52 protein-coding genes and 1 pseudogene (1 of these 53 only partly in view) are annotated in these 55,740 nt (G+C 66.5%); 23 read left to right on the forward strand and 30 right to left on the reverse strand.

The features are described from left to right. Window positions 1-234: pseudogene (locus tag BJQ90_RS02635) on the reverse strand (hypothetical protein); the annotation flags it as partial. A 357-nt stretch (window positions 235-591) separates the two neighbouring features. Here BJQ90_RS02635 and BJQ90_RS02640 point away from each other — a divergent pair. Continuing rightward, window positions 592-3,255, forward strand: coding sequence for a PEP/pyruvate-binding domain-containing protein (locus BJQ90_RS02640; protein ID WP_226758760.1), 2,664 nt, complete (start codon window positions 592-594; stop codon window positions 3,253-3,255). A gap of 12 nt (window positions 3,256-3,267) precedes the next feature. Then, on the forward strand, window positions 3,268-5,097 hold the full coding sequence (locus tag BJQ90_RS02645; protein ID WP_226758761.1) for an alpha/beta fold hydrolase: 1,830 nt from the start codon (window positions 3,268-3,270) through the stop codon (window positions 5,095-5,097). 56 nt (window positions 5,098-5,153) lie between these two features. Here the strand turns inward: BJQ90_RS02645 and BJQ90_RS02650 are convergent, their stop codons facing one another. Both BJQ90_RS02650 and BJQ90_RS02655 read right to left on the reverse strand, forming a co-directional pair. Continuing rightward, window positions 5,154-5,513: a hypothetical protein gene (locus tag BJQ90_RS02650; RefSeq protein ID WP_413463628.1), complete on the reverse strand. Its 360-nt coding sequence runs from the start codon at window positions 5,511-5,513 to the stop codon at window positions 5,154-5,156. A gap of 65 nt (window positions 5,514-5,578) precedes the next feature. Beyond that, the gene (locus BJQ90_RS02655; RefSeq protein WP_226758762.1) at window positions 5,579-6,235 is read right to left on the reverse strand and encodes a DedA family protein; all 657 of its coding nucleotides are present in this window, start codon (window positions 6,233-6,235) and stop codon (window positions 5,579-5,581) included. 227 nt (window positions 6,236-6,462) lie between these two features. Between BJQ90_RS02655 and BJQ90_RS02660 the strand changes: the two genes are divergently transcribed. Beyond that, window positions 6,463-6,927, forward strand: coding sequence for a hypothetical protein (locus BJQ90_RS02660; protein WP_226758763.1), 465 nt, complete (start codon window positions 6,463-6,465; stop codon window positions 6,925-6,927). Window positions 6,928-6,989: 62 nt separating this feature from the next. On the opposite strand, the gene BJQ90_RS02665 is transcribed toward BJQ90_RS02660, so the two are convergent. Next, window positions 6,990-7,340 carry a DUF3846 domain-containing protein gene (locus tag BJQ90_RS02665; protein ID WP_226758764.1) on the reverse strand — a complete coding sequence of 117 codons (351 nt, stop codon included), beginning with the start codon at window positions 7,338-7,340 and terminating at the stop codon, window positions 6,990-6,992. Window positions 7,341-7,709: 369 nt separating this feature from the next. On the opposite strand from BJQ90_RS02665, the gene BJQ90_RS02670 reads away from it, so the two are divergent. The 3 genes from BJQ90_RS02670 to BJQ90_RS02680 all read left to right on the forward strand — a co-directional run bounded on the left by BJQ90_RS02670 (window position 7,710) and on the right by BJQ90_RS02680 (window position 10,806). Then, window positions 7,710-7,913 (forward strand): hypothetical protein, encoded by a 204-nt coding sequence (locus tag BJQ90_RS02670; protein ID WP_226758765.1) that lies wholly within the window; start codon window positions 7,710-7,712, stop codon window positions 7,911-7,913. A gap of 161 nt (window positions 7,914-8,074) precedes the next feature. Beyond that, entirely contained in the window at window positions 8,075-9,370 is a 1,296-nt protein-coding gene (locus tag BJQ90_RS02675; RefSeq protein ID WP_226758766.1) for a cation:proton antiporter, read from the forward strand. Window positions 9,371-9,558: 188 nt separating this feature from the next. Beyond that, a complete protein-coding gene (locus BJQ90_RS02680) occupies window positions 9,559-10,806 on the forward strand; it encodes an MFS transporter (RefSeq protein WP_226758767.1) in 1,248 nt (415 codons plus the stop codon). A gap of 75 nt (window positions 10,807-10,881) precedes the next feature. On the opposite strand, the gene BJQ90_RS02685 is transcribed toward BJQ90_RS02680, so the two are convergent. Further along, the gene (locus BJQ90_RS02685; RefSeq protein ID WP_226758768.1) at window positions 10,882-11,778 is read right to left on the reverse strand and encodes a LysR family transcriptional regulator; all 897 of its coding nucleotides are present in this window, start codon (window positions 11,776-11,778) and stop codon (window positions 10,882-10,884) included. Window positions 11,779-11,891: 113 nt separating this feature from the next. On the opposite strand from BJQ90_RS02685, the gene mdlC reads away from it, so the two are divergent. Beyond that, window positions 11,892-13,496, forward strand: a complete 1,605-nt coding sequence (gene mdlC, locus BJQ90_RS02690) for a benzoylformate decarboxylase (RefSeq protein WP_226758769.1) — start codon at window positions 11,892-11,894, stop codon at window positions 13,494-13,496. Here mdlC and BJQ90_RS02695 read toward each other — a convergent pair. Genes BJQ90_RS02695 through BJQ90_RS02715 form a run of 5 tightly spaced genes read right to left on the reverse strand, consistent with a single transcriptional unit; the run spans window position 13,474 to window position 18,916 of the window. After that, window positions 13,474-14,487, reverse strand: a complete 1,014-nt coding sequence (locus tag BJQ90_RS02695) for a carbohydrate kinase family protein (RefSeq protein WP_226758770.1) — start codon at window positions 14,485-14,487, stop codon at window positions 13,474-13,476. The genes mdlC and BJQ90_RS02695 overlap by 23 nt on opposite strands. Window positions 14,488-14,541: 54 nt before the next feature. Continuing rightward, window positions 14,542-15,603, reverse strand: coding sequence for an NAD(P)-dependent alcohol dehydrogenase (locus BJQ90_RS02700; RefSeq protein ID WP_226758771.1), 1,062 nt, complete (start codon window positions 15,601-15,603; stop codon window positions 14,542-14,544). Window positions 15,604-15,660: 57 nt separating this feature from the next. Continuing rightward, entirely contained in the window at window positions 15,661-16,578 is a 918-nt protein-coding gene (locus tag BJQ90_RS02705) for a carbohydrate ABC transporter permease (protein ID WP_226758772.1), read from the reverse strand. Further along, complete coding sequence (locus tag BJQ90_RS02710; RefSeq protein ID WP_226758773.1) at window positions 16,575-17,543, reverse strand: carbohydrate ABC transporter permease; 969 nt, start codon at window positions 17,541-17,543, stop codon at window positions 16,575-16,577. Before BJQ90_RS02710 ends, BJQ90_RS02705 begins: the two co-directional genes overlap by 4 nt. A 23-nt stretch (window positions 17,544-17,566) precedes the next feature. Beyond that, window positions 17,567-18,916 (reverse strand): ABC transporter substrate-binding protein, encoded by a 1,350-nt coding sequence (locus tag BJQ90_RS02715; protein ID WP_226758774.1) that lies wholly within the window; start codon window positions 18,914-18,916, stop codon window positions 17,567-17,569. Window positions 18,917-19,201: 285 nt separating this feature from the next. On the opposite strand from BJQ90_RS02715, the gene BJQ90_RS02720 reads away from it, so the two are divergent. Then, window positions 19,202-20,125 (forward strand): AraC family transcriptional regulator, encoded by a 924-nt coding sequence (locus BJQ90_RS02720; RefSeq protein WP_226758775.1) that lies wholly within the window; start codon window positions 19,202-19,204, stop codon window positions 20,123-20,125. Between the two features lie 161 nt (window positions 20,126-20,286). Here the strand turns inward: BJQ90_RS02720 and BJQ90_RS02725 are convergent, their stop codons facing one another. The 7 genes from BJQ90_RS02725 to BJQ90_RS02755 form a co-directional block, all read right to left on the reverse strand. Beyond that, window positions 20,287-21,399 carry a Gfo/Idh/MocA family protein gene (locus BJQ90_RS02725; protein WP_226758776.1) on the reverse strand — a complete coding sequence of 371 codons (1,113 nt, stop codon included), beginning with the start codon at window positions 21,397-21,399 and terminating at the stop codon, window positions 20,287-20,289. After that, the gene (locus BJQ90_RS02730) at window positions 21,384-22,085 is read right to left on the reverse strand and encodes a ThuA domain-containing protein (protein ID WP_226758777.1); all 702 of its coding nucleotides are present in this window, start codon (window positions 22,083-22,085) and stop codon (window positions 21,384-21,386) included. The genes BJQ90_RS02725 and BJQ90_RS02730 overlap by 16 nt, the downstream gene beginning before the upstream one ends. A 40-nt stretch (window positions 22,086-22,125) precedes the next feature. Beyond that, on the reverse strand, window positions 22,126-23,130 hold the full coding sequence (locus BJQ90_RS02735; protein WP_226758778.1) for a sugar phosphate isomerase/epimerase family protein: 1,005 nt from the start codon (window positions 23,128-23,130) through the stop codon (window positions 22,126-22,128). Between the two features lie 11 nt (window positions 23,131-23,141). Next, window positions 23,142-24,347, reverse strand: a complete 1,206-nt coding sequence (locus BJQ90_RS02740; protein WP_226758779.1) for a Gfo/Idh/MocA family protein — start codon at window positions 24,345-24,347, stop codon at window positions 23,142-23,144. A 62-nt stretch (window positions 24,348-24,409) separates the two neighbouring features. Continuing rightward, a complete protein-coding gene (locus BJQ90_RS02745; protein ID WP_226758780.1) occupies window positions 24,410-25,312 on the reverse strand; it encodes a carbohydrate ABC transporter permease in 903 nt (300 codons plus the stop codon). Further along, window positions 25,312-26,214 (reverse strand): carbohydrate ABC transporter permease, encoded by a 903-nt coding sequence (locus BJQ90_RS02750; RefSeq protein ID WP_226758781.1) that lies wholly within the window; start codon window positions 26,212-26,214, stop codon window positions 25,312-25,314. The genes BJQ90_RS02745 and BJQ90_RS02750 overlap by 1 nt, the downstream gene beginning before the upstream one ends. A gap of 4 nt (window positions 26,215-26,218) precedes the next feature. Continuing rightward, window positions 26,219-27,538, reverse strand: a complete 1,320-nt coding sequence (locus tag BJQ90_RS02755; protein WP_226758782.1) for an extracellular solute-binding protein — start codon at window positions 27,536-27,538, stop codon at window positions 26,219-26,221. Between the two features lie 286 nt (window positions 27,539-27,824). Here BJQ90_RS02755 and BJQ90_RS02760 point away from each other — a divergent pair, with 286 nt between their 5' ends. Beyond that, window positions 27,825-28,892 carry a LacI family DNA-binding transcriptional regulator gene (locus tag BJQ90_RS02760; RefSeq protein ID WP_226758783.1) on the forward strand — a complete coding sequence of 356 codons (1,068 nt, stop codon included), beginning with the start codon at window positions 27,825-27,827 and terminating at the stop codon, window positions 28,890-28,892. Window positions 28,893-29,043: 151 nt separating this feature from the next. Here BJQ90_RS02760 and BJQ90_RS02765 read toward each other — a convergent pair whose 3' ends face one another. From BJQ90_RS02765 to xylA, 3 genes are read right to left on the reverse strand one after another with little or no spacing between them, the layout of a single operon-like run. After that, window positions 29,044-29,373: a hypothetical protein gene (locus BJQ90_RS02765; RefSeq protein WP_226758784.1), complete on the reverse strand. Its 330-nt coding sequence runs from the start codon at window positions 29,371-29,373 to the stop codon at window positions 29,044-29,046. Next, entirely contained in the window at window positions 29,357-30,898 is a 1,542-nt protein-coding gene (locus BJQ90_RS02770; RefSeq protein WP_226758785.1) for a xylulokinase, read from the reverse strand. Before BJQ90_RS02770 ends, BJQ90_RS02765 begins: the two co-directional genes overlap by 17 nt. Window positions 30,899-30,917: 19 nt before the next feature. Then, window positions 30,918-32,108, reverse strand: coding sequence for a xylose isomerase (xylA, locus tag BJQ90_RS02775; RefSeq protein WP_226758786.1), 1,191 nt, complete (start codon window positions 32,106-32,108; stop codon window positions 30,918-30,920). Window positions 32,109-32,370: 262 nt separating this feature from the next. Here xylA and BJQ90_RS02780 point away from each other — a divergent pair, with 262 nt between their 5' ends. From BJQ90_RS02780 to BJQ90_RS02790, 3 genes are read left to right on the forward strand one after another with little or no spacing between them, the layout of a single operon-like run. Continuing rightward, window positions 32,371-33,630, forward strand: coding sequence for an FAD-binding protein (locus BJQ90_RS02780; RefSeq protein ID WP_226758821.1), 1,260 nt, complete (start codon window positions 32,371-32,373; stop codon window positions 33,628-33,630). A 10-nt stretch (window positions 33,631-33,640) separates the two neighbouring features. Beyond that, window positions 33,641-34,873, forward strand: coding sequence for an ROK family protein (locus BJQ90_RS02785; protein ID WP_226758787.1), 1,233 nt, complete (start codon window positions 33,641-33,643; stop codon window positions 34,871-34,873). Window positions 34,874-34,875: 2 nt separating this feature from the next. Continuing rightward, on the forward strand, window positions 34,876-35,835 hold the full coding sequence (locus BJQ90_RS02790) for an aldose 1-epimerase family protein (protein ID WP_226758788.1): 960 nt from the start codon (window positions 34,876-34,878) through the stop codon (window positions 35,833-35,835). An 81-nt stretch (window positions 35,836-35,916) separates the two neighbouring features. Here BJQ90_RS02790 and BJQ90_RS02795 read toward each other — a convergent pair whose 3' ends face one another. From BJQ90_RS02795 to BJQ90_RS02815, 5 genes are all read right to left on the reverse strand, one after another. Then, window positions 35,917-36,171 carry a DDE-type integrase/transposase/recombinase gene (locus tag BJQ90_RS02795; RefSeq protein ID WP_226758789.1) on the reverse strand — a complete coding sequence of 85 codons (255 nt, stop codon included), beginning with the start codon at window positions 36,169-36,171 and terminating at the stop codon, window positions 35,917-35,919. Between the two features lie 191 nt (window positions 36,172-36,362). After that, complete coding sequence (locus tag BJQ90_RS02800) at window positions 36,363-37,346, reverse strand: sensor histidine kinase (RefSeq protein ID WP_226758790.1); 984 nt, start codon at window positions 37,344-37,346, stop codon at window positions 36,363-36,365. 14 nt (window positions 37,347-37,360) lie between these two features. Next, a complete protein-coding gene (locus BJQ90_RS02805) occupies window positions 37,361-38,035 on the reverse strand; it encodes a response regulator transcription factor (protein WP_226758791.1) in 675 nt (224 codons plus the stop codon). Between the two features lies 1 nt (window position 38,036). Continuing rightward, on the reverse strand, window positions 38,037-38,777 hold the full coding sequence (locus BJQ90_RS02810) for a DedA family protein (protein ID WP_226758792.1): 741 nt from the start codon (window positions 38,775-38,777) through the stop codon (window positions 38,037-38,039). A 10-nt stretch (window positions 38,778-38,787) separates the two neighbouring features. Beyond that, complete coding sequence (locus tag BJQ90_RS02815; RefSeq protein WP_226758793.1) at window positions 38,788-39,552, reverse strand: phosphatase PAP2 family protein; 765 nt, start codon at window positions 39,550-39,552, stop codon at window positions 38,788-38,790. 135 nt (window positions 39,553-39,687) lie between these two features. Here BJQ90_RS02815 and BJQ90_RS02820 point away from each other — a divergent pair, with 135 nt between their 5' ends. Next, the gene (locus BJQ90_RS02820) at window positions 39,688-40,089 is read left to right on the forward strand and encodes a VOC family protein (protein WP_226758794.1); all 402 of its coding nucleotides are present in this window, start codon (window positions 39,688-39,690) and stop codon (window positions 40,087-40,089) included. Between the two features lie 59 nt (window positions 40,090-40,148). On the opposite strand, the gene BJQ90_RS02825 is transcribed toward BJQ90_RS02820, so the two are convergent. The 3 genes from BJQ90_RS02825 to BJQ90_RS02835 form a co-directional block, all read right to left on the reverse strand. Next, on the reverse strand, window positions 40,149-41,726 hold the full coding sequence (locus BJQ90_RS02825) for an alkaline phosphatase family protein (protein WP_226758795.1): 1,578 nt from the start codon (window positions 41,724-41,726) through the stop codon (window positions 40,149-40,151). Between the two features lie 111 nt (window positions 41,727-41,837). Continuing rightward, complete coding sequence (locus BJQ90_RS02830) at window positions 41,838-42,785, reverse strand: alkaline phosphatase family protein (protein ID WP_226758796.1); 948 nt, start codon at window positions 42,783-42,785, stop codon at window positions 41,838-41,840. Window positions 42,786-43,006: 221 nt separating this feature from the next. Next, entirely contained in the window at window positions 43,007-43,918 is a 912-nt protein-coding gene (locus BJQ90_RS02835; protein ID WP_226758797.1) for a C2 family cysteine protease, read from the reverse strand. A gap of 307 nt (window positions 43,919-44,225) precedes the next feature. On the opposite strand from BJQ90_RS02835, the gene BJQ90_RS02840 reads away from it, so the two are divergent. The 6 genes from BJQ90_RS02840 (at window position 44,226) to BJQ90_RS02865 (ending at window position 51,006) form a co-directional block, all read left to right on the forward strand. Continuing rightward, window positions 44,226-45,458: an NYN domain-containing protein gene (locus BJQ90_RS02840; RefSeq protein ID WP_226758798.1), complete on the forward strand. Its 1,233-nt coding sequence runs from the start codon at window positions 44,226-44,228 to the stop codon at window positions 45,456-45,458. 57 nt (window positions 45,459-45,515) lie between these two features. After that, window positions 45,516-46,226, forward strand: coding sequence for a TetR/AcrR family transcriptional regulator (locus BJQ90_RS02845; RefSeq protein ID WP_226758799.1), 711 nt, complete (start codon window positions 45,516-45,518; stop codon window positions 46,224-46,226). Between the two features lie 127 nt (window positions 46,227-46,353). Beyond that, entirely contained in the window at window positions 46,354-47,610 is a 1,257-nt protein-coding gene (locus BJQ90_RS02850) for an acyl-CoA dehydrogenase family protein (RefSeq protein WP_226758800.1), read from the forward strand. Window positions 47,611-47,645: 35 nt separating this feature from the next. Further along, window positions 47,646-48,842, forward strand: coding sequence for an acetyl-CoA C-acetyltransferase (locus tag BJQ90_RS02855; RefSeq protein WP_226758801.1), 1,197 nt, complete (start codon window positions 47,646-47,648; stop codon window positions 48,840-48,842). Then, window positions 48,839-50,428, forward strand: a complete 1,590-nt coding sequence (locus BJQ90_RS02860) for a long-chain-fatty-acid--CoA ligase (protein ID WP_226758802.1) — start codon at window positions 48,839-48,841, stop codon at window positions 50,426-50,428. The genes BJQ90_RS02855 and BJQ90_RS02860 overlap by 4 nt, the downstream gene beginning before the upstream one ends. 77 nt (window positions 50,429-50,505) lie before the next feature. After that, window positions 50,506-51,006 (forward strand): hypothetical protein, encoded by a 501-nt coding sequence (locus BJQ90_RS02865; RefSeq protein ID WP_226758803.1) that lies wholly within the window; start codon window positions 50,506-50,508, stop codon window positions 51,004-51,006. A 54-nt stretch (window positions 51,007-51,060) separates the two neighbouring features. On the opposite strand, the gene BJQ90_RS02870 is transcribed toward BJQ90_RS02865, so the two are convergent. Further along, a complete protein-coding gene (locus tag BJQ90_RS02870; protein WP_226758804.1) occupies window positions 51,061-51,867 on the reverse strand; it encodes a GOLPH3/VPS74 family protein in 807 nt (268 codons plus the stop codon). A 190-nt stretch (window positions 51,868-52,057) separates the two neighbouring features. Between BJQ90_RS02870 and BJQ90_RS02875 the strand changes: the two genes are divergently transcribed. The 4 genes from BJQ90_RS02875 to BJQ90_RS02890 all read left to right on the forward strand — a co-directional run bounded on the left by BJQ90_RS02875 (window position 52,058) and on the right by BJQ90_RS02890 (window position 55,620). After that, a complete protein-coding gene (locus BJQ90_RS02875) occupies window positions 52,058-52,336 on the forward strand; it encodes a hypothetical protein (protein ID WP_226758805.1) in 279 nt (92 codons plus the stop codon). A 170-nt stretch (window positions 52,337-52,506) separates the two neighbouring features. Then, entirely contained in the window at window positions 52,507-53,424 is a 918-nt protein-coding gene (locus BJQ90_RS02880; RefSeq protein WP_226758806.1) for a DMT family transporter, read from the forward strand. Between the two features lie 146 nt (window positions 53,425-53,570). After that, on the forward strand, window positions 53,571-54,635 hold the full coding sequence (locus BJQ90_RS02885; protein WP_226758807.1) for a sodium:calcium antiporter: 1,065 nt from the start codon (window positions 53,571-53,573) through the stop codon (window positions 54,633-54,635). Between the two features lie 91 nt (window positions 54,636-54,726). Further along, window positions 54,727-55,620: an alpha/beta fold hydrolase gene (locus BJQ90_RS02890; protein WP_226758808.1), complete on the forward strand. Its 894-nt coding sequence runs from the start codon at window positions 54,727-54,729 to the stop codon at window positions 55,618-55,620. Between the two features lie 36 nt (window positions 55,621-55,656). Here the strand turns inward: BJQ90_RS02890 and BJQ90_RS02895 are convergent, their stop codons facing one another. Beyond that, window positions 55,657-55,740: the 3' portion of an ArsR/SmtB family transcription factor gene (locus BJQ90_RS02895; RefSeq protein ID WP_226758809.1), read on the reverse strand. Its footprint extends 459 nt past the window's final position; only the last 84 of its 543 coding nucleotides appear in the window; its start codon lies off the right edge, out of view; it ends in the stop codon at window positions 55,657-55,659.

Consider the following 55,740-nt stretch of genomic DNA (forward strand, 5'->3'; position numbering starts at 1 on the left):
CAGGGTCTCCAAGGCCTTCGCGAACGACGCATCGAGCTTCACCGCGGTCGATACCCCGGTCAGCGCCGGGATCGAGGCCAACGGCTTCGGCTTCTCAGCCGCAGCCGAAGAGGACGCCGAGGACGAGGTGGCCGGAGCGGAGGACGCGGTGTTCGCCGGGCTGCAGGCAGCCAGGGAGAACATGAGCGAACCGGCAGCGGCAACGCCGAGGAAAGTCTTGAGAGATGTACGCATGGCAGTACTCCTTGAAAATGGTTCAATGGGATGTTCCCGTTCCCGCGGCCGTGAAACACGGCCTGACATTTTCCAGCGGGTCCGGCTTGGTCTGTCAGGAGTACTTCGGAAACACCCCCCACCCCGGATGGGTCACCCCCCAACCGACACCAACCCGTTACACAACCACACCGCGGCAACAGCCAGCGGGACCTGCCTCAGGCACCGAAGAAATCAAGTAACCAAGCGGTTGCCAGCAGCGCCGCAGTTCGCACCAGCCGCCCGCGCAGCTATGGCCTCTTCCCTGCGGCAGTGCCAGTATGTTGGGCATCAGGCTCAATGTAGGCGCACCTGCTCCGGGCAGAAGGAGTCATACTCATGACCTACATCAACAACCTTGGCGATGTGGGACAAGGCGACGTCGCCCTGGCCGGCGGCAAGGGGATCGGCCTGGGCGGCCTCATTCAAGCGGGGCTTCCGGTCCCCGCCGGTTTTGTGCTGAACACCGCGGCCTATGCCGACTTCGTGGAAGCCAACCACCTCGGGCCCGGCATCCAGGCGCTGGCCGCACTTCCGCCTGGGGCGGCACCGCAGGACTACGAGGATGCCTCGCAGCGGATCCGGGCCCTGTTCGGCGCCGGAACCATGCCGGCCGCGATCGCAGCAGAACTCGGCGCCGCCTACGGGCGCCTCGGCGACGGGGATTCAGCCGTGGCGGTGCGGTCCTCCGCCACGGCCGAGGACCTCCCCTCGGCCAGCTTCGCCGGGCAGCAGGAAACCTACCTCAACGTCGTTGGGGAGGGGGCCCTGGCCGCGGCCGCGACGGATTGCTGGGCGTCGCTGTGGACGGCCCGAGCCATGGCGTACCGGGCGCGTGAGGGCATCGCACCAGGCACGGTGCGCCTCGCCGTCGTGGTCCAGCGCATGATCAAGGCCGAGGCCGCCGGGGTGATGTTCACCGCCAATCCGGCCAACGGACGCCGCGACCAGCTGGTGATCAGTGCGGCGTGGGGCCTGGGCGAGTCCGTTGTCAGCGGAACGGTCAGCACTGATGACATCGTCGTCGAAGCAGGGACGGGCCGTGTGCTGTCCCGCCGCACAGCGGACAAGGCGACCATGACCGTCTACGCTGACCACGGCACCCGGGAGCAGCCGGTACCGGCGGAGCGCCGTCATCAGCCCGTGCTGGACGACCGGGCGGCGGCCGAGCTGGCCCGCTATGGAACACGGATCATGGAACATTTCGGCGTACCGCAGGACATCGAATGGGCACGGGCCGGTGACCAGTTCTTCATCCTGCAGTCCCGGCCCATCACCGCGCTGCCCGAGCCGGCGGCCGACGCCCCGGACACCTGGACGGTGCCCTACCCGAAGGGGCTCTTCTTCCGGGCGAGTATCGTGGAGCAGCTGCCCGACCCGCTCTCGCCGCTGTTCGCCGACCTCATTGACGGCTCGGTGTCCCGGTCGCTGCGTGCCCTGCTGACCGAAGCCGTCGGCAAGAACGTCATCCGCGAGAACGACGTGGGGCTGCCCACCATCAACGGCTACGCCTATTACTACTACCGCACCTCGGCATTGTGGCGTGTGACGGGCAAGTCCCTGACCGCGGTCCGCTCGCTGGCCCGCGGCAAGGCGCACATGGGAGTAACCGGCTGGCGGGAATTTTCGCACCCCCGCTACGAGCGGGTGATCCAGGACTGGTCGGCGAAGCCCGTCAGGGAGCTTTCCGGGGACGAGCTGCTGGCAGGGGTGCAGGCGTTGCTGGACGCCGGCACCGTGTACTACACGGCCATGCAGTCAATCATTCCGGTCGCGGCCACCAGCGAAATCTCCTTCCGGACGTATTACGACAGGCTCGTGCGTCGGGACGGGGATCCGCCCGCCCAGACGTTCCTCCTCGGCTACGACAGCGAACCCATCCAGGCGGAGAAGTCGTTGTACGACCTGGCAGCCTGGGCCCGGGAAGTTCCGGGGCTGGCCCCGGCGATCCTCCACGAACCGACGGCGGCACTCGTTGAGTCGCAGCGCACCGGGCTACCGCCGGCCGGGATGGACCCGGCCCTCTGGCAGCAATGGCATCCCCGCTTCCAGGACCACCTCGGCCGGTTCGGCCATACGGTCTACAACCTGGACTTCCTCACTCCGGTGCCGGCCGACGATCCCTCCCCGCTGCTGGGAACGGTGAAGTTCTACCTGCGCGGGCAGGGCAACGACCCGCACGAGCGCCAGCGGCTGGCCGCCACCCGCCGGGAGGACCAGACCGGCCGGACGATCGCCCGGCTCGGGCCGGCCCGCCGGGCCGCGTTCCTCCGGCTGCTCCGGTGGGCCCAACGTGCCGCCCCGATCCGCGAAGACGCCTTGGCCGACGTCGGCCTGGCCTGGCCGCTACTGCGGCGGATGCTGTTCGAGCTCGGACGACGGCTGGTGGACTCGCGTGTCATCGCCGAGCCCGGCGACGTGTTCTGGCTGCGCCACCGGGAGCTGCGCAGCGCCGTCGAGTTCGGGCTCGCGGGGCCGGGGGCCCCGGCTGTGGCAATTACCGGCGCGGACGGGCCCGTCCGCGCCGGCGCCGTGGCGGAGCGCAAGATGCTTTGGCGGGGCCAGGCCAAGGCCGCCGCCCCGCAATTGCTGCCCGAGAGCCGGTGGATGGAACGGGCCTTCGGGTCCATGATGCCGGCAGCCCCGCAGGACCAGCCCGGCGACATCATCAAAGGCGCCGGCGCCAGCTCGGGCCGGGTCAGTGCCCCCGCCCGCGTCCTGAGAGGGCCCGAGGAGTTCGCCCGGATGATGCCCGGAGACGTCCTGGTCGCCCGCATCACCACTCCGGCGTGGACGTCGCTGTTCGCGATGGCCTCCGCCGTGGTCACCGACGTCGGCGGCCCGTTGAGTCACAGCTCCATCGTGGCCCGCGAGTATGGCATCCCCGCCGTGCTCGGCACCGGGGTGGCCACCCAGCGGCTCACCAGCGGCCAGCAGATCCGGGTCGACGGCGACGCCGGAACCGTCACGATCGAGCATCCGGGCGTGACGGCCGGGCCGTGAGCGGGAGGATCCATGGACGGCTATGCCGAGCTTCGCGCGTTCCGCGCCACCCACCCGTACCGGTCGCTGACGGTCGGCGGCGTCGAATGGAAGTACATCGCGGGACCCGCCACCCCGCGCGCCCCGGCTGAAGCAGCAGACGCCGCACACCCTGCAGCGGAAACCGCCGCGGGGGCGAAGGCAGCGAGGCCGGCACTTCTTATCCTGGGCGGCGGCTTCGCATTCGGTGATTCAGCGTTCCGCACCATCACCGCTTTCGAGCCCCGCTTCCGCGTGCTCTCCCCCTCCTATCCCCCGGTGCGGACCATGGCCGAACTCGTGGCAGGGATCGCGGCGATTCTCGACGCCGAAGGGATCCGGTCCGCGAATGTCTTCGGCCACTCCCTCGGCGCCGGCGTGGCGCATGCCTTTTCGCGCCGTTATCCGCAGCGGGTGGACAAGCTCATCCTGTCCGGGTTCGGTCTCTACACCCCTGGCCACACGCGGTTTGTGGGCGCCTTTGTCCGTCTTTTCTCGATGCTGCCCAAGGCCGCGCTGGCCGCTTTCTATCGTCCGCGGATCGCGCGCCTTGCCGCTGGGGCCGAAGAAGACGAGCGTGCTTTCCTCACTGCCTACACGGAGGACCTCTTCGCGGCACACACCAGGGAGTCGGCGCTGGCGCGCCTGGCGGTGCTCCTGGATCTGGCGGCACATCCGGACCGGTACGCCGCGTCAGCGATTTTCGAGCGTGGGGAGGACGTGCTGGTGATCGCCGCTTCTGATGACCGGGGATTCACGTCGGGCGAACGCGAAGCCTTGCTGGCCGCATATCCCGGTGCCCGGGCCTATGTGTTCGGCCACGGCGGCCACTGGGCGTCCGCCACCCACCCGACGGAATACGCCGACGTCGTCGGAAGCTTCCTCGAAGGCCGACCCCTTCCCGCGCGAAAGAGCGAAAACCCTGCCGTCCCGCCACGCCTCCCGGCGTCGACCCGCAGCCAGGCAGAGCCCGCAACCGCGCCGCTTTCGACGCTGGACGCCAGGCTTGCCGCCTTCCGGACCAGCCACCGGTACCGCTCGCTCGACGTCGACGGCGTGCGCTGGCGCTACTTTGCCGGCGGCACGGGACGGCAGACCGTGCTTCTGCCCGCCGGCGGGACCAGGGTGCCGGACATGTACCTGCTGCTGATCGAGGCGCTGGAGCGGGATTTCCGAGTCATCGCCCCGGCTTACCCTGCCGGCGCCGGCATGGCCGGGCTCGCGGACGGCCTGGCTGCGATCCTCGACGCCGAGGGAGTGACGCAGGCGGATGTGCTGGGCTCCTCGTTCGGCGGTTTTGTGGCCCAGGTGTTCGCCCGCCGGCATCCCGAGCGTGTGCGGCGCCTCGTGCTCGCGAACACCGGAAGCCCCTCAGCAGCCCCGCTCCCGCTGCTCCCGCTGCTCATCCGCGTCCTCGCCGTCCTTCCGGAAAGCGCTGTGCGTTCGGTGACCGGCTGGAATTGGCGCCGCTGGTTTGTCCACGGCGCACGGGACGACGCGGCGTTCTGGAGCATGCTGCTCGCGGACATCCTCGGCCGGCTGCGCAAGGAGGACCTCCTGTCAGCCCTGCGGGAGATGAGGGACTTCGCGCGGCTGCCAGCGGGTGGGACACCAGGGGCGCGCACCTCCGCGGTTCCGCCGGGTCCGGTGCTGCTGATCGAATCGGAGCGGGATGAAGCGTTTTCCCCGCAGGCGCGTGCGGCCCTCCGCGCCCTCTATCCTGCGGCGGAGGTCCGTCTTTTCGCGGGCGAAGGCCACGGAGTGATGGCCGCGCGGACCGCGGAGTACGTCGACACCGTGCGGGAGTTCCTGCGCAGACCCTGACACGTCGGGCCCGGGGTCCTGGGGACAGCGAGCCCCGGGGTCCTGGGGGCAGCGAGCTAACAGTACCTCGGGTCCGCGGAACCGGTTGCGTCCGGCAGGCCGGCGTCGACCGGGAAAGTCATGAACGCCGGCGTCTCGTACGGATGCACGGACAGTGCGGCGTCAACGACGGCCGTGCGCCGGGAACGCGGGTAGATTGCCTCGATCCGGGTCTCCGGCACCTCCGCGGGGGAACTGACCGTGCCGATGGCCGGGTGCGCACCCTCCAGCGGGGTGAAGCGCCCGGTGCCCTCGACGCTGAACGAGCAGTGCGAGTAGTTGCCCAGCCTGCCCGCCCCGGCGTCGCCAATGGCCCGCCGGACTGCTTCCGCCGCTACGGTCGGGACGTAGATGACCAGACAATCCATTGGCTCCATGGCAGAAAGTCTGCCATGGAGCACAAATGACGGTGCGATCAGATTTTTCAGCGGCCGATCGATGTTCACGGTTCCGCTCTGCCGCCCGTGGGACCGGAATCAGATGCGCCGCCAGCCACGCGTTCGTCGCGGGATTTGCGGACTTTCCAGGCAACCAAGGCGATCACTACTGCGGCGACGACGACGACGGTGATGTCCTGCCCCACAGCTTTGACTACCACTTCATAGGAATTACCGGCAAGGAATCCCAGAAGAACGCATCCTGCACCCCACACCAGGCCGCCGGCGACGTTGAAGGCCAGAAAAGTCGGGTAGGGCATGCGCGAGGTCCCGGCGAGGGCGGGCATGACTGCGCGGAAGAATGCGACAAACCGTCCCAGAAATACGGCCAGTCCGCCGCGGCGGCGCAGGAAGTCCTGAGCTTTCTGAAGTTTGGCACGGCGCCTGTTCATAACCTTAAGATTCAAGAACCTGGGACCGAGGTGCTTGCCGACTTCGTATCCGACCGTGTCCCCGGTGACCGCGGCGAGTACAACGAGGAGCACCATCGACCAGACGGGCACGTTGCCACGGCTGGCCACGACCCCGCCGAGGACCGCGGCGGTCTCGCCGGGAATTATGAAGCCGACGAAGAGGGCATCCTCGGCGAAGACCAGCAAGCCCACGATCACCAGGGCCAGCAGGGGGCTGACGTTGAGGATGTTGTCGACAAAACCGCTCACCGGGATCCCGCACCCTAACCGAACGCTACGGAGTCAACCGGACAGCGGCGCTCCCATGTAACTGAAGATACATTCGCGCCTGCGACGAAAGAAAGGCCTCTTGGGAGAACCGACCGTCAAGGGGCTGGCTCCAGGCCGAGCCGCGGCCCTGTGGCCGACAACCTGCCCGGGGAGATCTCGGCTGGCGCAGCCACACGCTCACCACCGGCACATGGAAGTATTCTCTTATGACTACCGACAGTGATGCTGCCAACCTTCCGGCCTTTAGCGACTCCCACGGCGCAGGCGCCCCGTCTGAAGAAAGCCGAGGCTGGGACCACATCGGGGCCATCATTGTCGATGCCACGCTGCAGCGCCGGCAGAACTACCACGAGACCGTCAAGCCGCGCGTTGACGCCCTGGTTGCGGCATGGCCGGATGCCGCCACGACCAGCGGGTTCCGCCAGCGCCTCGATACCGGGAAGCTCTCGGAAGTCATCGACTGGCCCTCCCCCGGCCGTCTTGCCCAGGTTGAGGACACCACGTGCGTGTTCGAGCGTCTGGGCATCGAGACGCTAACGGAACTCCGAGGCGCGCTCAGTGACCCCGCCACCAGAACCGCTCTCCGGGAGGCCCTGGCAGCTGTGCGGCACGTCAGTCCCAAAACGCTGGACTACATCGACACCCTGGCCGGAATCACCATGGGTAGTTAAGGCCAGCCAGCCACGGGCGATGGCGATTGGCTCCGGGGGGCGCCGCTAGCAGCCCATGCCCGCTAGGCCACCAGCCTCGTGTCAAAGAATTCTTCTGCGAGTCGGATCAGGTGACCGGGAACATCCGCCTCCTCGCCGTGGCCGCCGTGGCCGAGGAAGACGGCGGTGCCCCGTGCCACGCCCGAAAGATCCAGGCCGCAGTCGTACATCAGCTGGGCGGCACGAAGGTTCAGCGGAAGGTTGCGGATCACGCCTTCAGCGTTGAGGTAGACATGCCAGTCACCGCGGGTGACGGTTTCTATGTCTCCGCCGACCAGGTCCTGCAGGGTGCGCAGGCCGGGTTCAATCGTTTCGATCCGGACGGGTTCGCTGATCCGGGCCGGGATTATCAGTGCTGTGTATCTGTTGCTCATTTTGGTTCTGTGATTAATAACAACGACGTAGTTCCCGGTGTTCCCGGCTCCGCTCCCGCACCTCCCCCGGCTGTGATGAGTCTCACCTGCAATAATCGCCATCTGGCTTGAGCCACCGGCCCGGCGCTGTGCATCATAAAAAGGCAAGGCGGGGCCCTCAAAGTCCCTCCGCATGAGCCCTGACCGTTCGCACACCAAGCGTGCGCAACGGAACGCGGCATAGTTTTACCCATCCTGGTGGACGCAATGAGGCCATACCGGTGAGCTCGCAGAGCCTGCCACGGTCTCAGGCGTTCCTGGTTGGCCCTACGGCGGCTCCGCATCGGTGCGGCGGCCGGACCTCCGGAATCATGAATGGAAGCCTGAACAATGACGTTTGAAACTGCCACCTCTGTCACCCACAAGCTCTGGGACCGCTCCAGCATGCACCACGAGCTGGATGCCCTGATTCACGACCTCTCGGTGCGGCACAACACCCCCAAGAGCAACATCGCGGTCCACGCCAGCGGCCCGAACACCTTCACGCTCAGCCTGAACCACGGCGCAGCGAACCTTGAGTCGGTCTCCGCCTAGCACCACAACGGCGGCGCAACACGACGACGGCGGGACTTTCCCGCCGTCGTCGACCCATGTCAGTCCCCGGGACTTTGGACACGGGCCCAAGCCGCCCCGACCCGCCTAAAATCAAGCATGGCCAGTTCCAGCACGGACACAGAACCGGGCATGGATCCGTCATGGAAGTGACGGTCCTGGCTATTATCACCGCGGCCCTGTTCGTATGGGCAGTCGTTTCGGCACGGCTGCAACAGGCGGACCTGACCGCACCCATTGTATTTACCGCTCTCGGCGCAGCCCTGGCCGTGTCCGGTCTGGTCAACAGCTCCGCGCCCCCGGCAGCTCTGACGCCGATGGTCGAGCTCACCCTGGTGTGGGTGCTCTTCTCCGATGCCGCCCGCCTGCCCCTCCAGCAGCTGCGCCGGGACGTGGGCCGCTACGTGCGGCTGCTGGGACTCGGCCTGCCGCTGACGATCGTGTTCGGGTGGGCTCTGGCCGCCTGGTTCTTCCCGCAGCTCGGGCTCTGGCTGGCCCTCCTCGTCGGCGCGGCGCTGGCCCCCACCGACGCCGCCCTCGGAGTCCCCGTGGTGACGAATCCGGCGGTGCCGTCGCGGATCCGCCAGCTGATCACGGTCGAGAGCGGCCTCAACGACGGCATCGCCACCCCGGTCGTGATGGTCGCGATCGCCGGTGCGGCCGCCGCAGCAGGCCTGGAGAGCGCCGCGGCTCCCGGCAGCGCGGCCGTCGAGCTGTTGATCGGCGCCGGTGTCGGCGCAGCGGCCGGCGCCCTGGGCGGGTGGCTGCTGCAGCTCGCCCGCCGGCGCGGGACCGCCCTCGAGGACTTCGCCGGCATCGGAGTCCTCGCCCTGAGCCTGTTCGCCTACACCGCCGCCCTCGCCGTGGGCGGCAACGGGTTCGTGGCCGCCTTCTGCGGTGGGCTGGCGTTCGGCACGTGCGCCGGTCAGCGGGGGCCGGCCGAACTGGTCTTCATCGAGCAGATGGGCGGACTGGTCTCACTGCTCGTCTGGCTGGCCTTCGGGGCCGTTGCCATACCGACCATGTTGGCGAACTTCGTCCCCCTGACTCTCGTGTACGCCGTGCTCAGCCTCACGGTGGTGCGCATGCTGCCGGTGGCGCTGGCGTCAATTGGTGCCGGCCTCAACCGGTCCACCGTCCTGTTTGTGGGCTGGTTCGGTCCGCGCGGCCTTGCCTCGCTCGTGTTCGCGCTGCTGGCGCTGGAAACGCTCGGGGCCGTGTCCAATGGCGCGGTGGCCGTCATTACATCCACCGTCCTGCTCAGCGTCCTGGCCCATGGGTTCAGCGCCGCGCCGCTGGCCGCCCGCTACGGACGGGCCGCTGCCGCAGCGGGACCGGAGCCCGGCGGGCCGGTGCCGGTCACTCCCGCTCCCGCCCGGGGCCTGAGCCGCAGACATCCGCCCGTTCCGCGTTTTCGGCCGAAGCGGGCCCGCCACTAGCCCGGGCAGAATACGCCCAAATGAGGCAGGGACTGATCCATCGGTCATAGAGCTCATCTATGCAGAAGGCAATTTTTATCTATTGGACTTGTGGCGCAGGTCTCATCAGACTTGGGGAAATAGATCTTTTAACAGATCTTGGCCGGGCAAACTAGCGTCCGGCCGTGTAGACCAAGGACGTTCACACCATGCATACTCAGCGAAAATGGGTCGTCATTCTCTGTTGGCTCACTGTCGTGTTCGAGGGTTTCGACCTCGTTGCCCTGGGCGCCTCCATCCCCACCCTGCTCGATACGAAGCACGCGGGGATTGACCCGGCCGGCGCCACCTACGTCGCCACAATTTCCCTCGTCGGCGTCGGGATCGGCGCTGCCCTGATCGGTCCAATCTCGGACCGCTTCGGCCGGCGGCTGCCCCTGATTACCTGCGTGGCCGTGTTTTCAGTCTTCACCTTGTTGTTCCCCCTCATGCCAAATGTGGCCATGATGGGCATCCTCCGGCTCCTGGCCGGTCTCGGGCTGGGCGGCTGCATGCCCGTAGCCGTAACCGCCATGCAGGAAGCCGCATCCAGCAATGGCAAGGCGCACTCGAGCACCCTGACCATGACCGGTTACCACGTCGGCGCCGTCGCCGCGTCGCTGCTCGCACTGCTGGTCGGTCGCCAGTGGGAGTGGCTCTTCTACGCAGGCGGCCTTCTCGGCGTCCTTGCCGTCCCCCTCATGTGGGCAAAGCTGCCCGAGACATCACCCGTCGCCGCAGCCTCGAAGACTGCCGGTGCGCCCGCGCACAAGGTCCGAATCGGCAGCCTGCTCCGTCGGCCGTACCTGCGCATCACGCTGGGACTCTGGGTTGCAGCCTTCATGGGCCTCATGCTGGTTTACGGCCTGAACACCTGGCTGCCGCAACTGATGCGGGGCGCCGGCTATAACATCGCAGACTCCCTCGGCCTGCTCCTGGTCCTGAATGTCGGCGCAATCGCTGGCCTGCTGGTCGGGGGGCGGGTAGCGGACCTCCGAGGCGTCAAGGGCACCACGATGTTCTGGTTCGCCGCCGCCGCCGTGCTGCTGGCCGTGCTGAGCATCAAGATGGAAAACCAACTCGTGCTCAATGGCGTCGTATTCGTCACCGGATTCTTTGTTTTCTGCGCCCAGGTGCTCGTCTACGGCTTCGTCGGCTACCTGTACCCACGCCATATCGTCGCCTCCGGCATGGGCTTTGTCTCCGCCGTCGGTCGCCTCGGTGCGATCGCGGGTCCCTGGATCACCGGCCTGCTGGTGGTTGCCGGCATCGCGTATCCCTTCAGTTTCTATGTCTTCGCAGCAGCGGCGTTGCTGGGGGTCGCGGCCGTGGCGGTCATCCCGAAGGTCAAGCGTGGGGCGCCGTTCGTTCCGGATGAACCCTCCCTTGGGACCAGCAAGCCAGCGGGCATCGCCTGAGTCCATCAGCCAGGTTCGGACAACTCCTTGCGCTACGGTTCGGTGTCCGGCCCCGCCAAGCGGGGCCGGACTGCCTTATCCATTCGCCTCTCCCAGCGCCCCGGCCACGAGATCCAGGAACCATTCCGCGGCGCCGGTGGAGGAGACGGTGGCATCCCAGTAGAGGGTCACCTCGAACTGGGGCATGTCGAACGGCAGCTCACGGATGGCAACGGGCCAGCGCTCCGCCATCCTGGTTGCCATCTGCCGCGGCAGGATGGCGATCATGTCGCAGCCCACCACCACCTCGGCCAGCGCGGTGAAGTGCGGAACCCGCAAGGCAATGACCCGGTCCACCTGCTGCGCCCGGATAGCCTGTTCCACCTGGTCGTGGCCTGCGGCGGGGTCCATCGCCACGTGCTTCAGGGCCAGGAACTCCTCCCAGCCGATCCGCGGACCAGGAGCCGCCGCACCCTGTGGCAGCACACAAACGTAGCGCTCGTCGGCCACGATGGTGCGGCGGCCGGATACCTCCAGCGGAATGCTCGCGATGGCGCCGTCGATCTCGCCGTGGGCAAGCCAGCTCCGGACCTGGGAAATCTGCATCGGCACGACTTCAAGACTGGCTCCGGGGGCCCGCACCACCAGCTGTTTCATGATCCGCGGCAGGAAGGCATTCTCGCCGATGTCCGTCAGGCACAGGCGGAATGTTTTGCTGGTGCGGGAGGGATCAAAGACATTGTCCGCGTCCACGGCGTCGTCTACGGCGAGCACGGCCTTGCGGAACACGGCAGCCAACGCCGAGGCGCGCACTGTGGGCTCATACCCGGCCGGGCCGCGGACGAACAGCGGATCGTTCAGGGCCCGCCGCAGCCTGCCGAGGGCATGGCTGACGGTGGGCTGCGTCAGGGACAGGTCCTGCGCGGCGCGGGTCACCGATCGGTGGTCATAAATGCTCAGGAAAGTTCGGATCAGGTTCAGGTCAAGACTCACCCAGTCATCATAGAGATCTTCTATGGGAGAGGGCTGATTTATTTATTTGTCGACACAGGAGTTCGCAGCCTAGCTTTATAGGACCAGCAGCTCCGGGATAGGAAAGCATCACCATGACCACTGTCAATGACGCCACGTACAAGCTCCTGCGCCAGCATGGACTGACCACGATTTTTGGCAATCCCGGCTCCAACGAACTGCCGTTTCTCGCGGCCATGCCGAAGGATTTCCGTTATGTCCTGGGCCTCCACGAAGGCGTTGTGGCCGGGATGGCGGACGGCTATGCCCAGGCCACCCGCCGTCCCGCCATGGTGAACCTGCACGCCGCCTCGGGATCGGGCAACGCCATGGGTGCGCTCACCAATGCCTGGTACTCGCACACGCCGCTGGTGATCACCGCGGGCCAGCAGGTCCGCGCCACGATCGGCCAGGAAGTCATGCTTTCCAACGTGGACGCCGCCTCACTTCCCCGCCCGCTCGTGAAGTGGAGCGCTGAGCCGGCCTCGCCCCACGACGTCGTCCGCACCATCGGCCAGGCCATCCACAGCGCAACCCTCGAGCCCTCCGGGCCCGTTTACGTGTCCATCCCGTACGACGACTGGGCACAGGAAACGGGGCCGGCGGAGGAGCACCTGGCCGCGCGCACGGTCGAAAACGCCGGCGAGCTTTCCGACGGCCAGCTCGCGGACCTGGTGGCCGTCCTTGACGCGGCCGAGAACCCCGTCCTGGTCCTGGGACCCGACGTCGACTCCGCCAGGGGGAACGCCGACGCCGTCACGCTCGCCGAGCGCCTCGGCGCCCCGGTCTGGGTGGCACCGTCCGCGCCCCGCTGCCCTTTCCCGACCACCCACGCCGCGTTCCGTGGCGTGCTGCCCGCCTCCGTTGAGGGCATCACCCGCCTGCTGGCCGGGCATGACCTGATCCTGGTGGTCGGCGCCCCGGTATTCCGTTACCACCAGCATGAGCCCGGGAACTACCTTCCGGCGGGTGCGTCCCTGCTGCAGATCAGCTGTGATCCTGGAGAGGCGGCCCGCGCACCGATGGGCCGCGCGCTGGTGGCCTCGATCGGTCCGGCACTGCGCCGTCTGGCCGCGTCGGTGACGCCCCGTGGTGTGCAGCTCCCGCCGCGCGCGCGGCCGGAGCTACCACCGCTGTCCGCGCAGGGGCCGGAGGAAGGAATCGGGCTGGCCCCGGAGGCCGTCTTCAGGCTCATCAACGAGCTCGCCCCCGAGGACGCCATCTACGTCAACGAGACGACGTCGACGGTCGGCGCCTTCTGGGACCGGATGGACATGCGCCACCCCGGCAGCTACTACTTTCCGGCATCCGGCGGGCTCGGGTTCGGCATGCCGGCCGCGGTCGGAGTCCAGCTCGCCGAACCGGGCCGCCGCGTGGTGGCGTTCATCGGCGACGGCTCAGCGAACTACGGCATCACGGCCCTGTGGACGGCGGCACAGTACAGGGTTCCCGTGGTGTTCGTGATCCTGAACAACGGCACGTACGGCGCCCTGCGCGGCTTCGCGGCCAAACTCAATGCCCTCGACGCACCCGGCCTCGACGTGCCCGGGATCGACTTTGTCTCGCTCGCCGCAGGGTACGGCGTGGACGCGGACCGGGCCGCTTCGCTGGAGGCGCTGCGCGACTGCTTCGCCAAGGCGCTCGCCTCCGAGGGCCCGACCCTGATCGAAGTCCCCATCACCACGGTCTCGCCGTTCTGAACGCGCTGAACCCGGTTAAGGAACCCAGCTCGGCCGACGTCGGCGGGTTGGCTCCGGGCCGGGAGCAGGTGATGGCCGCGGCCCGGTTCGCGTAGGCGGCCAGTGCGTGCAGTTCCTCGGGGGTGATGTCCTGAAGGCGTGCTCGTGCGGGGGCGCCCAGCGCGTCGAGCTGCGCGAGTCCGGGAATCAGGGCTGACATGAAGGAGTCCCCCGCACCGACGGTGTCCGCCACCGGGACGGATTCGGCCGGCAGCTCCACGCGGCCTCGCCGGGTGATGAGGACCGGCCCGTCCGCGCCGCGGGTCAGTGCCACCAGCGCCGGTCCGAGTTTCAGCCACGCCGCCATCGACTCGTCCGGCGTCCGCCCGGGGTAGAGCCAACGCAGGTCCTCGTCGCTGGCTTTGACGATGTCGCTGGCGGCCACAAAGCCTTCGGCCTCGTCCCGGGCCCCGGCCGCGTCCCGGCTGATCGCGGGCCGACAGTTGGGGTCAAAGCTGACCGTGGCGTGCGGGCGTGCCGCCTCGATCAGGCGCCGTACGGACGTGTTGCCCGGGGGCAGGAGTGAGGCGATGGATCCGGTGTGGACATGCAGCGAGCCGTCCACGGCTGCCAGGGCCGGGACGGATGCTCCCTTGAGATCCCAACTGATGGCGAACGTATAGTCGGCGGCCCCGGTGGTGTTCAGGGACGCCACCGCGGTCGAGGTCGGCAGGGAGCCGCCAGCCGTGGCATCCACACCGTTGCTGTGCGGGTGGTCCGCGATCATCTGCCCGTAAGGGTCCTCCGCGAAGTGGGTGATGAGTTTGGTCCGGAGGTCCAGACGGGAGCAGCCGACGGCAACGTTGAGGGGGCTGCCGCCCGGATGCGCCTCCGGCGTGGCGGTTCCGCGCCGCGGGTCGTGGATGATGTCAACGAGGGACTCGCCGATCACGGTCACCCAGGGTCCGTCGTCTGAGTGGCCCGGCTGGGGACCCTTCTCTTGTGCTGGCATGGCAGCTTCCTTGCAGGTGGGTGCTGAACGGGGACTGGTTGGTGGCGGCGTGGCTCAGCGGCCCGGATAGACCACGGCCTTGAGCTGCCCGGCCTGCTTGCCCGCTTTGAGCGCTTCCTCGGATTCGGCCAGGGCGAACCTGCCGGTGACCAGGATGTCCAGGTCCACCTTGCCGTCGGCGACCAGCTGGATGGCGAGCGGCCAGGTGTTGGTGTAGCGGAACACGCCGGAGAGCCAGATTTCGCGGTTCTGGATGTAGGAGACGGGGAGTTCGACGTCGTCGGCCCCGAGCCCCACCAGGATGACCCGGCCGGCCGGTCCCACGGCTTTGATCCCGGACCGAACGGCCTGCGGGGCGCCGGAGGCGTCGATGAAAGCGTCGACGTCGAGCCCTTCGACGCTGTCGGTCCGGGCGTTCAGGGCATGGGTGGCGCCGTGTTCCAGGGCGAAAGCGAGCCGGTCGTCGGCGATGTCCGTGATGTAGATTTCGGCGGCGCCGAAAGCGCGGGCGGCCTGGGCGGCGATGATGCCGATCGGGCCGGCTCCGGCGATCAGGACCCGGCTGCCGGGCTTGATCTGGGCGCGTTCGCAGGCCCAGAGGCCGACCGAGAGCGGTTCGATGAGGGCAGCCGTCTCGTCGCTGACGCTGTCCGGGATGTCGTAGGCGAAATCGCCCTGGATGGTGACGTATTCGGCGAACGCGCCGTCGATCGGCGGGGTGGCATAGAACTCGATGTCGGGGCACAGGTTGTACCGTCCGGCTTTGCACTGCTTGCATTTGCGACAGGGCCGCTGGGGCTCGACTGCGACCCGCCGGCCGATGCGGGCGGGGTCAATGGCGCTTCCGACGGCGGCGATCCGTCCGGAGAGTTCGTGGCCGAGGATCAGCGGGTGGTCCACGACGTAGTCACCGATCCGGCCGTGCTCGTAGTAGTGGACGTCGCTGCCGCAGACGCCGACGGCGGCGACCTGGACCAGGACCTGGTCGGGCTCCAGTTGCGGGACGGGCAGGGTTTCCATGGCCATCTCGCCCTGGCGCTTGAGGACGGCGGCGCGCATTGTGGCGGGTACTTCCGGGGGACCGGAGATGCGGGACTGTGCGGTTGATGTTGTCATCGAAGTATTCCTTTTTCCTATACAGATCGAAGGGGCGGGGCTGGTTACTTGACGGCGCTACTTGACGGCGCCGAGGGAGAGGCCCTGGACGAGTTTGTCCTGGGCGGCGAAGCCGGCGAACAGCACGGGCAGGGAGACCACGACGGCGGCCGCGCAGACCTTGGCGAGGAACAGTCCCTGGCTGGAGACAAAACCGGTGAGGAAGACGGGGGCGGTGCCGGCCACGACGCCGGTGAGGACCCGGGCCAGGAGGAGTTCGTTCCAGCTGAAGATGAAGCAGATCAGGGCGGTGGCGGCGATGCCGGGCATCGCCACGGGGGCGACGACCTTCCGGAGCGTCAGCAGCAGGCCCGCGCCGTCGATCTGGGCGGCTTCGAGCATTTCGACCGGCACTTCGTCGAGGAAGGAGCGCATCATCCAGACGGCGATGGGCAGGTTCATCGAGGTGTACATCAGGCCCAGGAACCAGATGTTATCGAGGGCGCCGGCGTTTTTGGCGAAGAGGTAGAGCGGCAGGACGGCGGCGACCACCGGCATCATCTTCGTGGAGAGGAAGAAGAACATGACGTCGGTCCACTTCTTCACCGGCCGGATGGACAGCGCGTACGCGGCCGGGATGGCCAGCAGCAGCACCAGCACGGTGGAGAAGATGGAGGCGGTGGCGGAGTTGATCAGCGATGGCCACGGGCTGACGCCGGAGCTTGCCCCGAAGAATTCCTTGTAGGCGTCCAGGGTGAGGCCGGCGGCGATCGAGGGCGGGTTGGTCGCGGCGTCCGTTTCCGAGTGGAACGACGTCAGGATCATCCACAGGACCGGTACGGCGAACATCAGGGCCAGCAGCCAGGCCGCGATTCCTGCCGCGGTGTTGTTGCGGGTGGGGTCCATGCGGGACTTGCCCCGGCGCCGTGGCGTGATGTTGAGGGCGGTCGGGCCGGGGACTGATGTCCGGGGTTCGGTGGGGTTCAGCGTGCTCATCGTGCTGCCTCCTTCTTGAAGAGCGAGAATACGGTGCGGAGTGCGAAGGTCGCCACGATGATGGTGCCGATGACCACCACGACGCCGGCGGCGGACGCCAGACCATATTCGTTGGCGTAGTAGAACGTCTCGTAGATGGCGTAGGGCAGATTGGCCGTGCCCAGGCCGCCGGAGGTGAGGGTGAAGACGGCATCGAAGTTCTGCACGATGTAGATCGCTCCCAGCAGTCCGCCGAGTTCCAGATATTGCCGCAGGTGCGGCAGGGTGAGATGGCGGAATATCGCCCAGGGAGTTGCGCCGTCCATTTGGGCGGCTTCGACCGTGTCCATGGGACGGGACTGCAGCCCGGCAAGCAGGATGAGCATCATGAACGGCGTCCACTGCCAGACGAGGGAGATGATGATGGCCAGCAGGGGCGCCGAGGACAGTAGGTCCGTCTGGGGCGGGGTGTCGCTGCCGAACAGCGACCAGATCCAGGTCAGGGTGCCGTTGATCAGGCCGTAGACGGGGTTGAGGATGGCATGCTTCCAGATCAGCGCCGCTGCAACCGGCACCACAAGGAACGGTGCGATCAGCAGGGTTCGGGCCAGTCCGCGGCCGATGAACTTCTTGTCCAGCAGCAGGGCCAGGCCCAGGCCGAGGAGTAGGCTGGCCAGGACCACCGAGACGGTCATGACGATGGTGGTGACGATCGCCTGCAGAAAGTAAGGATCCGTGAGGACCTGGACGTAGTTTTCGAACCCGGCAAACCCGGTCGTCTCCGGGCTCAGGCTGTTCCAGTTCATGAACGAAATGGCCAGGGTCACGACGAACGGAAGCTGGGTGACGATGATGAGGAAGATCAGGGCCGGCAGCAGCGGTGCACGCCGTACCCAGGCCAGAGCCCGTTCCCGTGCCTTGGCGTCCCTGGAAGGTTTGGCTGTGGTGCTCCCGTGCCGGGAGACGCGCGCCGTTGCGGTAGTCATGATGTTCTCCTGCGGTTAGGTGGTTACTTCTTGTACTTGTCGCCGACTTTTTGTGCGGCTTCCTGGCCCTTGGCCAGCGCGTCGGCCACAGTGCCCTGGCCGGCGATGGCGGAGCTGACACCCTGGGACACCCTGGTGCCCAGGGCCGCGAACTCGGGGATGCCGACAAACTGGATGCCCACAGCCGGCCGCGGCTGGACCCCGGGGTTCTTCGGATCGGCGTTCTCAATGGCGAAGCGTTCGGCTTTGAAGAACGGCGCGGCCTTCTGGAACTCGGCATTCTCGTACGTGGAGATGCGTTTTCCGGAGGGAACCTTGGCCCAACCCAGCTTGGATGCCACCAGTTCCTCGTACTTCCTGGAGCTGGCCCAGGCGATGAACTTCCCTGCGGCATCCTGCTTCTTGGAGGCCGCCTGCACGGCCCAGGACCAGGTCCACAGCCAGCCCGAGGACTTGGTCTCCTTCACGGGGGCCTGGGCGTAGCCGATCTTGCCCTTCACCGGGGAGGCATCGGCTTCCAGGGCGCCGGCCGCGGAGGTTGCGTCGTACCACATGGCGACTTTGCCCTGGCTCATGTTGTTTAGGCATTCGGCGAACCCGGCCTGGGCGGCGCCGGCTTCGCCGTGGTCGCGGACCAGTTTGGTGTAGAAATCGACCGCCGCCGTGAATTCCGGAGCGTTGACCTGCGCGTTCCAGTCCTTGTCGAACCAGGTCCCGCCAAACGTGTTCACCACGGTCGTCAGCGGGGCGAAGACCTGGCCCCAGCCGGGCTGGCCGCGCAGGCAGATGCCCTTCATGCCGGGAGCTGCGCCGTCAACCTTGCCGGCGAGGTCGGCGACCTGGTCCCATGTGGGCGTCTCCGGCATTGTCAGGCCCTTGGCGTCGAGAATGTCTTTCCGGTACATGAGGAACGAGGATTCTCCGTAGAAGGGTTCGCCATAGAGCTTGCCGTCCTTGCCGGTCAGCGACGCCGTGTAGGCCGGCAGGATGTCCGCCTGGTTGAACCCGACATCCTTGGCCACGTGGTCCAGCGGTGCCAGCCAGCCGTTGGCTGAGTAGAACGGGATCTCGTAATTGGACAGTGACGCAACGTCGTACTGGCCAGCCTGGCTCGAGAACTCCTGGCTGATTTTGGCGCGGACGTCGTTTTCCGGCAGGACCGTGTAGTTGACCCTGATGCCGGTTTCCTTGGTGAAGTTCTCAGCGGTGAGCCGTTGCAGGTCCTCCATCTGGGGGTTGTTCACCATCAGGACATTGATGGCGTTCGGGTCTCCTGCGGAGTTGCCTCCGCCGGCACCTGCACAGGCTGTGGCGCTGAGCGCCACGCACAGGGCAGCTGCGGCCAACGAGGCGACGCGTGTTTTTGCGCGCATTCAAGGACTCCTTTGTTCTTCAGGGGGTGCAATGCGCCCTGCACTCCGACTGCTGTGTCGGGGTGCGGCGCCGGAAGCGGGACCGGGGCTGGAAGCTGGGCTTGGAAGCCGGGGTGCCGCGCTGATGTTCCTCAAGATTAGGCCTGTCGCTAGGGCACAACTAGCGCCGTGGTTGCCGGATTCTGATACTTATTTTCCGCTCCTGCCCCCGGCCGGGCGATACCCTAGGAGAAGACGGCCAAAGGGCTGTCCAAATTTCATAACCCCAACCCACGGAGAACCACGATGAACGCGGCGGACCCCAGCGACGGTGCCACGGCCCGGCTTGCAGAGCGCCTACTGGGCATGCGCGCCAACCGGGAGGTCATCCCAGAAGACCCGAGCCATTCCGTCCGGTGGCACGAGCACGACTACCCCAGCCCGGTGGCACGCTGGAACTACCATCCCGAATACGAGCTGCACCTGATCCGGAAAGGCACCGGGAAGTTCATTGTGGGAGACCACATCGGCACGTTCGAGGCCGGACACGTGGCCCTGGTGGGACCCGGGCTGCCGCACGACTGGGTCAGCGACCTAGAGGCCGGGGAAGTCCTCCACGGCAGGGACGCCCTCATCCAGTTCGACGGAAAATGGGTGGAGCAGGCGACGTCGATCATTCCGGAAATGGCCGAGGTCAAACCCCTGCTGGAGCAGTCCTCCCGCGGGATCGAGTTCCTGGGACGGTCCGCCAAGGCTGCCGCCGCATCCATCGACGCGATGGGCGCCTCAACCGGCTTGGAGCGGCTGCACCACCTTTTCGAGCTCCTCACGGTCCTGGCCCGCGCTCCCCTGGAGGAACGGCGCTACCTGGCCGACGAATGGTTCAGGCCCCAACTCGACGGGCAGGCCGCGGCCGTGGTGGACATCGTCCTCGAGTACGTTTTCAGCAACCACGCCGGCAACGTCAAAATGTCCGAGGCTGCCGCGCTGGTCGGAATGTCAGAGCCGACGTTTTCGAAATACTTCAAACGCGCAACCGGCCAGAACTTCAGTGATCTGGTCCGCAAACTGCGTCTCGCCCATGCCCGCCGCCTGCTGGAACACAGCGACAACGCCATCTCCGCCATTTGCTACGAGGTGGGCTTCTCGAACCTCTCCAATTTCAACCGGCATTTCCTCAACGACGCCGGCGAAACCCCGCGCGACTACCGCCAGCGGGTCCGGGGCTGACCGCCGCTGCGCCGCTGGCGGCCTGGGCGCAGCATCGGCGCCGCTGCCCGGGCCAGCACTGAGCGGACGACGGCGGGACCTCCCGTCGTCGTCCGCTTTCGTGTGTAGGGGTGCGGCACCCGTCGCGGTTGCTCTGGCCCGGCCGCTCCGCGGAACGGGCGCTACGAGGTGACCGCCAGGGCAGGCGCCGCAATGGTGGAGAGCTCCACTGGAGCGGGGCGCGCGGCTGTGCTGTCGATCCTGACAGCTGCGCCCGTGTGGGCCGACTCCAGCAAGGACTCCATCACGTCCAAGGCGTGGAAGGCCAGGGCGCCTCCTGCCCTGGGCTCCTGGCCGGCAGGGGTGCGGACGAGGTCTGCGATGCCGAAGCCCCGCCCCGAGTCCTCGTAGCCGGCGGAGACGGGAAGGGTTTCCCAGTCATCCGCACCGAGGACGAAGAGCTGCACGTCGCCGGCGAAGTGGTTGGGATCCGGGACCGCCAGGGAGCCATGCTCGCCGTGGACTTCGATGTTGGCGCTCTTGGTCTTCACCGCGTCGAAGCTCATCACCAGCGTGGACAAGGCCCCCGAGGCGTGGACAAGGACGCCTGTAACGTGCGTATCGATCGCCACCGGCACGATCTGGCCTTCGCGCGGGCCCGAGCCGATGGTCCGCTCGTCGCGGGTGTGGCTGGCAACCCCGGTCACCGAGACCACCGGACCCAGCAGGGTGACCAGCGCCGAGACGTAGTACGGTCCCATGTCCAGGAGCGGCCCGCCGCCGGGCTGGTAGTAGAAGTCCGGGTTCGGATGCCAGCGCTCGTGACCGGGAGTGACCATGGTGGCGGTCGCGGAGATGGGTCTGCCGATGAGCCCGTCGTCGATCGCCTTCCGTGCGGTCTGGATCCCGGTGCCGAGCACGGTGTCCGGGGCACAGCCGACCGCGACGCCGGCTGTCCGCGCGGCGTCCAGCACCTGCCGGGCCTCCGCCGCCGTTGCCGCGAGGGGCTTCTCGCCGTAGACGGATTTGCCGGCGGCAATGGCGCGCAGGGCGATCTCGGCGTGGGCTGCGGGAATGGTCAGGTTCAGGACGAGCTCGACGTCGTCGGCGGCCAGGAGCGTGTCGACCGTGAGCGCCCGGACGCCGTCGTACGAGTCGGCCACCGCCTGCGCCCGGGCGGGGTCCAAATCCGCGACGGCGACGAGGTTGATGTCCTCGAGACGGCGGAAGTTCGCCAGATACTGGGCGATGATGGCTCCGCAGCCAATGATTCCAATGTTTACCGGCTTGCCCACAGCAGGCCCCTTTCGATGATGGTGCGGACGTTGCTGTCCTGGAGAATTTCGACGCGGTGTCCGGGGGTGCAGACGAAGATCTTGCCCTTGCCCCATTGCCGGGTCCAGATCGCCGGCGAGGTGACTTCCCGGTGCCAGGGGTCCCATTCCCGGACTTTCTGGGTGGTGGTGGCCAGGACGTCAATGTAGTCGTCGGCGAGGACCCAGTACTGTTCGGTCACCAGGTCGAAGTCACCGAGGCCGGCAGTGATGGGATGGTCCGCTGCCGCCGGGAGCATGTTGACGGTGTGCGGGACGTAGTTGTCGGGCTGCCCGCCCGTCCGTTCATCCGGGTGCTTGCCCGGGTGGCAGGCAAACTGGCCGCCGATCAGGTGCAGGTAGTCCGAGGTGTCGCGGTAGGAATCCGCGATGCCGCCGTGCCAGCCGGCGAGGCCCGTGCCGTTTTCCACGGCGGCGCGCAGGCCCTCAAATTCGTCTTTCTCGATGGTGGACATGGTCATGCATTGCATAATCAGGTCCACACCGGCCATGTAGGCGGCGTCGGCATAGATTTTGGGCGATTCCTCCACCCGGACCTGGTAGCCGTTGGCTTTCAGGTACGGGATGAATTCCTCGGTGGCCTCAACGGGCTGGTGCCCGTCCCAGCCGCCGCGGACCACGAGGGCGGTTTTGTGGTTGATTGTCATGGGGTTCCTCTGTTGTTGGTTTGTGATGGCCGTGCCCGGCTCAACGGGCGGCGAAGGCCGCATCGAACGCGGCCGCGGGTGGTGTGATCGTGGCTAGATCCTTGACCAGTGCAAGGGCCTGCGGCGCGCCGACCAGACGGTCCATGCCGGCGTCTTCCCATTCGATGCTGGTGGGTCCCTGATATCCAATGGCGTTAAGGGTTCGGAAAATCGGCTCCCAATTGACGTCGCCATGACCGGCCGTGACGAAGTCCCACCCGCGGCGCGGGTCGGCCCAGGGAAGGTGGGACCCGAGCCGGCCATTGCGGCCGTTGAGCTGACGGACGGACTCCTTGACGTGAACGTGGAAGATCTTCTCGGCGAAGTCCTGGAGGAATATGACAGGGTCCAAGTCCTGCCAGATGAAGTGCGAGGGGTCGAAGTTCAGGCCGAAGTTCTCCCGGTGCCCGATGGCCTCGAGGGTGCGTTTGGCGGTCCAGTAGTCGTAGGCGATTTCGGACGGGTGGACCTCAAGGGCAAATCGGACCCCTTCCTCGTCGAAGACGTCGAGGATCGGGTTCCAGCGGTCGGCGAAGTCCTGGTAACCGCGTTCGATCATTGCGTCCGGGGGAGGCGGGAACATGGCGACACATTTCCAGATCGAGGATCCGGTGAAGCCGGTGACGGTGTTGACGCCAAGTCTGGCGGCCGCACGTGCCGTGGTCTTCATGGCCTCGGCGGCACGGAGGCGGACCCCTTCAGCGTCGCCGTCCCCCCACACGGAGGCTGGAAGAATGCCTTCGTGGCGTTCGTCGATCGGGTCGTCACAGACGGCCTGTCCGGTGAGATGGTTGGCGATTGCGTGGACCTTGAGCCGGTGCTTGTCCAGGATGTCCAGCCGGTTCTGGACGTAGGCGTCGTCCTCGACGGCTCGCTGCGGGTCCAGGTGGTCGCCCCAGCAGGCGATCTCCAGGCCGTCGAAGCCCCACTCGCCGGCGAGCCTCGCCACCTCTTCGAAGGGCAGGTCGGCCCACTGGCCGGTGAAGAGGGTGATGGGTCGTGTCATGGTGTTACCTCTCAGACGGTGTGCCAGCGGCTGTCGGCGTGGGCGCTGGCTTCGACGGCGGCGAGGACCTTTTGGACCTGGAGTGCGTCGGCGAAGGATGGTGCCGGGGGCTGGCTGCCGGCGATGGCGTGGATAAGGTCGACCACCTGGTGGGTGAAGAGGTGTTCGTAGCCCAGTCCGTGGCCGGTGGGCCACCAGTTCCCGGCGTAGGGGTGTTGGGGTTCGGTAACGAGTATCTTGCGGAAGCCGGCGTCGGAGCCGTCGGCGGCGTCGTAGACGGACAGTGCGTTCATGTCCTCGAAGTCGAAGGCCAGCGAGCCGGCAGTTCCGTTAATTTCCAGGCGCATGGCGTTCTTCCGGCCGAGGGCGAAGCGGGTGGCCTCGAATACTCCGATCGGCCCTGCGGCGGACCCATTGCCGTTGCCGTTGCCGGCGAAGCGTGCGCTGAAGATGGCGGCGTCGTCCACGCTTACAGGCCCCCGCACGGTGTCGGCGCCGGTGGCGCCGTGCCCGCCGAGGCCCACGAGGTCTCCGGCAATGGGGCGTTCGGCGACGAAGGTCTCCAGCAGGGCCGAAACACCGGTGATGTTGAGCCCGGTGATCCACTGGGCGGCGTCGATGCTGTGGGCGCCGATGTCCCCGAGCGCGCCGGAGCCGGACTTGGACTTGTCCAGCCGCCAGGTCAGCGGCGCGTCGGCATCGCTGAGCCAGTCCTGCAGGTACTGGGCCCGGACATGCCGGATCTGCCCTAGCCGGCCCTCGCCGACCATCCGCCGGGCCAGGGCCAGTGCCGGGGTGCGGCGGTAGCTGAAGCCGCACATCGAGTACACCCCCCGGGCCGCCGCAGCGTCCGCGGCAGCCGCCATCCGCTCGGCCTCGTCCACCGAGTTGGCCAGCGGCTTCTCGCACAGGACATGCTTGCCGGCCTCGAGCGCGGCGATGGCGATCTCGGCATGCGTGTTGCCCGGGGTGCAGATGTCGATCAGGTCGATGTCGTCCCGCTCGATCAAGCGCCGCCAGTCCGTCTCGGCGGACTCCCACCCCATCTTCTGCGCGGCGGCCCGCACGCCCTCCTCGTTCCGGCCCGCGATCGCGGTCAGTTCAGGCCGCAGCGGCAGATCAAAGAACCGCGGCGCGGTCCGCCACGCGTGGGAATGGGCGGCCCCCATAAACGCATAGCCCACCATCCCCACACGCAGGGTCGTCGGGTCAGTCATCGGTAATCCTTTCCAAATGGATTGAGATCGGTTGCGCGGCCCAAGGCACGCGGCTCGCTACACTACTTGCTGAAGCCGGCGGTGAGGCCGCTGAGCAGCTGGCGCCGGGCGACCACATAGACCAGCAGCAGCGGCAGCGTGGCGAGCACGACGGCAGCCAAGACGGCCGGGATGTTCACACTGAACTCGCCCTGGAACGTCCACAGGGACAGCGGCAGCACCCGGGTCTCCGGGCTCTGCGTCAGGATCAGCGGGAACAGGAAACCGTTCCATACTCCGAGGGCGTTGTAGATGCCGACGGTCACCACGGCGGGTTTGGTCATGGGCAGCGCGAGGTGCCACATCATGGACCAGTCGGAGCAGCCATCCAGCCGCATTGATTCGAAGAGCTCGTTAGGGACGTCCCGCATGAAGTTGGACAGGATCAGCACGGAGATCGGGATGGCGAAAGCGATGGAGGGCAGGATCAGGGCGAGCAGGGTGTCATACAGGTGGGCACGGGTGATCATCCAGTAGATGGGGATGATTGTGGCGTGCAGCGGTATCGCGAGGCCCAGCAGGAACAGGTTGTTTGTCCAGTTGAGGAACTTGCTCTTTCCGCGGACGATCGCGTATGCGGCCATGAAGGACACCAGGAGCGCCGGTATAACGCTGCCCACTGTGACGATGAGGCTGTTGGCAAAGTATTTGGCGAAGTCGTTCTCCAGGACCAGCTTGTAGTTGTCCAAGGTGGGTTCTGTGGGGGGCAACATCGGGTTGGAGGTGAAGAAGCCAGCCTGGTTCTTCAGGCTCGTCACCACCACGTAGTAAACCGGGACGATGATGATGGCCAGCCAAAGCCAGCCGCCGAGGCCGGCGAGAAAGTTTGGCCGGGTCCGTCCCGGCCCCTTGGTCCGCGAACGGGGACCGACGGCAGGTCGGACGGGCGCCGAGGGCGGGACGGGGAGCTGGGTAAGGGAAGCCATCAGGCACCTTCCATTTGGCTTGCGTTGCGGTTTTTTCCGCCCAGTCTCTGTAGCAGAAGGGCGAGCGCCAGACCGATCACGACGAGCATGACGCCGAGGGCACTCGCGGCACCCATGTCGTTGGCTTTGAACCCGGTGAGGTACATGTGCAGCGGGAGCAGCCGGGTGGCGTAGCCGGGACCGCCGCCGGTGAGGACAAAGACGAGGTCAAAGTACGCCAGCGATCCGACCACCATGAGCGTGGAGGAAGTGATGATGGTGTATTTCATCTGGGGCAGCGTGATGTTGAAGAACTGCTGGACCCGCCCGGCACCGTCGATCTGCGCGGCCTCGTAGAGCGACGCGGGGATCTGGCGCACACCGCCTTGATAGATGAGCGTGTGGAACGGGACAAACTGCCAGGCGATCACGAAGACCACGACGAACAGCACGAGGTCGGAATCGCCCAGCCAGTCCCGGGCCAGGAACGGCAGTCCAAGCCCGGCGCCCAGGCCGAAGTTGGGGTCCAGCAGGGCTTTGAACGCGATGGCGACGGCAGCCGAGGACAGCAGCAGCGGCACGAAGTAGAGGACAGCCAATGCGGCACGGTATTTCTGGCCCGCCGCGGTGAAGACACCCAGCAGGAGACTGATCGGGGCCTGGACGATGAACGAGAAGAACATGATCTTCGCCGTGACCAGCAGTGCGTTCCCGGTGACCGGGTCCGTCAGGACTGTTGTCCAACTGGACAGACCGTCCAGCTTGATCTCGCCCAGGCCGTCCCAGGAGGTGAAGCTCAGGAACAAGACGCCGAAAAGCGGAATGATGGCGAACAGCACGAAGAAGGCAAGGGCTGGCGCGGCCAGCCACCCCGACGGGCCCGTTTTGAGGGCCCGCCGGGAGGAACCGGATGTGGTGGACACTGGATTACTTCCCGATCGTCGCGTTCATCGTGTCGACGAACTGCTCCGGGGTGATCTTCTTCAGGAAGATCTGGTCGAGGTTTGCCAGCATGGCGTCACCCTGCGCCGGGCTGAGGGCCTGGTCCCAGGAGAGCGTGAAACTCGGTGCGTTCTTTGCCATGCCATACACATAGGACAGGAAGTCCTTGTCCGGGGACGCGGCGAGCTTGCTCTCGATGCCCTTGACCACCGGCACGGCTCCCGAGTCGATCAGGCCCTGGATGTTGCTGTCCGAGAACATGCCGTTCTTCACATACTCGAGGGCGGCTTTCTTCTGTCCCTCAGTGGCCTTCGCGGAGACGGACCAGAAGTTGGAGGGGTTGCCCACCACGTTGGCCGGGTCTCCCTTGCCGCCGGAAACTGTGGGGAAGGTGGTGAAGCCGAGCTTGCCGCCCTTGACGAAGTCTGCTGCGTCCTTCTTCATGCTCTGGTAGATCCAGCCGCCCTGCAGGATCATGGCCGCCTTGCCGGTGTACATAAGCGCTTGGTCGGCGTTGCTGTCCGCCGCGATGGACGAGAAGCCGTTGGCGAAGCCGCCGGCATCCACGAGCTGCTGGATCTTGGTGAGCGACTCGGTGACAGCGGGGTCGGACCACGCGTTGGGCTTATTGGCTGCAATATTGGCGAAGACCTCCGGGCCGCCGATGCGTTCCACGAGGTACTCCAGCCACATCAGGTCCGGCCACCTGGACTGGCCGCCGAGCGAGAACGGAGCGATGCCGGCATCCTTGAACTTCGGTACCAGGGTCATCAGCTCGTCCCACGTCTTGGGGGCCTCGGCGCCCACCTTGGCGAACACATCCTTGTTGAAGTACAGCACTACAGGCTGCACGTTGTTGTTGGGCAAGGCGTAGGTCTTGCCGTCGATGACGCCGTTCTTGAGTACTGCCGGAAGGTAGCGGTCCTTGACGTCGGGGTTGTCCTTGAGGTATCCGGAGAGATCATCCACCTGTCCGGCGTCGACGTAGGACTTCAGAACGCCGCCGCCCCAGCCGTAGATGAAGGTCGGGCCCTGGCCGGCGCCGACGGCGGTACGTACCTTGGTCTTGTATGCGTCGTTCGCAAAGAAATCCAGCTTGATGGTCGAATCCGGGTGCGCGGAGTTCCAGTCAGTAACGGACTTCTGCAGCACGGGCTGGTTGCCGCCGGTCAGCCCCCACATGGAGGCCGAGTCTGCGCTTGCGGCAGTGCCTGCCGGGCCGCTGGAGCCGCATGCGGCCAGGCTGATCGATATTGCGGCGGCGGAGAAGGCTATAGCGGCACTGCGAAACGTACGATTTTTCATCTGGGGTTCCATTCGTCCTCCGGGTTCTGCGCTGAGGCCCGGTTGTGAGAGCCAGCAGCCTGACCCTCACGAGGAAGGCTGCGCTGCCGATGCTGATGGGGTGAAGCTAAAATTCCGAAAAGTTTCGTAAAAGTCTGGGACTTGTAAACTCAAAGTAGTGGTGACATCAGTCACAGTCAAGGGGTAGTGCCGAAAATTTGTTTCTAAATATCGAAAGAACTTGACGCATCAGGGAAACAGGGTCAAACTTTTGTTATCGAAATATTTCGAAAGTACAGGAGTCATCGTGTCAGTAGTCCAGGGTGTCGGCCGGCCAACGCTGGCCGCCGTCGCGAGGGAAGCGGGCGTTTCCTCACCCACGGTCTCAAAGGTCATCAACGGGCGGGCGGACGTAGCGGAGAGCACGCGCACCAAGGTCCTGGCGGCGCTCGAACAGCTGGGCTACCAGTCACCGCAACAGCGCAAGCAGGCCGAGGGCCGGACTGCCATCGTGGAAGTGGTGTTCGATTCGCTGTATTCGGCCTACGCCGTCGAGGTCCTGAACGGAGTGCTGGAGCAGGCCGCCTCGGTTGACGTCGAGATCCTGATCGACGTGACCGGGCACGCGCCCGCCACGACGCTCAGCCCCGAGCGGCGCGCCCAGCGGATTTTGGATGAAGGCCGGCTCGGATTGATTGTGGTGACTTCCGGCTTCAGCACGGCGCAGTTGAGTGCCTTCCGCCGGCGGCACATTCCGGTCGTGGTGATCGATCCACTCAACCCGCCGCCGTCGGAGGTTGTTAGCGTCGGTGCCACCAACTGGGCCGGGGGCAAGGAAGCCACGGAGCATCTGCTCGGCCTCGGCCACCGGCGGATCGCGTACATCGGCGGACCCGAATCGGCGGAATGCAATCAGGCGCGGCTCCATGGCTACATGGCGGCACTCATGGCCGACGGGGTCCAGGTGCGGCCCGACTACGTCCTGCTGGACAAATTCCGCCCGGAACACGGAATTCGCGGCCTCCAGACCCTTATGGCCCTGCACGAGCCCCCGACAGCCATCTTCGCGGGAAGTGACAGCATCGGCCTCGGCGTCCTGGCCGAAGCCCGGAGGCACGGACTGCGGATCCCCGAGGACTTGAGCCTGGTGGGCTTCGACGGCACGTACCAGGCGGAGCAGTCCATCCCCGCCTTGACCACCGTGACGCAGCCGCTGCAGGAGATGGGCCGCGCCGCCCTGCGCGCCGTCCTCCGTCAGGCCAACGGCGAAGAGCTCGACTCGCGTCGGGTCGAACTCGCCACCCATCTTGTCGTCCGGGAATCGACGGCCCCTCCTGCGGCCGGGAAACCGGAACCGGACAGGCCGCTGCACTAGTCGATGCACTGGCTGCCGCTCGTGTGTACTGGGCGCCGGTCCATTCCCTGTACCGGGTCGGAGGGGTAGGTGATTCCAGCCTGCCGCCGGGCTTCATCGAGCAGCGACATGACCAACAGTGTGTCGGCCAGCGGCATGGTTGGACTCTCGGTCAAACCGAGTTGAAGGCAACGACGTACACGATGTCGAAGTCGGGGTCCTGGATCAGCCGCAGGTACCCCGAAAGGCTGTCGTCGTCGCCGTAGGCGCGGCGGAAGCCGTGCCTGGCCGCGAATTCCTCCGCGCCGGCGCGGGACCTGGAACTGACGGCGTGCAGGATCGCGTCCGGCAGCAGTGCCAGATCGCCTGCGACGATGGACGCGATCCTGCCGGTGGAGACCACGCCCCAGCGGACAGGATTGCCGGAGGCACGGAGCGGATCCTGGGGGTCGTCCGCAAGCAGCGGGGTTCGGGCAAGCAGCGGCTCAGTTGCCGGGATCAATGTGGCTGCTCGCCCTCAGGTAGTTCTGCCGGATGATCGGGTGGAAATCCTGGGCCGGTGCGGCGTCCACCGCGATGGGCCATGCCGGCCGGTTGCCGCTGTGTGCCCAGGCCGCCTGGACAGCCGCACCGCGGGCCACGTACTCCCCGGGGCTGGGGATCACGACCGGCAGATCGAAGACCTGGGCCGCGATGGCCTGCACCGCGGGGTTTTGCACGGCGCCGCCGATCAACAAGAGGCGTGTTGCCGGGCTGCCCTGCGTGCGGAGCGAATCCAGCCCGCCGGACAGTCCGCACAGCATGCCCTCGATGGCGGCCCGGGCCAGGTTGCTCCGGGTGCTGGAGGCAATGCTGAGCCCGTGGAAGCTGGCTTTGGCGTGGGGCAGGTTGGGCGTGCGCTCACCTTCGAAGTACGGCACGAGCACCACGCCCCCGGCGCCGGGTTCTGCTTCTAGGGCAAGGCGCGACAGTTCGTCGAAGTCCACGCCCAGGAGGCCGGCCACGGAGCTGAGCACCCGCGCGGCATTGAGTGTGACGGCGATGGGCAGGTATGCACCGCTGGCGTCCGCGAACCCTGCCACCGTCCCGCTGGGATCGGCAGCGGCCCGCGATGACACGGAAAAAACCGTGCCGCTGGTGCCCACGGAGACCACCACGTCGCCGGGCTCCGCCCCCAATCCAAGAGCGGCGGCCGCGTTGTCCCCGGCGCCGGCACCGAGCAGGATCCGTGGTCCCGATTCCGCCAGGCCGGTTCCAGCAGAACCGGTTCCAGCAGAACCGGGCAGTCCGGCGCCGGATCCGAAGCAGCCGGGGTGGATTTCCCCGGCAGCGTCGCCGGGGCCCAGCACCCGGGGCAGCACCACGGTTCCGGCGTCCCCCGGCCCGGCGTACCCGGTGGCATCCCTGGCGTCCCGGCCGAAGGCGGTCTTGAACAGCTCGAGATCGTACTCACCGGCCGAGGGGCTCCAATAGCCCGTTCCGCTGGCATCCGAGCGGTCCGTCGTGAGCTGTTCCAGGTCCGGGCCCAGGGCGCTGGAGGCCGCCGGGCCGTAGCCTCGGAGCCGCCAGGTCAGCCAGTCATGGGGCAGGGCGACGGCCGCCACCCGGTCCGCCAGTTCGGGTTCGTGCTCCCGGACCCAGCGGACCTTCGTGATGGTGAAGGAGGCCACCGGGACCAGCCCGGTCCTGCGTGCGAAGTCGTCCGCCCCCACCTCGTCCGTGAGTGCGGCCGCGGCCGCCGCCGAGCGGGTGTCATTCCACAGCAGCGCCGGCCGCACCACGTCACCGGCGTGATCCAGCAGCACCATGCCGTGCTGCTGGCCCCCCACCGACAGCGCGCTGACGTCCGCCAGCCCGCCGGCGTCCTCGATTGCCTCGGACAAAGCCCGCCACCAGTGGTCCGGGTGGACCTCCGTTCCGTCCGGGTGCCCGGCCCGGCCCTCGCGGACCAGGGTGCCGCTGCCTGCGTCCAGGACCACCACCTTGCAGCTTTGGGTGGAGGAGTCGACGCCGGCAACAAGGGTCATGGGAGCAACCGCCACGGGATCAGCGGGCGCCGAGCAGGTGCTCGATGAAGAGCTGCTGCAGCTTCACGAAACCGAAGCCCTTGCCGCCGAAGTAGGCGTCGGCGTCGAAGTCCTCGTAGGAGGCGCGGTCGGCGCGGAGCTGTTCATACCCTTCGCCCGGGTTGAGCGTGGGTTCGTTGATTTCCGCCACGCGCGAGGCCTGCAGCGCGGCCTGGACCTCGGGATCGGCACGGAAAGCCTTTGCACGTTCCTTGAGCAGCAGGTAGGTCTGCATGTTCGCTGCCGCCGAGTCCCACACGCCGTCAATGTCCTCGGTGCGGCTGGGCTTGTAGTCGAAGTGGCGCGGGCCGTGGTACGCGGGGCCGCCGTCGGGTCCGCCGTTTTCGAGCAGGTCCACCAGGGAGAACGCGTTCTGCAGGTCGCCGTGGCCGAACACCAGGTCCTGGTCGAATTTGATGCTGCGCTGGCCGTTGAGGTCGATGTGGAAGAGCTTGCCCTGGTAAAGCGCCTGGGCGATGCCGTGGGTGAAGTTCAGGCCGGCCATCTGCTCGTGGCCGGTTTCCGGGTTGATGCCCACCAGTTCGGGGCGCTCCAGCGTTTCGATGAACGCCAGGGCGTGGCCCAGGGTGGGGAGGAGGATGTCGCCGCGGGGTTCGTTGGGCTTGGGCTCGATGGCGAACCGGATGTTGTAACCCTTGTCCGTGACGTAGTCGCCCAGCAGGTTCACGGCCTCACGGTAGCGTTCCAGGGCGCCGCGGATGTCCTTGGCGGCGTCGTATTCGCTGCCTTCGCGGCCGCCCCACATGACGAACGTTTCGGCACCGAGCTCGGCGGCGAGGTCGATGTTGTCCAGTACCTTCCGCAGGGCGAAGCGCCGGACGCCGCGGTCGTTGCTGGTGAACCCGCCGTCCTTGAAGACCGGGTGGCTGAACAGGTTGGTGGTGATCATCGGGACGATCATCCCGGTGGCCTTCAGCGCGCCCGTCAGCCGGTCGATTTCGCGCTGGCGGTCAGCGGCGGAGCAGCCGAAGGGAAAGAGGTCGTTGTCGTGGAAGGTGATGCCGTAGGCGCCGAGGTCACTGAGGCGGTTGATGGCCTCGACAGTGTCCAGCGGCGGCCGGGTGGCCGAGCCGAACTGGTCCTGGGCCTCCCAGCCCACCGTCCAAAGGCCGAAGGAGAACTTGTCTTCACGGGTGGGCTGAATCGCCATTGAGAGCTCCAAGCGTAGGTGTGGTTGTTGAATCGGGATGGTTGTTGAGCCGGGTCCAAGTTAAATTGTTCTAGACACAAACATATTATGGATTTTCGTGATGTCAACCACGTGCTTCCTGAGCGCTTGCGCCAAGTTACTTGCACCGTAGCGGTTTGTGTTGACGGCTGTTATGTTGTGAACAACAGCAAATAACGCCGCCGATCTGCCGCCAGCCCGGCAAAGAGGCCCCCACGTGAAGGATTCAACCGTGATCGATCAGATGGTGACCGAACGCAACTGGGCGGGAAACTACGGTTACCGGGCGCCGCGGATCGCGCATCCGGCGAGCATGGCGGAATTGCAGGACCTGGTAGCCGGCGCCGGGAAGGTCAGCGCGCTGGGATCCCGCCATTCCTTCAATGACATTGCTGACACCCCCGGGACCTTGGTGGTGCTGGACATGCTCGACGTCGGCATCAGCGTCGACACGCAGAACATGACCGTCACCGTCAGTGGCGGCACGCGCTACGGCACGCTCGCGGCCGAGCTGCAGCGCCGGGGCTTCGCCCTCCACAACCTTGCCTCGCTGCCGCACATCTCGGTGGCCGGAGCCGTCGCCACCGCCACTCATGGCTCCGGCGACGGTAACGGCAACCTCGCCACCGCCGTGGTGGCCCTTGAGCTGGTCACCGCCGATGGCACCGTGGTCACAGCCCGGCGCGGCGACGCCGACTTCGCCGGCATGGTGGTGGGACTGGGGGCCCTGGGCATCGTCAGCCGGCTGACCCTGGACATTGAGCCAAGCTTCGACGTCGCCCAGACTGTCTTTGAAGGCCTCGGCTGGGAACAGATCCTGGAAAGCTTCGACGCCCTGACGCCCTCGGCCTACAGCCTGAGTCTGTTCACCGACTGGAGCGGTCCGACCGCTGGTCAGGCATGGCTCAAGAACCGCACGGACCAGGCCGTCCTGCCCGGCGGGTTACCGGAGTTCTTCTCCGGCGCGCCCGCCACCGAGGCCCGGCACCCGCTTCCCGGAGTGTCGGGAAGCAACTGCACCCAGCAGCTCGGCGTTCCCGGACCATGGTCCGACAGGCTCGCCCATTTCCGGATGGAGTTCACCCCGAGCAAGGGCGAGGAGCTGCAGAGCGAATACCTGATCCCACGCGAGCATGCCGTGGAGGCCCTCCGCACCATGCGGAGCCTCTCCGGAATGGTCACTCCCCTGCTACTGATCGGGGAAATCCGGACCATCGCGGCAGACCAGCTGTGGCTCAGCCCCAACTACGGCCGGGATGGGATCGGCTTGCACTTCACCTGGCGCCAGGACGAGCCGGCGGTCAAAGCCATCCTGCCGCTCCTGGAAGCGGAGCTGGCCCCGTTCAGCGCCAGGCCGCACTGGGGCAAACTGTTCCATGGCACTGAGGCCAGCCTCGCCCCGCTGTACCCCCGATTCTCCGACTTCACCGCACTGGCCGGCCGACTGGATCCGGCCGGAAAGTTCCGCAACGCATTCCTCGACCGCACGGTGTTCGGCCGCTGATAGTCTCACGATGATGCCTCCACGTACCCCTGCTTCCGCCGCGACGAGCGAGCCGGATCCCTCACGCCGGAACAATCTGTCGCTGCTGACCTCCCTAGTCCACCATCACCGCGTCCTCAGCCGCGCCCAACTGACCCGGCACACGGGGCTGAACCGCTCCACCGTCGGGACGCTGATCGGACAGCTCATCTCCTTGGGCGTGGTCTATGAGACGGCGCCCTCCGGCGAGGGGCAGGTGGGCCGGCCCAGCCCGGATGTCCATTCCAGTCCGTCGATTGCGGCGTTGGCCGTCAATCCGGAAATCGACGCCGTCACCATCGGCCTGGTCGGCCTTGGCGGAAAGGTTCACAAGAAGATCCGCTTTGAAACCGAACGGATTCCGAGCGCCCGGGAAGCCGTGAATATCGCAGCGGCTGTTATCGCCGGGATGCGGTCCGAGCTGGATGCCTCCTACCGGATCACCGGCATCGGCATGGCCGTGCCCGGCCTGGTTAATCGCGACGACGGCGTCGTGCGGCACGCACCACACCTGGGCTGGCGCAATGAACCGGTCGCCCGGTTGCTGAGCGAGGCCACCGGATACCCGTGCCAGGCCGCCAACGACGCCTCACTGGGCGCCGAGGCTGAGCTGATTTTCGGCGCCGGCGCCGGGCAGAAGAACCTGATCTACCTCAACGGCGGCCCCAGCGGCATCGGCGGCGGAGTCATCGCAGACGGACAACTGCTCCGGGGGGTCTCCGGCTACGCCGGGGAACTCGGCCACACATTCGTCCGCTCCGAAGGCTCCACCTGCCACTGCGGTGCCACGGGCTGCCTGGAAACCGAAGTCTCCCAGTCCCGCCTCCTCGGCCTGGCCGGCTTGAGCAGCGGCGACACCGCCGACCTCGAACGGGCGCTCGGAAACCGCAACAGCTCCGCGGTGAACGACGAAGTAGCCCGACAGCTCACGTATCTGGGCATCACCTTGCGCAATGCCGTGAACATCTTCAACCCCGAGGCAATCGTCCTCGACGGTTTCCTGGGAACACTGCATGCGCTCGCCCCGGCGTCACTGGACGGAATACTGCACGCCCAGGCAATGGAGGGCCCCGCCGGCCAGGTCAAGATCTACCGCGCGGCGCTCGGTTCCGACCTGATGATGATCGGAGCCGCGGAGCTGGCCTTCACCCCGTTCCTGGCCGATCCCGCTGGTCTCGGAACAACCGCTGGCACCGTGCCCGCCCCCACATCACAGACAGGCTGAACATGCAGAACGGAACGGTGCAGAACCAGTCCTGCTCACCGATGGGCGAGCACTACGAACTGCAAGCCACACTGGGTGGCCGCATCCAAAGAGCCGTCGTGACAGAGGTCGCCGCCAGCCTGCGCGCCCTCGAAATCGACGGAGTCGCCCTCCTGCAGGACTACCCCGCCGAGTCCGGACCGCCGTCGTGCGCGGGCTGGGTCCTGGTGCCGTGGCCCAACCGGGTGGCCGGCGGCAAGTGGACCTACGACGGCGCCTCGCAGCAGCTGGAGATCACCGAACCCGCCAACGGCAATGCCCTGCACGGGCTGCTGTCCGGCGCCTCGTACACAGTCGCGAACAGGACGTCGGACAGCATCACGCTGGCTGCCGATGTCAAGGCCGAGCCGGGCTACCCCTTTGAACTCGCGACGGCAGTCCGCTACCGACTGATGGAGGACGGGCTGCTTGTCAACCACAGCCTGACAAACACGGGCAGCCGGGACGCCCCGGTCGCGCTGGGCGCGCACCCCTTTCTCAGATTGGGTGCCGTTCCGACGGAAGACCTGACGCTCGTCATCAATGCCGACACCCACATCGAGGTCGACGACCGGCTGAACCCGAGTGGTGTCACCACGGATGTTCGCGGGACCCGGCACGATTTCCGGACCGGGCAACGTGTTGGCGCCGTGGCCCTCGATGATGCGTGGGGCAACGTTCGCCGGGAACCGGACGGCAGCTCGCTGCACTATCTGAAGGCCCCGGACGGCAGCCAGGTACAACTGTTCATGGACGCGTCCTTTGGCTATATCCAAGCCTTCACCACCCACGTATTTCCAAGCGAAGGCGGCCTGGTCACAGCGGTAGCAGTGGAACCGATGACGGCCCCGGCCGATGCCTTCAACAGCGGCGAGGGACTGCGCTGGCTTGCCCCCGGCGAGACGTGGCACCTCACCTGGGGTATCCGGTACCAGCTGCCCTGACGGCGGAAGCCGCAGACCACCGGCCTGAAGCCCGCACGACTTCGCCGGAGACCTGCCCGCTCGCCGGGACTTCGGTATATGTCAAGCTGTGGGTGACGGTTCGATGCCCAGGGACCGGGCCAGGTCCAAGGTGGTGCCGGCCCTCATCGGGGCGCCGTTGTCGGCATGCAGCACGGCGGGGCGCTGTTGGTTGACGGCCGCGGCGTACCTGACGAGAGCGGCGGCGAGGGCGGCCGTTTCGGTGTGTTCGACCCGATGCCCGACGATCTTGCGGGAGAACACATCCATCATGGCGCAGAGCCGGTAGATGTGTTGGCCGGAGCCGTGGAGCATCATGATGTCCCAGTGACCCGCGTCCAGGATCCGGTTATAGGCCTAGGTGACTGAGAGGTGCCCGAGCTCTGGTAGCTGCGCATGCCCCATCTCCAGCCACCGGATGCCCATTCGCACTGGCTGAATCGGTACGGAACAACCCGGCGACCAGAGACACCACGCAGCCGTGCCGGCCTGCCGGTCCGGCGGCCCCCTCAGGGCCGGGCCAGAGGAAGCGTCAGCCTCATCGTTGTACCTTCCGGCCCGGTCCGGGCCACCTCGACGCCGCCGCCGGCTGCCGTGGCGATTTCACGGACCAGCGCCAGGCCAATGCCGAAGCTTCGCTGGCCCCCGGTTCCTTCCGGGCTGGGCGTCCGGACGAAGCGGTCAAAGATCCGGGCCTGGTCCACGCCCGTGATTCCGGACCCTGTGTCCGCCACGCAGACCACTGCGCGGGTGCCCTCGACCCCGGTGCTGATGGCGATGCTTCCACCGGGCCGCGTGTGGGCCAGGGCATTGTCTGCCAACGCAAGCACGGCCCGCCGCAGGGAGTTCCGGTCGATGCGCGCCAGCGGCCGGCTACCGTCGTCGGAAAAGGAGAGCCGGATGTCCCGCCTCGCCGCAAGTTCCTGCAGGCTCTCGGCGACGGACCCGGCAACGCCGGCCAGCTCCACCGGTTCAGCGGAGGGATCCGGGGCGGCCCCGGTTGCCGCCAGCAGGAGTTCGTTAACGATCCCGGTCAGGGTGGCCGCATCTTCCCGGATCCTGCCCAGGGCCTGGGCCGCTTTAGAGCCAGGCACGGCGCCGCGCTGGGCCAGCTGGATGCGCGCGTCCAGGATGGCCAGGGGCGTGCGCAGTTCATGGCTGGCATCCTGGACGAACCGCCGCTGCAGGGCCAGCGCTTCCCCGAGCGGCCGGATGGCGCTGCGAGCGCTGAACCAACCGACGACGCCCGCCAGCACGATTCCCGCCACCCCGGCGATAATCATCGCCTCGATCAGATCCTTGGAATCGAGATAGGTGTAAGCCTTACCGGCCGCCGCGGAGCCGGGCAGATCGGGGTGCGCCAGCTTGTTCATCAGGTAAACGGTCGCGGCGGCGAGGAGGCAAAGGACCAGCACCGCGCAGGCGGCGCTGATCCGCAACGCGACCTTGAGCGAGGCCCGCCGGAGGGTGTCCCGGTCCGGTTCGCCTGCCACGGAAGACGTCCTGTTCATGGGGCATCGCCGATCTGGTATCCGACGCCGTGGACCGTGCGGACCACGGACTTGGCTATCTTCCGCCGGAGGTGGTGAACATACGTGTCGATCACGCCGGGCTGATCGGCGGCCTGGAAATGTTCGCTGAGCAACTCTTCCCGGGTGAAAACCCTGCCGGGTTCGGTAGCCAGGGCGCCCAGCAGCTCGGCCTCCTTGGCCGTAAGGGATACCAGCGGCCCGTAGACCGAGCGCACGGAACGCGACGCCATATCGAGTTCCCAGTCGCCGATGATCACGGGCGCGGCGGCCGACGTGAAGGTGCGTGTCAGGGCACGCAGGCGCGCGGCGAGCTCTCCGGCGTCGAACGGTTTGGTCATGTAGTCATTGGCGCCCGCATCGAGGCCCCTGACTTTTTCGTCCGTGGCCCCGAGGGCCGTGAGGATCAGGATCGGCGTCGAAACCCCCTTGGACCTCAGCGCGGCGATCAAGGCGATGCCGTCCATAACGGGCAGGCCGCGGTCGATCACCATGGCGTCCCAGGTCTGGGTCAGCGCCAGGTGCAGGCCGTCCCGGCCGTTGGCGGCCAGCGTGATCCGGTAGTCCGGTTCCAGCAGCTCGGCGATGAGCGGTCCCAGGACGGCGTCGTCCTCCACCAGCAGCAGGGACGGCCGGCTGTACGCGGTTGTCATGTCACCTATTCTCCTGCGTTACGCCTTCCGCGGGCAGTTCACTGACAGTGTCGTCGCCAAAGTCATCTGCGGGTTCGGCAGCGGAGCCGCGGTTCTGGCGGCGACGTTTGAGGAGCTGGATGCCCCAGGGCAGCACCGAGACGAGCACCATAACGACAGCGATGACGTCGATGTTCTTGGCGATGATCTCATAGTGGCCGAGCCACGATCCCAGCAGCGTCACGGACGTGCCCCAGGCCAGCGCCCCGGCGAAGTTCCAGAGCGTGAAGGACTTGTACCCGTAGCGGGCGATGCCGGCGCTCAGTGGTGCGAACGTCCGGACCATGGGCACGAAACGGGCCAGCACCACCGCGGCACCGCCGTGGCGGCGGAAGAAATCCTCGGTGGTGGTCAGGTGCGCCGTCTTGAGGATCCGCGCGTCGTCCTTGAACCACCGGCGCCCGAATTTACGTCCGATCATGTAGCCCACCTGATCGCCGGCCACCGCCGCGGCGGTGACGACGCCGATGAGCACCGGCAGCGTCAGCTGCAGCTGCTGATGCAGCAGTCCTGCGGTGAAGAGCAGCGAGTCCCCGGGCAGGAAGGGGAACAGCACACCGGATTCGATGAACACCATCAGTGAGATGACGCCGAGCGCCGCCGGGCCGAGACCCTCGAGCAGGCTCGCAGGGTCAAGGAGCGGCGGGATTCCGGCCGCGGCGGACAGTGCCGGGGCAAGCCCCGACGCGTAAATGCCGTGCATGGTCACGTCCTTAGGATCGGGTTGACCGGAGCGGGACTGCGGCCGGCAGGCGGTCCAGGATGCGCGGCGCGAAACGGTTCCACAGCCCGGCAAGCAGCAACACTGCCGCACTCGCCGCGAGGAAGGAGGCCGCCACATCGGTGGGGTAATGGACCCCGATATACAGCCGCGACCAGGCCACCACCAGGGCCACCAGCACGGCGGCGACGGCGGTGATCCTGGACCAGCGGGTTCCGCGGGCCAGGAAGTACAAGGCGAATCCCAACGCGACCGCGAAGGAAACGTGCCCGCTTGGGAAGCTGTTGGAACCCGTTTCGGGCGAGAGCGGGTCGAACAGCAGGGCCGGGTTGGGCCGCTGGCGGGCGATGATGAGCTTGAAGAACTCACTGGCCACCCAGCCGGAGCAGGCGACGAGGCCGAACGCGACGGCCTTCACCAGGGACCGACGGACCACCCAGAGATACAGCGCGACGGCGGCAACCAGGACGACGCCGGCCGCCGGGCCGAACACCACGTTCAGGACCATCGCCACGCCGGTCAGGAGCGCGGCATGGTGCTGGCTGAGATCCTGGTCCACGCCGAGTTCGGCGGCGCTGCCACCGGGCACAAGCTGTGCCGTCAGGCCGAGGGCGAGGACTGCCACGCACAGCAGCGCGGCCCACAGCAGCCAGTGGCGGGCCTGCGGGATGGCCGCGAACTGCAGTCTGGCTGCCGGGCGGGTGCCGGCAGGGTCATGGGGCGCTGTATCGCGGTCAACAGGGGCTGGTCCAGGCATGGAGTCCTCCGGGTCGGGGCAGGGGCGCTGTCCGGCGCCTCCCTCAACTCTCCCGTGCCGCACTTAAGAAAGGCTTAAGAAGTGCCGGGGCCGGACCCTCGGCACTCCCCGCAGCATGGCGGTACTGTGAGGCGCATGGAGATGCGCCTTGAAGTTGTGCAGGTGCCGGTAGCGGATGTCGACCGGTCAAAGTCCTTCTATACGGAGAAGCTGGGGTTTGTCCTTGACCACGATGTTGAGCACATTCCCGGGATGAGGGTGGTGCAGCTGACACCGCCGGGTTCGGCTGCCTCGATCGTCATTGGTACCGGCATGACCGGCATGACACCCGGCAGCCTCGAGGGGCTGCAGCTCGTCGTGCCTGATATACGCGCGGCGCGCGCCGAGCTCCTGGGCCGGGGCGCCGATATCAGTGAGGCCCAGGAGATGGGTGGCGTGCAGTTTGCCTTCTTCGCTGACCCGGATGGCAACCGCTGGGTGATCCAGGGCGCCACGCCTTCTGAGGTCAGGGACGCGCATCTGGAGGGGTCCGCGTAGCGTCGCCGGCCATGCTGTCCGCTGCCGTCTGAAGACGCTGCCGTCTGCAACCGGTGGCGTCAGTAGGTGGTTGCGTTCTGCAGGATCAGGGGCGGCAGGGGTGCCTGATTGAAGTCGAAGGATTTGGACAGGTCGCCCAGAAGCGGACTGTTTTCCCGGACTCCGGGGCGGGGATCAGGGCGTCCGTCGGTGGCCGGATCGATGCGCTGGCCGTGCAGGAAATCGTCCTCGATGAACTTGATGTAGGCGTCATGGCTCAGCGTCTGGTGGTCGATGAAGCCCTTTCTGGCATACGGGCTGATGACCAGGCCCGGGACGCGGAAGCCGTAGCCGTTGGCGTCGGCCGCGGGCGGCGCCACATGGTCGTAGAACCCGCCCCAGTCGTCCCACGTGAGGAAAATGGCTGTGCTCTTCCAGTCGGGGCCGCTCATAATGGCGTTGACGAGCCCGGCCACGTAGGCCTGGCCGGTGCTGATTTTGGCCGGGGCATGTTCGCTGACCCTGTCGGTCGGCGCCACCCAGCTGACGGCCGGAAGGGTGCCCCGGCGGGCGGCGTCATAGAAGTTCTTCTGGGATTGGATGTTGCCCAGTTCGCCGTCCTCCTTGACGGTGTCGAAGTACAGGAGGGGATTCCACAGCCCGGGGGTTTTCGCGTTCTGCTTCACAGGGGCGCAGGTGGCGGCGTCGTTGCGGCAGTCGGGTTCCGTGCCGTCGAAGACGTAGTAAGCCCATGGGACGTGCTGCTGGTGGAGCAGGTACGTCAGGTCGGTCCAGGCGTAGTCGGGCAGTTCAAGTTTTTTGGCGGCCTCGGTGAGTTTTTTCTTCAACTCGGCCGGGACCGGTGCGGCGTCGACGGCGGCCTGGCAGGTGGGGTAGGAATCCGAGGGTTTGCAGCTGGCGCTGATGAGCTGATCAATCTCCCTGGCGAGATCAGGGCTGATGCCCGCGGCTTGCAGGGCGTCCTGGCACGGCTGGAGATCGAGGCCGGCCTGGCATTTGCCGATCAGGGTGTTGTGAATGACTTCGGGGTCCGGGCCGGCGGCGGGATTCTGCAGGGCGTTGACACAGGACGAGGGGTCGCCCGCTTTTGCGCATTTGGCTGACCATTCCGAGACCAGGTACAGGTGGGCCGGCAGGCTCCAGGCAGCTGCGGCTGAGAACAGGTGGTCCTGGAGGGTGAAATTCTTCGCGTAGGCCCAGTAGTTGGGCAGGTCACTCCCGTCGTGGTAGCCCATCACGTCGGTCTGGTCCGGGCCGTAGTGACAGTTGGTGTCTTGCGGTTTGCAGCCGGCCAGGCCCTTTTCTGCCTGGGCAACAAAACCGTCCATGGCGCCATTGCCGGCGTCCGCGATCTCGTCAGAATGGCTGTGCGGACCCCCTGCGTTGCTGTCTGCAGAATTGTGGAACGGTCGGGCACAGCTATCGTTTGCCGGATCCGGGAGGCACGCCGCGGGCACCCCGCCCTGCATCGCGATCCCGTCAGCCCCGGGGTACGTCCCGAAGTAGCTGTCAAAAGAGCGGTTCTCCTGCATGATGATCACGACGTGCTTGATCTTCGAGATGCCCTCGGCGGGCGCCACGGACGGCCCCTGGCCGGACGGAACCACGGCCAGCAGCAACAGGACGAGGAGTGACATGGCAGCCGCCACGGGGCGGCGGCGTCGTCTGGTATGTGGCTGTGGGGCGCCGGCACCGGGCCGAATGCCGGCACTTCCCTCGCCTGCGCGCATAACCCACACGTTCGTACCCTACGACCCGGCCCGATAAACGTCCGCGCCAAAGGTGTTGACTCCCGGTTCCCCGGCGCCGGCGAGGCGGGAGAGGGAGAAGAAATTCTCCATGCTGGCCAGCAGGCTGTAGTGGTTGTACTGCCGGTCCGAGGTTGTTCCGGGCGCCGTAAACGGCGAGATGACCAGGGCGCCGACTTTGCCCCCGGCCGTACCGCCCGCGACGCCGGCGGCGGGGCCCTCGGCGCCGCCGTCGGCCTCGTCGAAGGTAATCACCAGCATCCCGTCGTGGCGAAACGCCGGTGAGGCCAGAATCGCCGGCACCTGCTCGCTGAGCCATTTATCGGCGGTCCCCAGCCCGCCGGGGCTCCCGTCAACGCAGGGGCTGTCGTGCCCGTCGTGGCAAAGGTTCGGAGTGATGTAGGAAAGGTTCGGTGTGGTGTCCACTGATTTCAGGTCCTGCTGTAGGGCCGAAAAGTTGACGACGTTCTTACTGCAGTCAGGCGATGAGGTGACGGATTGGAAATAGACAAAGGGGTTATGGCGGGTGGCGTACTGGTCCCCGGGGGCAGCCTTCAGGTGCTCATCCACGGCGCCGAGGCCCGGGTGCTGGCAGGGCGACGGCATGTCTTCCATGTAGCCCCGCCACGACTTGCCAGCGGCTACCAGCTGGCCGGCCAGGGTGGGAACATCCGCCGGGAAGACGCACCCGTCTCCCAGGAGCCGGCCCTGTGAGTCGGTGCCGGATGGCTTAAAGGGCGTGTATGTATGGCAGTCCCGGCGGGTGCTGTCGTTGGGAGGTTGACCGGAGATCTGGGCCAGGTAGTTCGGCAGCGAATTATGGGAGATGCCGTAGTAGTTCGTGAGCAGCACCCCCTGTGACCGCAGTGACCCGGTGAGATAGGGGGCGGCGGACCCGGTATCCCACACCCGGCCGTATCCCTTGTTCTCGAGGTTGATCACAAACACATGCCCGGGGGTGCCAGACCGGGACGGGACCTGTCCAGGCTGGCAGGCTGCGGTGGTGGCCAAAAGCAGGGCCAGACTAAGAAATATACCGGACAGGCGCCACCTGGACCGCCGCTTTCGGGACTCTGCTTTGCTCAACCGCGCTTGGAAGTACAAGGGAATGCTCCTGACTGCCGGGCGGCAGCGTCATTCCATGCCAGCCGCCCGGGACCTTCTGGTTCTCAAGGATAGGTCGGTATCGCGATGTACTGGTTGATGTTTGTGGACTGGAAGGCCGCAAACGTCAGCGTGGATTGGCCGCCCTCCGGATTCCCTACCACTACGGTCTTGTCGGAGGAGTTCACTCCGAGCAATGCGTAGGAATGATTGGATACCAGCTTGCCGTCGGAGTTGGAGGTCCCCAGGGTTACCAGGCCATTCATGAAATCCTGCTGCACCTGCGCAAAGCTCACTCCCGTCATGGGGCCGCCGGGGTTGCGGTCGACGCCCACCTTGCCGGTGATGGCATAGAGGGCGTTGTGCACATCGTGGTCCTGGGCGTTACTGAGGTCGGTGCCGTCGATGCCCTTGTAGCTGTTGCCATTCGCGGACGCCCACGCTTTCTCGATGATGGCTGCCCAGGAAACGTTCTTGCCGCCGATGTTTTCGACGCCGTTTTCGAAGGGTTTGCCGCGGCGGTATGGAAGGTCACCGTTGACCGTCACCTTCACCGGGTTGGGTTTCCCGTCGTACTTGCTATGGAAGGAAACGGTGTAGGTGCCGTCTGCGTTGTCGTGAACCATGTTCACGATGGTGTCGGGTGCCCGGGCGGCGACCGTGAGCATGGCTGCCAGAAAATAGCAGTCCCCCGCGTCGCCCTGCGCGATATTCGTGAGGTTTCCGGAAATGTCCGGTTTGCCTGCGCTATCAAGGGCGAAGAGGACCTGATTCGGGATTTTCTGGAAAGTCGCGCTTTTCACCGAGGGATTGCTCACCGGAGGCACAGCCCCTCCCGCGTTCGGGTCCGGGTCCGGCAGGAACGTCGCCCGTGCATTGAAGAGTGTCAAAATTCCAATAACTGCCAGCACGGCAATCAGTAAGTAGATGCCGATGGCGCGGTAGCTGGGCCGCCGAGGTTCTGCACGTTTCAACATATGCGTCCTCCCGTTCTGCGGGCAGTTGCAGGGCATCGGCATCGCCAGGGCAACCGCCGACGGCACCCTTGCCGTCCGGTGTTGATCTATTCACCTCGTCACCAACAGCTTGTCGCAGGCAACCAGACTCGTGCAAGAACGGGCGGACGATTCACAGGCAAAACAGGGGGAAGTCACAGCCAGGATGGGGCTCCGCAAGGCGCTGCCGGGGTCGTCCGCGCACGGTTCGTGCTGATGCGGGGTAAGCGGCGCGACGCCGCAGCGTCACATCTGGTCCCTCCCGGGTTCTTGCTGGCACACTGAGCCGATGAGTGATCCTCTCGCCCGGTCCGGGCGGCCCGGCATCCGCGCCGCAATGTTCGTTGACTTCGACAACGTCTACACCGGCCTGATGGCCCTGGACCCGGCCGCTGCCAAACGGTTCGCTGAGGATCCCAAGCATTGGACGGAAGCTCTGGCCGACGGCGGCACCGGCGAGGAGTCCCGGCGCTTCCTGATCCGCAACTGTTATCTCAACCCGGTGGTGTACTCGAAGTACCGCACTTACTGGACCCGGGCAGGGTTCCGGGTGATCGACTGCCCGTCGCTGACGCAGCGGGGAAAGAGCAGCACGGACATCAACCTGGTGCTTGATGCAATGGATGCACTTTCCGGCAGCGGTGGCATCGACGAGTTCTTCATCGCCTCCGCCGACGCCGACTTCACGTCCCTGATCCAGCGGTTCCGGGCCGCTGACCGGATGACCACAGTCATCGCGGCCGGCGCCGTCGCCTTCGCCTACCGGGAGATGGCGGACCACGTGGTGGAGTCCCACGACTTCGTCGCAATCCTCAACGGCACAACGGTGGAACCACTGCACACCCTTGCATCCCCGAAGCCGCAGCACGTCCCGGCCGCGGCGGCGTCGAAATCCAAAGCAGCCTCGCCCGCGGTCCGTGAGGTCCTGGAGTTCGTCCGCAAGGCTCCGGGACCGGTGGTCGGCGCGATGGTGGCGCACCGGGCCCTCACAGCAGACCCGTCCCTGAAGACAGACTGGGGCGGCTTCGGAAAGTTTGGGACGTGGGTGGCGCAGATCGGCCAGAGCATCGAATACTCCCCGGCACAGGGCGGTTGGGTCTGGGACGCCAAGCGGTTTTCGAGCGAGGACCTGCCGGCCCCCGCTGACCTGCAGCCCGGCATCGAGGAGCAGGTCACCAGGGTGACGGATGTTCCGGCACTTTCCGCTGACCAGTTCCGGCAGGTGTTCCTGGCCATGGCGGCCAGGCTTCGTGAGCATCCGCTCAACCGCAGCGACTTGTCCCGGCTTGTCCGGGATGATTGCGTCAGCGCGGGCCAGCCGGTCTCCCGCAACGCCGTGAACTTTGTCCTTCAAGGCCTCGCCTACGCCAATTTCCAGCTCAACGATGAGGCGACTGCGGCAGGCCTGGCAGCAGCCTGGACCGCCAACGTGGAAGAACTCTGCCGGGTGGCGTTGCTGGAGTTCGACGCCGCCGAGAAGCTCGCGGTGCGTCGCTGGGCCAGCGGCGGGCTTCTGGAGTAGCACCCGGGGACCGCTTGGCGCGAAGCCTGCACCAGCGGTTGTGCTACATTTCGGCGCATGATCTCGCACGCGACAAGCCACGATGCCGACCGGCCCGCCGCCGCCGCCATCGGGCTGCTGGCCAGGCAGGGCTACGACGCAACGTCGGTTGACGACCTCGCGGACGCGGCGGGCATGAGCCGCAGCACCTTCTTCCGGAAGTTCGGGTCAAAGGAGGACGTGGTTTTCGCGGACCACGAGCGGATCCTGCGGCAGGTGACGGAGCGGCTGGCGGAAACGATGCAGGAACCACTCGCAGCGATCGAGGACGCGGCGCTGCTGGTCTTTAATCACCACCTGCGCAACCCGGAAACGTCCCGGGCGCGCTACGAGCTGATGCAGGCCGTGCCGGCACTCCGGGACCGGGAACTGGTCACCTCGCACCGGTACGAGAGGGCGTTCCTGCTGCACCTGCTGGATAAACTCCCTGACGTCGAGCACCGGGAATACAGCGCCGTCTCCTTCGCCGCAGCCGCGGTCGCCGTGCATAACGCCTTCCTCCGGCGGTGGCTCCGTTCCGCACCCGCGCCCCGTGAATCAGGGACGGCTGACCGGGACGAATCAGCCGCGCTCGCGAATGAGCTTCGGGCCCTCTCGGAGATCTTCCGGCCGGCGCTGTTCGGCCCCGGCACCCCAGCGCAGGCCGCCCCGGCCGTCGTCGTGACCGTCCTGGCCGCGGGCGCCGACAAGGACGCAATAGTGCAGGCGGTCCGGGACGCCCTGCCCTGACGGCGACCCGATTTTTGAAACTCAGTTTCTTGACGTGGGACCGCGTTTCAATGCATCCTTAGTCGGTGTGGTGTGAGCCACAGCACGCGGGCCGCCAGGTCCCGACGCCGAGACAGAGGACAAACAGATGACGACGACGTCGACCGCTTCCGGGTTCACCGCTACCGGGGCCGGGGCTGAATTTCCAGTCGGCACCGTGGAACCCGACTATGTCCTGACCGAGGCCCTCGGTACGGACCCCGCGTCCGTGTTTGCCGGTATCGGCGACGGTGACCGCGAGTACTGGGACCGAGCCCGCCGCTTCGTCCAGGACGAGGTGCTTCCCGTCATCGACAGCTACTGGGAGCGCGCCGATTACCCGGTGCACCTGGTCGGGCGCCTGGGTGAGCTGGATCTGCTCCGGGATGGAGTCCAGGTGGACGGATTCCCCACGATGAGCAGGATGGCAGCCGGCCTGGTGAACATGGAAATCAGCCGCGGCGACGGCTCTGTGGCGACCATGATCGCGGTCCAGGGCGGTCTCGCCCTGCGCTCCATAGCCGAGTGCGGGTCTGCCGAACAGCAGCAGCGCTGGCTCCCCGCGGTCGCCGCGGGCAAGGAATTCGCTGCCTTCGCGCTGACGGAGCCCACCCACGGCTCGGACGCGGTGGCCCTGGAATCCACGGCCACCAGCACGGCCGGAGGCTTCCTGCTCAACGGCGAGAAGAAATGGATCGGCAACGGCTCCGTCGGCGGGGTTTGCGTGGTCTGGGCCAGGGGCGAGGACGGCCAGGTGCACGGCTATCTGGTGCCGCAGGACTCCCCCGGCTACTCCGCGACGAAAATTGAAGGCAAGCTGGCCCTGCGTGCCATCTGGCAGGCCCACATCCGGCTGGAGAACGTCTTTGTCCCGCAGGAAAATGTACTGCCAGGGGCGCGGACCTTCAAGGACACCGCACGGGTGCTGCTGGCCACCCGGCTGGGGGTCGCCTGGTCCGCCGTCGGGCATGCCACCGCCTGCTACGAAACCGCCGTGCAGTACGCCAAGCAGCGTATGCAGTTCGGCCGGCCGCTGGCCGCCTCCCAGATCGTGCAGGAACGACTGGCCCGGATGCTCAGCGAACTGGCCACCATGCAGCTGATGGTGGTCCAGATGACCCGCCTCGACGAAGAAGGGGCGCTCACCCCCGAACAGGCGTCACTCGCGAAGTACACCTGCACCCGCATCGCCCGCGGCATTGCCTCCAACGCCCGCGACCTCCTCGGCGGCAACGGCATCCTGCTGGCAAACCGCGTCGCCCGGCACCTCGCCGACATCGAGGCCATCCACACCTATGAAGGCACCGAGACGATGCAGGCGCTCATCATCGGGCGCGGGATCACCGGAATCTCTGCCTTCGCGTAATCCACGTCGTACCTGCCAACCCCGAAAGGACTCTCTTGAACCAGAACGCCAACATCCCCGTCATCCTCGGCGGCGCCCGGACACCCTTCGGCCGCTTCCGCGGCGGCCTCACGCCCTTCTCCTCGAGTGAACTGGGTGCGCACGCCATCCGCGCCGCGCTGGACCGCGCCGGGGTCGCCCCCGAACAGATCGATGCCGTCATCGTCGGCCAGGTCATCCAGGCCGGGGCAGGCCAGGGCCCCGCGCGGCAGGCCAGCCTGGCCGCCGGAATCGGCTGGGACGTGCCCACCGTGACCATCAACAAGCTCTGCCTTTCCGGCCTGACCGCCGTGATTGACGCAGCCCGGATGATCCGCGCTGGGGAAGCCGACTTCATCGTTGCCGCCGGCCAGGAATCCATGACCAACGCACCACACCTGGTTCCCGGGCTCCGGGCCGGCGTCGTCATCGGGGATGCCCCGATGCTGGACTCGCTGAACCGGGACGGGCTGCAGGATCCGGTCAGCGGACAGCTGATGGGCGAGGCCACGGATGCCGGGAACGCCGAACGCGGCATCACCCGGTCCGGGCAGGACGCCGTCGCGGCCCGGTCCCACCAGCGGGCCGAAGCGGCACGCGCCGCCGGCGTCTACGCCGAGGAGATCGCCCCGATCGACGTTCCCCAGCGCAAGGGGCCCGCGCTGACGCTCGAGCACGACGAGGGTATCCGCCCGGAGACCACCGTTGAATCCCTGGCACTGCTCCGTCCTGCGTTCTCAAAGGACGCCACGGCGACCATTACCGCGGGGTCCTCCTCCCCGCTCTCCGATGGTGCCGCCGCCCTGGTGATCGCCAGCAAAGCCGCAGCCGAAGCGGCAGGGCTCGAATGGATCGCCGAAATCGGCGCCCACGGCCAGACGGCCGGACCCGACGGATCGCTGCATTCCCAACCCGCCCGCGCCATTGAACTCGCCCTCAAACGGGAGGGCCTCAGCGCGCAGGACCTGGATCTCATCGAGATCAACGAAGCCTTCGCGTCCGTGCTCATCCAGTCCGCCAAGGACCTGGGCATCGAGCCGGAGGACATCAACGCCGAGGGCGGCGCCATCGCCCTCGGGCATCCGGTAGGGGCTTCGGGCGCGCGCCTGGTCCTGCACCAGGCCCTGGCGCTGAAGCGCCGGGGCGGAGGCACCGGCGTCGTCGCGCTCTGCGGCGGCGGCGGCCAGGGCGACGCCCTGATCCTGAAGGCATGACCATCCCTACGAAGAAGCAGGCCATGAATACCAACAATCCCGAAGAGGGCTTCGGAACCATCTCCGTCGCAGCCATCCTGGCCGAGTCCGCTCGAAGGACCCCGGACCGCACCGCACTGATCGTCGGTGAGGAGGAAACCAGCTACGGCAACCTCTGGCGTGAGACCCGCGCCTACGCCGGGGCACTGCGGGCGCGCGGCATCGGCCCCGGCGATGCCGTTGCCGTACTGATCCCCAATGTTGCGGACTTCGCCCGCGTCTATTTCGCGGTCCTGTCGCTGGGGGCCATTGTGGTTCCGGTGCACGCCCTGCTCAAGGCACGCGAAATCGAATATGTACTCCAGGACAGCGGCGCCACGATGCTGATCTGCGCCGCCCCGCTCCTGAAGGAGGGCGCCGCCGGTGCCTCCGCAACCGGGACCGATCTGCTGACCGTGATGGCGCCCGACGACGGCGGGCTGCCGCGGCTCGAAGCCGAGGCCGCCGCGGCCGAGCCCATCCGCACGTACGTCCCGTGCCGGCCCTCGGACACCGCCACCATCCTGTACACCTCCGGCACCACCGGCAAACCAAAGGGCGCCCTCGGCACCCACTTCGCCCTGGTGGAACAGACTTCCGTCATTCTGACGTCCGTCATGGACTTCCAGCCGGGCGACGTCCTCTTCGGCGGGCTGCCGCTCTTCCACACCTTCGGCCAGACGGTCGTTCTCAACGCGGGGCTGCGGGCGGGCGCCACGATCGTCATGATGCCCCGCTTCAGCGGCGAGGGCGCCCTGCAGCTGATGGCCCGGCACAACGTCAACATCTTCCTCGGGGTGCCCACCATGTATGTGGCGCTTATCGAGGCGGCCAAGGCCACTGATGTCCGGCCGGCAGCCCTCCGCTACGGCATCTCCGGCGGCGCGTCCCTCCCGCTGGCGGTGATGGACAAGTTCCGCGATGTCTTCGGGGTGGAAATCCACGAGGGCTACGGCCTGACCGAAACCTCCCCGGTCGCCGCGTTCAACCACGTCGGCACCCCGCCGCGGCCCGGCACCATCGGGGTCGCCATTTGGGGCGTCGACATCGAAATTGCCCGCGCCGAAACGGTCGAGAGCATCGAGCTGCTACCCCCGGGCGAGCTGGGCGAGCTTGTCATCCGCGGACACCTGCTGATGAAGGGCTACCTCAACCGGCCGGAGGCCACCGCCGAGGCGATCGTCGACGGCTGGTTCCGCACCGGCGACCTCGGCACGAAGGACGACGACGGCTACCTGAGAATCGTTGACCGCAAAAAGGACATGATCATCCGCAACGGCTACAACGTTTATCCCCGCGAGGTCGAGGAAATCCTCCTGACCCACCCGGAGGTCGTCAGCGCCGCCGTCTACGGAATCCCGCACGACGTCCACGGCCAGGAAGTTGCGGCCGCGATCGTGCTCGACGCGGGAGCCACCGCCACCGCGGCGGAGCTGATGGAATTCGCCAGCGCCCAGCTCGCCGCGTACAAGTATCCGCGCGTCATCAGGTTGCTCTCGGAGCTCCCCCTCGGGCCCAGCGGAAAAATCCTCAAGCGAAACCTGGCGACCGAGCCCGTCGGACCCTGAAGGCCGGCGCCGGCCCCCTACCGAAACGCCGGGCCGACGCTTAGTGTCGAAGCAGCCAACGCAGGGGGATATACGTGATGGAGAAAACAACCAGCCCAAGCCGGATCAAGGCATTGCCGGCCTCTCGTACCGGTCCGATCCTTTCCATCGTTGCCGCCTTGGCCGGACCCCTGGGCGTCATCTTCCTGACCGGATATTTAACGATCCAGTTGCAGCTATCGGAGATTAACGCTCCGCTTCTTGCTTTCGACGCGCGTCCGATCCCCGTTGCGGGTGAATGGGTGCCGTACCTAGTGCGGGCCGCATTCGTGCTCCTCGCCGTGGCCGCGGTTCTGGGATACCGGGTGGCGGCCCGCACTGGGGCGGCGCGGGTTGTGACTCTCGTTGTCCTGATCGCGGCTGTCTTCGCTGGCGCCAACGCTCTTCGGCCTGTCCCGATGGATGGGGAGCCGCAGCCGATCGCTTTGTTCAGTCTCATCAACGGTGCTGCCTCACCGTTCACCCTTGCACTGATCGGAGCAGTCATTGCCGACCTGGTCTCCGTCCGCGGCCGAAACAATCCGGCTACTCCCGGTTGATCCACTATCTGAGCCGGGCCCCTATCCTTTCCGGAGATTGGTTTTCGGGCGGCATCACAAGGTTGCTGCTTCTTCCTGGGCCAGTCTGATCATCCGAAGTTCGTCCTCCACGGCGCGGGTAGGCCAGTAGTCCTTCGCCAGCTCCCCGGCGCGGGTTCGATCTGCTGCCGGGAAGAGCTTGCCGAACAGCCCTGCTGCGTGGAGCAGGGCGATCAGAGCCGTGGTCCTGGCGTCGGGCCCGTTGGTAACGGACGCCTTGGCATCCGGGTCGTTGGGTTCAGGGGCATTGGTCTCAGGCGCCCCGGCTCCGGGCGTCTGCGCATCGGGCACCCCGGCAACGGGCGTCTGGGCCACGGGCGTCTGGGCCACGGGCGTCTGGGCATCGCTCGTCGCGGGTTCCGACGGGGCACCGCTGAATGCCGCCTGGAGCTTTTCCAGGAGCGCAGCTTTTGGGCCGTGCTCCTTCTCCGGGTACCGCGTGGACTTGAACAGACCAAGGTGTTTTTCGCCGGCACGTTCTACAATCCCCAGTGAAGCCATCCCCTCGTAGACACGCTGCACTTCGGCGCGGCCTTCCAGCATGGAGACCCACCGCTTGGGAGTGTGGGGCCGAGATTTGCCACGGATGAGTTCCAGTTCGTGCTGGAATTCCGTTGGCGGGGCGGCGCCGGTGGCCCTGACACGCTTACCCTGCAGCCCGATCGCACCAAGCAGTTCCAACTCGGCCAGTATTGCCCCTGCCAAAGTGGTCCTGAGTGCGAACACCGGCACTTCCGGGGTGCCGTCCAAGTCGTTCGTTGCCAACAGCAGGAAGGCCTGGGGAAGGCTCAGTTCCGCCGCCTTAGTTGTTTCAGCATCCATACGATCATGGTGGCCCAGTTGCGCCGCCACCACAACGGCTCCCGACCGACGTGCCACTAGAGGGGTCCTGACACGACCGGCGACCAGCACGGAACGGATTACACAATTACGTGCCCAGGGCGCCGAGGTGATCCAGACGGGATAGGACGATCCGGCTGGCCTCCGAGGAGCCTGCACGGGGATGGACTGCGTGGTCTCCGCTATCAACGGTCCCGACAGCGCAATCGTCGGTGCCCAATCGCGTTTGCTGGAGGCGGCGGCCGCGGCGGGCGCGCCGCGTTTCATCCCGTCCGATTTCTCCATCGATTACCGTGGTATCCGGCCCCGAAGCAACCGGAACCTGCTGCTCCGCAGAGACTTCGCACAGCGTCTGGACGCCACCAAAATCCGGGCCACGTCGATCCTCAACGGCGGCTTCACCGACATGCTCTCCGGGCACGGACCCTGGCCTCCACCATGTCCGAACTGACCGGGACGCAGTTCCGGCTCCTCTACGCGGGCAGCGTTGGTTCCCTGACTGCTATGAGCCGTGCAGTCAAGGCCCCTCATGCCGTCCTCCGACGAGCCCACCGGCAGCAGGGCTGACTGCACAGCACACTACGGTCAGGTGCTCCCGGCCAGGTTCGGTAAGGTCAGATCATGATCGAATCTGCGGCCGTGCCGGCGCTGGCGTCCTATCACTTGCTTGGCATCCCGATCGCCGCCGCCGGGGCGGTCCTGCTCGCGCTCGGAACACTCCTCCAGCACAAAAGCATCGAAGACCAGGGTGCGGTACCCGGGCGGGCCGCGGGAAGCATGGGTGGAGGACGCCTGCAGGCCCTCCTGCGAAAACCAGTATGGCTGGGCGGCACAGCCATGCTCGGTGTGGCGATTCTCCTGCAGCTGACAAGCCTGAGGTTCTCCCCCCTGATCGTCGTGCAGCCCATCGGCGCGATCGCCTTGGTCGTAACCACGTTGGCCACCGCCCGGACGACCCGCAGGTCCCCGGGCCGCCGGGCACTGGCAGCCGTGGCCTTGTGTGTCGGCGGAGTAGGGGTGTTCGTTGCCATCGCAGCCGCGTCCGCTCAGGACGTTGAGATCAGCGACCGGCACCTCATCACGATTCTCGCCCTGCTGGGCATCGTCCTCGCCGCCCTCGGCATGGGTTTTGGTCTCTGGCGGCACCGGTGGGGCGCCATCGTCTTCACCAGCGGTGCCGGGATCCTGTTCGGGTTCGTCGCGGCCCTGGCAAAAACCGTCATCGCCCGGTTGTTCCAGGGCGACTTCGAATGGCTGTCCTTGACCTGCCTGGCGGGGCTGGTCATTGCCGCACTGTCCGGAACGTTCCTGGTGCAAAACGCGCACACCCGCGGCACACCGGAACTCGTCGTCGCCGGGCTGACGGTCATCGATCCCCTCGTTGCCGTCACCATCGGCATCCTCATCCTCGGAGAAGCCGACACCGCCCCGCTGATGGCAATCGTCGCCTTCATCCTGGCTGGCGCAACAGCGGTCGCTGGAGTCATTCTCCTCGCCACCGTGAAAAAGACTCGGGCTGCAACGCCGGCCCTGAGATGAGCTCACAAACATAAACCGCTTGCGTAATTCGGCCGCGCCGGTCTCTACTTTCCGTAAGCCCTCCTCAGGCGGGCCCACTGACCGAAGTTTCCTCGGCAGCTCACACGTATGCGTCCCCGGGACCGGACAAGGGAACGGAGTATTGTATGGAATCTTTGCCTCTGGGGCTCCTCGTGCTTATCTTCGCTGCTGCCGCGGCAGTGATCTGGGTGGCTGGAATCCAGTTGTCCAAACGAACAGATGTCATTGATGCCCGTTTTCACCTGGGCTCCGCCATGGGCGGCCTAATTCTCTTGGCGGTCGCGACGAACCTGCCGGAAATTGCCATCACATTCAGTGCGGCCTCTACCGGAAACGTCGGAGTAGCAGTCGGCAACATTCTCGGTGGCATCGCCATCCAGACAGTAGTGCTCGTTATCTTGGATGTTTTCGGGAACAAGGGCAAAGAACCTCTCAGTTACCGGGCTGCGTCGCTTTCCCTGGTCATTGAGGCCATCACCGTGATTGGTGTGCTCGGCGTTGTCATCGCCGGGAGCCAGATGCCGCCGGACCTGGTCCTGTTGCGGCTCACTCCCGCAGCGGTGCTGATCGTGCTGATCTGGGTGCTGGGCCTTTTCCTGGTGCAACGGTCACAGAAGTCCCTCCCCTGGCACGAGCAGGGCCACGCTCCCGACAGCCAGTCCAAACCTCAAGGACATAGCAAGACCCCCAAGTCGGGCGACGAGAAGTCACCCGGCACAGGCATGTCAATCCTGATCTTCCTGGTCGCGGCAGCCGCGACCCTCGGCGCAGGCGTGGCCCTGGAACGTACTGGTGAAGCCATCGCGGGAGACATCGGGCTCTCAGGCGTCCTCTTCGGCGCGACCTTCCTGGCAATGGCAACAGCCCTGCCGGAAATATCCACCGGCCTGACATCGGTGAAACATGGTGACTACAAACTCGCCTTCAGCGACATTTTCGGCGGCAACGCCTTCCTCCCCGTGCTCTTCCTCGCAGCCGTGCTGATATCGGGAAAACCTGTGCTGCCACAAGCGCACGCGACGGATATCTACCTCACCGCCGTCGCGATCCTTTTGACCCTCGTGTACATGCTGGGGCTGATTTTCCGCCCACGCCGAAAGATTCTGGGCATGGGCGTTGACTCGCTCGTGGTCCTGGTTCTCTACCTGCTCGGCGTCGCCGGACTTTTCGCCGTTGCCACAGCGGCGTAACTTCCGGCAACTTATTAGCGAAGTCGCCCACGAAAAGGCGCCCGCGGCGGTCGTTCTGAGGTCAACGCGCCGGAGGGGCCAGAATGGCAGTATGAGCTTTACATCCTTCGGCCGCATCGAAACCCCCGTCCTGGACATCGGATACGAGTCCGCGGGTGATCCGGGCGGGACCCCGGTCATCCTCCTACACGGGTTCCCGTACGACGTCCGGGCCTTTGACGACGTCGCTCCGATCCTCGCCGGCCAGGGCGCCTTCGTGCTCGCGCCGTACCTGCGCGGCTTCGGTCCGACTCGTTTCCTCGATCACACAACGATCCGCTCCGGACAACAAGCCGCCCTCGGGCAGGATCTCCTCGACTTCATGGATGCCCTCAACGTCGAGCAGGCAGTCGTTGCCGGCTACGACTGGGGCGGCCGGGCGGCGTGCATTGTGGCGGCACTGGACCCCGGACGCGTCGCCGGACTCGTCTCGGTCGGCGGCTACAACATGCACAACCTCGCACGCTCCGGCGAACCTGCCGTCCCGGAATGGGAGCGAAGCTACTGGTACCAGTACTACTTCCACTCGGAGCGTGGGCGCCGCGGGCTGGAACAAAACCGTGACGAACTGTGCCAGCTGCTATGGCGCACCTGGTCGCCCGGCTGGGACGGCGCACGCCAGGCATTTCCCGCCAGCGCGCCGAGCCTGCACAACCCTGACTTCGTCGACGTCGTCATCCACTCCTACCGCCACCGGTACGGACTGGCCGACGGCGACCCCCGCTACCAGCGGTTCGAGGACCTGATCGCCCTGGAGCCGAGCATCACCGTCCCGACAGTGGTGCTCGAAAGCGGGGACGACGGCGTCGGCGGCCCCGCGGCGATAGCAGGCAGAGACCACTTCACCGGCCCCTACAGCCAACGCGTCCTGCCGGGCATTGGACACAACGTTCCGCAAGAGAATCCGGACGCGTTCGCACAATCAGTGCTGAGCCTGCTCCACTAGGTGCTTCGCCGCGGTCCGCCAACAGGTGCTAGAGAGCTAGTCTGGCGACCGGTGGAGGACAAAGATGCCGCCGTATGCGGGCTGGTCCGATCTCTGCCGATCACTGTCGGTGTATTCGCT

The organism is Arthrobacter sp. SO3 (genome assembly GCF_020532825.1).
Classification (GTDB): Bacteria; Actinomycetota; Actinomycetes; order Actinomycetales; family Micrococcaceae; genus Arthrobacter.

Excerpts from the sequence above, each read along its gene's own strand:
- BJQ90_RS02640 (WP_226758760.1), top strand. The coding sequence starts at position 592 with ATGACCTACATCAACAACCTTGGCGATGTGGGACAAGGCGACGTCGCC.
- BJQ90_RS02645 (WP_226758761.1), top strand. The coding sequence starts at position 3,268 with ATGGACGGCTATGCCGAGCTTCGCGCGTTCCGCGCCACCCACCCGTAC.
- BJQ90_RS02650 (WP_413463628.1), bottom strand. The coding sequence starts at position 5,513 with ATGGAGCCAATGGATTGTCTGGTCATCTACGTCCCGACCGTAGCGGCG.
- BJQ90_RS02660 (WP_226758763.1), top strand. The coding sequence starts at position 6,463 with ATGACTACCGACAGTGATGCTGCCAACCTTCCGGCCTTTAGCGACTCC.
- BJQ90_RS02665 (WP_226758764.1), bottom strand. The coding sequence starts at position 7,340 with ATGAGCAACAGATACACAGCACTGATAATCCCGGCCCGGATCAGCGAA.
- BJQ90_RS02670 (WP_226758765.1), top strand. The coding sequence starts at position 7,710 with ATGACGTTTGAAACTGCCACCTCTGTCACCCACAAGCTCTGGGACCGC.
- BJQ90_RS02675 (WP_226758766.1), top strand. The coding sequence starts at position 8,075 with ATGGAAGTGACGGTCCTGGCTATTATCACCGCGGCCCTGTTCGTATGG.
- BJQ90_RS02680 (WP_226758767.1), top strand. The coding sequence starts at position 9,559 with ATGCATACTCAGCGAAAATGGGTCGTCATTCTCTGTTGGCTCACTGTC.
- mdlC (WP_226758769.1), top strand. The coding sequence starts at position 11,892 with ATGACCACTGTCAATGACGCCACGTACAAGCTCCTGCGCCAGCATGGA.
- BJQ90_RS02695 (WP_226758770.1), bottom strand. The coding sequence starts at position 14,487 with ATGCCAGCACAAGAGAAGGGTCCCCAGCCGGGCCACTCAGACGACGGA.
- BJQ90_RS02700 (WP_226758771.1), bottom strand. The coding sequence starts at position 15,603 with ATGACAACATCAACCGCACAGTCCCGCATCTCCGGTCCCCCGGAAGTA.
- BJQ90_RS02705 (WP_226758772.1), bottom strand. The coding sequence starts at position 16,578 with ATGAGCACGCTGAACCCCACCGAACCCCGGACATCAGTCCCCGGCCCG.
- BJQ90_RS02710 (WP_226758773.1), bottom strand. The coding sequence starts at position 17,543 with ATGACTACCGCAACGGCGCGCGTCTCCCGGCACGGGAGCACCACAGCC.
- BJQ90_RS02715 (WP_226758774.1), bottom strand. The coding sequence starts at position 18,916 with ATGCGCGCAAAAACACGCGTCGCCTCGTTGGCCGCAGCTGCCCTGTGC.
- BJQ90_RS02720 (WP_226758775.1), top strand. The coding sequence starts at position 19,202 with ATGAACGCGGCGGACCCCAGCGACGGTGCCACGGCCCGGCTTGCAGAG.
- BJQ90_RS02730 (WP_226758777.1), bottom strand. The coding sequence starts at position 22,085 with ATGACAATCAACCACAAAACCGCCCTCGTGGTCCGCGGCGGCTGGGAC.
- BJQ90_RS02735 (WP_226758778.1), bottom strand. The coding sequence starts at position 23,130 with ATGACACGACCCATCACCCTCTTCACCGGCCAGTGGGCCGACCTGCCC.
- BJQ90_RS02740 (WP_226758779.1), bottom strand. The coding sequence starts at position 24,347 with ATGACTGACCCGACGACCCTGCGTGTGGGGATGGTGGGCTATGCGTTT.
- BJQ90_RS02745 (WP_226758780.1), bottom strand. The coding sequence starts at position 25,312 with ATGGCTTCCCTTACCCAGCTCCCCGTCCCGCCCTCGGCGCCCGTCCGA.
- BJQ90_RS02755 (WP_226758782.1), bottom strand. The coding sequence starts at position 27,538 with ATGAAAAATCGTACGTTTCGCAGTGCCGCTATAGCCTTCTCCGCCGCC.
- BJQ90_RS02770 (WP_226758785.1), bottom strand. The coding sequence starts at position 30,898 with ATGACCCTTGTTGCCGGCGTCGACTCCTCCACCCAAAGCTGCAAGGTG.
- xylA (WP_226758786.1), bottom strand. The coding sequence starts at position 32,108 with ATGGCGATTCAGCCCACCCGTGAAGACAAGTTCTCCTTCGGCCTTTGG.
- BJQ90_RS02780 (WP_226758821.1), top strand. The coding sequence starts at position 32,371 with ATGGTGACCGAACGCAACTGGGCGGGAAACTACGGTTACCGGGCGCCG.
- BJQ90_RS02785 (WP_226758787.1), top strand. The coding sequence starts at position 33,641 with ATGATGCCTCCACGTACCCCTGCTTCCGCCGCGACGAGCGAGCCGGAT.
- BJQ90_RS02790 (WP_226758788.1), top strand. The coding sequence starts at position 34,876 with ATGCAGAACGGAACGGTGCAGAACCAGTCCTGCTCACCGATGGGCGAG.
- BJQ90_RS02795 (WP_226758789.1), bottom strand. The coding sequence starts at position 36,171 with ATGATGCTCCACGGCTCCGGCCAACACATCTACCGGCTCTGCGCCATG.
- BJQ90_RS02805 (WP_226758791.1), bottom strand. The coding sequence starts at position 38,035 with ATGACAACCGCGTACAGCCGGCCGTCCCTGCTGCTGGTGGAGGACGAC.
- BJQ90_RS02810 (WP_226758792.1), bottom strand. The coding sequence starts at position 38,777 with ATGCACGGCATTTACGCGTCGGGGCTTGCCCCGGCACTGTCCGCCGCG.
- BJQ90_RS02815 (WP_226758793.1), bottom strand. The coding sequence starts at position 39,552 with ATGCCTGGACCAGCCCCTGTTGACCGCGATACAGCGCCCCATGACCCT.
- BJQ90_RS02820 (WP_226758794.1), top strand. The coding sequence starts at position 39,688 with ATGGAGATGCGCCTTGAAGTTGTGCAGGTGCCGGTAGCGGATGTCGAC.
- BJQ90_RS02825 (WP_226758795.1), bottom strand. The coding sequence starts at position 41,726 with ATGTCACTCCTCGTCCTGTTGCTGCTGGCCGTGGTTCCGTCCGGCCAG.
- BJQ90_RS02835 (WP_226758797.1), bottom strand. The coding sequence starts at position 43,918 with ATGTTGAAACGTGCAGAACCTCGGCGGCCCAGCTACCGCGCCATCGGC.
- BJQ90_RS02840 (WP_226758798.1), top strand. The coding sequence starts at position 44,226 with ATGAGTGATCCTCTCGCCCGGTCCGGGCGGCCCGGCATCCGCGCCGCA.
- BJQ90_RS02845 (WP_226758799.1), top strand. The coding sequence starts at position 45,516 with ATGATCTCGCACGCGACAAGCCACGATGCCGACCGGCCCGCCGCCGCC.
- BJQ90_RS02850 (WP_226758800.1), top strand. The coding sequence starts at position 46,354 with ATGACGACGACGTCGACCGCTTCCGGGTTCACCGCTACCGGGGCCGGG.
- BJQ90_RS02860 (WP_226758802.1), top strand. The coding sequence starts at position 48,839 with ATGACCATCCCTACGAAGAAGCAGGCCATGAATACCAACAATCCCGAA.
- BJQ90_RS02865 (WP_226758803.1), top strand. The coding sequence starts at position 50,506 with ATGGAGAAAACAACCAGCCCAAGCCGGATCAAGGCATTGCCGGCCTCT.
- BJQ90_RS02870 (WP_226758804.1), bottom strand. The coding sequence starts at position 51,867 with ATGGATGCTGAAACAACTAAGGCGGCGGAACTGAGCCTTCCCCAGGCC.
- BJQ90_RS02880 (WP_226758806.1), top strand. The coding sequence starts at position 52,507 with ATGATCGAATCTGCGGCCGTGCCGGCGCTGGCGTCCTATCACTTGCTT.
- BJQ90_RS02885 (WP_226758807.1), top strand. The coding sequence starts at position 53,571 with ATGGAATCTTTGCCTCTGGGGCTCCTCGTGCTTATCTTCGCTGCTGCC.
- BJQ90_RS02890 (WP_226758808.1), top strand. The coding sequence starts at position 54,727 with ATGAGCTTTACATCCTTCGGCCGCATCGAAACCCCCGTCCTGGACATC.